The sequence below is a fragment of the Streptomyces sp. NPDC087310 genome, assembly GCF_044744405.1.
Lineage (GTDB): Bacteria > Actinomycetota > Actinomycetes > Streptomycetales > Streptomycetaceae > Streptomyces.
Window position 1 is genome coordinate 54,525 of the sequence record NZ_JBIUYF010000013.1, and the last position, 55,771, is coordinate 110,295.

Consider the following 55,771-nt stretch of genomic DNA (forward strand, 5'->3'; position numbering starts at 1 on the left):
TCCGGATCGCCCTGGCCGACCCGGACGGGGCCTTGGCCCCGGCCGTACCGCCGCCGCCGGGCGCGCAGCCGCCGGGGCCGCTGCGGGTGGAGGGGGAGTTCGCGGCGGCGACGGGCGAGCCGCTGCCCGCGCTGGCGGAGCGGCTGCGCGGGGCGCTGTTCGGCTGTGCGGTGGACGGGCTGGGGCTGCGGGTGACCGAGGTCGATCTGCGGGTGACGGCGCTGCTGGACGCGGCGGCGGAATCCCCGGCGCCCGCTGGGCCGGTCGGGCGAGACACCGCGGAGCCGGAGGACGCGACGGGGGCCGCGGCGGCGGCCGTACCCGGGGTCGCGCATCTGACCAGGACCCTGGGCAGCGCGGTGGCCGCGACGGCGGCGGACGGCGGCGGTGTGGAGCACGTACGGGTGGAACTGGCGACGGCGGCGGGGCACCGCCCGCTCGATGTGGCGCGGGCGGTGCGCGCGGAGCTCGCCGGGCTCGCCGCGGCGCCGCGCACGGTGACCGTACTGGTGACGGCGGTGGAGGCCCCGGCGGGGCGAGCGGGACGCGGGAGCGCGCGGCGTACGGCGCGTGGCTGACGTGTACGCGCGGGGCTGACTCCGTACGGCGCGGAGCTGACCCGTACGGCGCGGAGCTGACGTGTACGGCGCCGGGCTGACCCCGTACGCGAGTACGCCCGTCAGTCCCCCAGGCCGGCCAGGTCGCGCAGTCGGCGTGCCTGCGCCGCGCGCTCGGCGGTGCGCTGGGCCTCGAAGGAGCGGTCCGTCGCGCCCTGGAGCAGGGCCTTGGTCTCGATCAGCGCGTCCCTGGGCGCGGCGAGCAGCGCCGCCGCCAGGTCCTGGGCGGCGGCGTCGAGTTCGCCGGGTGCCACCACCAGATTGGCGAGTCCGAGGTGTCCCGCCTCCTCGGCGTGGACGAAGCGGCCCGTGGCGCAGATCTCCAGCGCGCGGGCATAGCCGACGAGCCCCACCAGCGGATGGGTGCCGGTGAGGTCGGGTACGAGGCCGAGGCTTGTCTCGCGCATGGCGAACTGCGCGTCCGACGCGACGACCCGCAGGTCGCAGGCGAGGGCGAGTTGGAAGCCCGCGCCGATCGCGTGCCCCTGGACGGCCGCGATGGACACGATGTCGCTGCGGCGCAGCCAGACGAAGCCGTCCTGGTACGCGGCGATGGCCGCGTCGAGCTCCGCGTCGGAGCTGCGGGCGAGATCGTTGAAGGACGGCTCGCCGTCGAACCCCTCAGGGGCGAACGCCTGCCGGTCGAGCCCCGCGGAGAAGGATTTTCCCTCACCGCGCAGCACCACGACCCGCACGCTGCCCGGCAGTGACCTTCCGGCTTCCGTCAACGCCCGCCACAGAGCGGGAGACTGAGCGTTGCGCTTGGCCGGAAGGGCCAGTGTCACCGTGGCAACCGCGTCCTCGACGGTGAGCCGTATGCCGTCCTTGTCGAGTACTGGTGCGAGCGAAGTCATGGGGTGCCTCCGGTTCGGGCAGTCGGACTCAACGTACTAAGTGACTGCACAGTAACCACCTGGGCGATCGCGCGATCGCCCAGGGTGGCCACTCCCCGAACCGGTGGCCGGGAGGAGCCGCGCTCCGTCGTCAGGCCGATGCGGCCTTCTTGCCTCGCGTGGCCCCGCCGCGTCCCCGCAGCGTGACTCCGGACTCGCTGAGCATCCGGTGGACGAATCCATAGGAACGGCCCGTTTCCTCGGCCAGTGCCCGGATGCTCGCACCACTGTCGTATTTCTTCTTCAGGTCTGCCGCGAGCTTGTCACGCGCGGCGCCGGTTACCCGGCTGCCCTTCTTCAGAGTCTCGGCCACCCGTGCCTCCTCATGGGAAGTGCGCTCTGGACTTCTCATGATCACCCCTAGCGGGCGTCCTGGCCACCCATTCAGCAAGGTCCGTACGACAAGCTTCGGCGTACTTCAACCTTCGAGCACGAACGGAATGCCCTATTCCAGAGCAGTCCGGATCGGGCCCCGACCTGCGCCGGGTGAGAAGTGCCAGGTCAGGACCGTTCCCCGGACGAGGGTGCGGATGATGTACGTGTGGACGCAATCCGTCGGGTACCACGCCGGGAGTACGAGACGCAGTCACTCAGATGGTGGATCACTGCTGAGCCGAATGATCCAGAGGGAGTGGATCACGCCGGACGATCACACCGTCGGCGGGGCGGCGCAGGACGGGCCGGGACGAACGGCGTGCCCGGACGTGTCAGGCGAGCGCGACCAGGTCCGCGTAGTCCGCGCCCCACAGGTCCTCGACGCCGTCCGGCAGCAGAATGATCCGCTCCGGCTCCAGCGCGTGGACGGCGCCCTCGTCGTGGGTGACGAGAATGACCGCGCCCTTGTACGTACGCAGCGCGCCCAGGATCTCCTCACGGCTGGCCGGGTCGAGGTTGTTCGTCGGCTCGTCCAGCAGCAGCACGTTGGCGGAGGAGACGACCAGGGTGGCGAGCGCCAGCCGGGTCTTCTCGCCGCCGGAGAGCACTCCGGCGGGCTTGTCGACGTCGTCGCCGGAGAAGAGGAAGGAGCCGAGGGTCTTGCGGACGGCGACCAGATCGAGGTCGGGCGCCGAGGAGCGCATGTTCTCCAGGACGGAGCGCTCCGGGTCGAGGGTCTCGTGCTCCTGGGCGTAGTAACCCAGCTTGAGGCCGTGACCGGGGGTCACCTGCCCGGTGTCCGGCTTCTCGACCCCGGCCAGCAGGCGCAGCAGGGTGGTCTTGCCGGCGCCGTTGAGGCCGAGGATGACGACCCGGGACCCCTTGTCGATGGCGAGGTCCACGTCCGTGAAGATCTCCAGCGAGCCGTACGACTTCGACAGGCCCTCGGCGGTGAGCGGGGTCTTGCCGCAGGGGGCGGGCTCGGGGAAGCGCAGCTTGGCGACCTTGTCGGACTGGCGCACCTGCTCAAGGCCGGAGAGCAGCCGCTCGGCGCGGCGGGCCATGTTCTGCGCGGCGACGGTCTTGGTGGCCTTGGCGCGCATCTTGTCGGCCTGCGAGTTCAGGGTCGCGGCCTTCTTCTCCGCGTTGGCGCGCTCGCGCTTGCGGCGCTTCTCGTCCGACTCGCGCTGCTGCTGGTAGAGCTTCCAGCCCATGTTGTAGACGTCGATCTGCGAGCGGTTGGCGTCCAGGTAGAACACCTTGTTGACGACCGTCTCGACCAGTTCGACGTCGTGGGAGATGACGATGAAGCCGCCGCGGTAGGTCTTGAGGTAGTCGCGCAGCCAGACGATGGAGTCCGCGTCGAGGTGGTTGGTGGGCTCGTCGAGGAGGAGGGTGTCGGCGTCCGAGAAGAGGATGCGGGCCAGCTCGACCCGGCGGCGCTGACCGCCGGAGAGCGTATGGAGGGGCTGGCCGAGCACCCGGTCGGGCAGGCCGAGCGCGGCGGCGATGGTGGCGGCCTCGGCCTCGGCGGCGTACCCGCCCTTGGTGAGGAACTCGGTCTCCAGGCGCTCGTACCGCTTCATCGCCTTCTCGCGGGTGGCGCCCTGTCCGTTCGCCATCCGGTCCTCGTTCTCGCGCATCTTCTTCAGTACGGAGTCGAGGTCGCGGGCGGAGAGGATGCGGTCGCGGGCGAGGACGTCGAGGTCGCCGGTGCGCGGGTCCTGCGGGAGATAGCCGACCTCGCCGGAGCGGGTGATGGTGCCGGCGGCGGGGATGCCCTCGCCCGCGAGGCACTTGGTGAGGGTCGTCTTGCCCGCTCCGTTGCGGCCGACGAGGCCGATGCGGTCGCCCTTGGCGATACGGAACGAGGCGGACTCGATGAGGACACGGGCGCCGGCGCGCAGCTCTACGCCGGTTGCGGTGATCACGGAAAGACTCCAGGGCGGTATGGACGGCGGAAGAGGGCAGGCGGACGGATTCTTCGACGCCGGCTAATGCACAAGGAGAAATGCCATACGGGCCAGTCTAGCGGGGCGGCGCAACTGCTGTGCCGGGACGGGCTCTCCGGGTGGCCCCGCCACCAGGCACGGAGGACGGCTGTCAGTGGTCGGTGCGAGACTGAGACCCGTATCACAGAAGGACCGGAATCGGAGCAGGACCGTATGTATCGGACGGGGCACGGCCGTGCCCGCGCCCGTGAACGTGAAGGGGTGATCAGCATGACCGGTGGACCGAGCATCTGTCCGTCGCTCCTCTACCAGGACGCGAAGGCCGCGATCGGCACACTCAAGGACGCCTTCGGCTTCACGGAGGTGAGTGTGTACGAGGGCGAGGACGGCACCGTGCTCCATGCCGAGCTGGCCTACGGCAGCGGGGTGGTGATGCTGGGGTCCCGGAGCAGGAAGGGTGTCTTCGCCCGGGCGATGGCAGACGGCGGCCCGGTGGGGGTCTACGTGGTCGTGGAGGACCCCGACGCGCACCACGCGCGGGCGGTGCGGCACGGCGTGGAGATCCTGCTGCCGCCCACGGATCAGGAGTACGGCGGGCGGGACTACATGGCGCGGGACGCCGAGGGCAACCTGTGGAGCTTCGGGACGTACGCGCCGGCGCTTCCGAACTGACGGGCACGGGCCGCCGCGCCCCAGGCTTCCGGGGCGGCGCCCCCGGTCACGGGGGCGCCGGGGGCGTCAGGATCCTCCGGTGTGCACCTGGAAGGCGGCTCTGCGTACGGCCTTGGCCAGGGCCGGGTCGGGGTGTGCGGCGGCCAGCGCGACCAGGACCTGGACGGTACGGGGATGGCCCAGCGCCCTGACCTCGGCGAGCAGTGTGGGCACATTGCCCTGGACGGCGGATTCGAGGTGCCGGACCAGCAGATCGCTCTCGCCGTGGTCGGCGACGGCCGCCGCCGTGTCGACCCACAGCCAGGTCGACTCCTCCCGGGTCAGCACCTCGGAGGCGTCCTCGGGGTCGGCGCCCTCGTACTCCGCCAGCCAGAGCAGCGCGTAGGGCCGCAGGGAGGTGTCGTGGGCCGCGGCGCGCACATCGGCCTCCGCGGGGGCACCGACCACGCGCAGCGCCTCGAAGGCGAGCCCGCGCAGGAGGGCGTCCTCGCCCCGGGCGACGGTGAGGAGTTCGGTGACGGCGCTGCCGACGGTACGGGCGGCGAGCCAGGCCCGGTACTCGGCGCGGGCCGGGCCCGGGGTGAGCCGGGCGCAGCCGCGCAGCATGTGCTCCGCTGACTGCTCGATGTTGCCCGCGGGGCTCTGGGCGGCGACGCAGATCTGTTCGAGCTTGACCCAGACCGCCCAGTTGCCGAGCGGGGTGAGGGTGGCCTGGCCCTCGCCCCGGGTGAGGGCGCCGACGGCGGCCAGGCCGTCCAGGGCCCAGTCCAGGAGCGGGGGCAGCAGGGCCTCGTCCACCGGGTCGGGAGCCTGCGGCTCGGTGGTGGTGGGGGCGGGGGCGGGCTGCGGGCCGTAGGGGACCTCGCAGCGCCCCTCGTGCAGCTCCGCGACGCGCTGCTGGAGCAGGTCGAGCAGGGTCGGTACGAGCACGGGCCCGGCCGAGAGCTGGAGGAGGGAGAGCACCTGGGGAACGGCCTCGATGACCTCGGCGACCGTCGCGGGGGCGATGTCGGCGGGACCGGGGTGGACGAGCGACCAGGCGTCGAAGAGGGCGACCCAGCCGCGCTGGACGGCGCTGTCGTCGCGGTCCCATGCCTGGAGCCGCCAGCCGGGGCGCACGGTGCCGTCGTGGAGTTCGACGAGGCCGGCCAGCCTGGCCCGGTCCCATGCCGCGCTCACCTGCTCCGGTGTCAGCTCCAGCGCCGTCGCCGCCCGTTCGCGCGCCCCCTCGGTGAGCGCCCCCTCGGTGAGCGGGCCCGCGCCGGGGTCCCGGTCGACGGCGGCCCAGCGGGCCAGCCGTACCGCGTCGGCGAGGACGGCCCTCGCCTGCCGGGCCAGCTCCGCCTGGGGCGGAGTGCCCTGCGGCGGCCGGGGGGCCGGCCGGCTGCGCCCCTCGGCCACGGCCCGTCGGGCCGTGGTCAACGGCCGCCCGCGGACGAGTCGGAGTGTGGAGTTGCGCGCCAATTGCTCATCAGGCTTTCGGGACGTCACGAGGGCAGTCTTCCCGGTGACTGCCCGAAAGCCCAAACGGAACCCCTTTCGGCGGTACCGGAACGGCGGAAGTGGCCCCTCGTGCGCAGCGGTCCCACCGGTGCGCGGGGGGCTCCGGATGTCTGTTCGGGGAGGTGGGGAGGGTGGCCGCACGGGCCCGGCCGGCGGGCGGCGCGGTCCGTGCGGGGGCGCGAAGGCGGCGCAAGGAGTCCAAACGGAGGCGCGCCGGGCGGCGCGCCCACCGCGTACCGACCGGGCAAGGCGCGGGCACGGACGGAGGCGCGGGTGGAGGCGCGGGTGGAGGCGCGGGTGGAGGCGCGGGCTAGCGCTCGGGGGGAGGCTCGGGCGGGCGCTCCATGGTGGGCGCTACATGAGCGGGGTGAGGAAGCGGCGGAGGGTTTCCTCGTACCCGTCGGGGTCCGCGTTCCACATGGCCGCGTGCGGGGCGTGCGGGACGGCGTGGAGGGTGATCAGCCCCGGCCGGTGGGCGGCGAGTTCGCGTGAGGGGTTCCAGGACGCGATGGTGTCGTCGGGGCCGTGGAAGATCAGCGTCGGTACATGGAGATTGCGCGGGTCGGCGGCTTCCAGCAGCCGGTCGCCGTGCAGCCCCGCCCGGCCCTGGGCGGCCCGCACCGCGAGCGGCAGCAGGGGTCCGGGGATCCGGCGGGCGGTGGCCAGTGCCCGCAGGGTGGCCTCCCAGTCCAGTACCGGCGAGTCGAGCACGAGTCCGGCGATGCGCTCGCTGAGGGCGGAGTTCGCGGCGGCGTGCAGGGCCATCGAGGCGCCGGTGGACCAGCCGTGCAGGACTACGCGCTCGGCGCCCAGGCGGACGGCGTGGCGGATCGCCGCGTCGAGGTCGCGCCACTCGGAGTCGCCGAGGTGGCCGAGGCCGTCCGGGGAGCGGGGCGCGCCGGGGTCGCCCCGGTAGGCGAGGTCGAGGACGGGCAGGCGCTGGGCCGCGAGGAACTCCATGACGTTCAGGGGGTGCTCGCGGGTGGTGCCGAGGCCGTGCACGGTGATCACCCAGGTGTCGCGGGGGGCCGGCACGAACCACGCGGGCAGGGAGCCGAGTTCGCCCGGGACCCACATGTCCTGGTGGGCGAGGCCCAGGGCGGTGCCGGGGTCGCCGCTGTGCACCTGCGGGGTGAGCCGTACGCGGCTGCCCGGCACGAGGCTGCCGCGGGTGACCCGTTCCAGCCGGCGCACCACGGTGTCGGCCGGGTGCGGGACGCCGTCCAGGACCGGTCCGACGACGGCGTGCACGCCCGCCCCCTCGATCCCGTACGTTCCGGGGCGCAGGGAGGCGAGCGAACGGGTCAGGGTGACCTGTCCGGCGGCGATGGCGTGCACGGTGATCTTCGGGTCGCTGGGCAGGGGCCGCCCCGGCGGTGCCTTGAGCGCGGCATCGCTGGCGTACCGGCCGGCCGCGACCGCAGCCGCGCCGACCCCGAGCACTGTGGTGACGGCCGCTGCCGTCGCTGTAGCCGGGCGCACGCTCCCAGTGTCACCACCCGCGCCGGACCCGGCCAGCGGGCGGGGGCCGTCGGAGGCCGGAGGCGGGCCCCGCCCACTGGCCGGACGCGGGCGGGACGACCGGTCCCGGGCGGGGCCCGGGGTCAGCTCCGCTGGCCGTAGCCCCGTAGCTTCTCCCCCACCTCGCGCACCTGCTCCTCCGACAGCAGCGAGGGGCGGTGTCCCGGGACCGCGCTCGCCGTGAGCCAGAGGCGGCACATCCATTCGAGCTGGGCGGTGCGGTCGTACGCCTGGGCGAGGGTGTCGCCGTACGCCACCGTGCCGTGGTTCCGCAGCAGGCAGGCCGTACGGTCCACCAGCGCCTCGCGCATCCCGCGGGCCAGCTCCTCCGAGCCGTACAGCGCGTACGGGGCGACCCGGACGGGGCCGCCGAGGGCCGCCGCCATGTAGTGGATCAAGGGGAGTTCGGGGACGAGGGTGGAGACCGCGGTGGCGTGCACGGCGTGGGTGTGGACCACGGCCGTCGCGGACGTGTCGCGGTAGACGGCCAGGTGCAGGGGGAGTTCGCTGGTGGGGGTGAGGGTGCCGAGCACCTGCCGTCCCGTGAGGTCGACCGCGATCGCGTCGCCGGGGGCGAGCCGGTCGTAGGGCACCCCGCTCGGGGTGACGAGGACCAGCTCGCCGACCCGCACCGAGACATTGCCGGAGGTGCCGACGACCAGCCCCTCCGCCGCCGTTCTCCGGGCGGTGTCGACCAGCTCCGTCCAGGCCCGTTCCAGGGCACCCCGCTCGACCGCCGACTCGCCCTGTCCGCCGGTCAGTTCACCTTGTTCGCCGGTCCGCTCATCCGTCATACGCCGATCCTGCCAGGCGTCGCGGACATCTCCACGGAGTGGGTCACTCCGTGGACCCGCTCAGTTCATCTTCCGTTCACTCTGACTCCCTACGTTCACCGAGGCCACCGACGTCGAACGATTGCCTGGGTCCTGGGTCAATGGAACACATCACGCTGCTGCTCGCGATCGTGATCGTGACAGCTCTCGTGTTCGATTTCACGAACGGTTTCCACGACACCGCCAACGCGATGGCGACGACCATCTCGACCGGCGCTCTGAAGCCCAAGGTCGCGGTGGGTATGTCCGCGGTCCTGAATCTCGTCGGCGCGTTCCTGTCCGTGGAGGTCGCCAAGACGATCTCCGGCGGGCTCATCAACGAACAGGGCATCAGAACAGAAGTGATCTTCGCGGCGCTCGTCGGCGCCATCCTGTGGAATCTCTTCACCTGGCTGCTCGGACTCCCGTCCAGCTCCTCCCACGCGCTCTTCGGCGGCCTGATCGGCGCCACCCTGATGTCCGTCGGCGCCTCCGGCGTCAACGGCGGTGTGGTCGTCACCAAGGTCCTGATCCCCGCGCTCGCCGCCCCCGTGGTCGCCGGGCTCGCCGCCCTGCTGGCGACGAAGCTGACGTACCGGATCGGCCGCGGCACGGACGACAAGGCCACCGCCAAGGGCTACCGGGCCGGGCAGATCGCCTCCGCCGGGCTCGTCTCGCTGGCCCACGGCACCAATGACGCGCAGAAGACCATGGGCGTCATCACGCTCGCCCTGGTCACCGGCGGTGTTCTCGCCCCCGGCTCCAACCCGCCCCTGTGGGTCATCGTCTCCGCGGGGATCGCCATCGCGCTCGGCACGTACCTCGGCGGCTGGCGCATCATCCGCACCATGGGCACCGGCCTCACCGACCTCCAGCCGCAGCAGGGCTTCGCCGCCCAGACCAGCGCCGCGACGGTCATCCTGGCCTCCTCGCACCTGGGCTTCTCGCTCTCCACCACGCAGTCCTGCTCCGGCGCCGTGATGGGCGCCGGGCTCGGCCGCAAGGGCGGAGTGGTGCGCTGGTCCACCGCCACCCGGATGTTCGTCGCCTGGGGGCTGACGCTGCCGGCCGCCGGTCTGGTCGCCGCGGGCGCCGAGTTCCTGACCGGCCAGGGCACCTGGGGCATCGCCGTCGTCGCGGTCCTGCTGGTCGCGGGCTCCGCCGGGATCTGGCTCGCCTCGCGCCGCCGTCCGGTCGACCACACCAACGTCACCGCCGGGACCGGCGCCGACCCCGACACCGGCCTCGCCGCCGAGCCGGCCGGAGTGGTGACCACCGCCATCGCGGCCGTCACCCCGCCTCCCCCGGCGGGCGCCCCCGGCCAGGACCTCTCGACCACCATCCCGGCCCCCGCGGCCACCACCCCGGGCCAGACCGGCGAGCCGGCCCGCCCCGCCACGGTGTAAGGAAGCGACCGTATGAACATCGACTGGGCAGCACTCGGCTCCGTCTTCGGCGTCAGCCTCGTGGCGACCGTCGCCCTCGTGGGCCTCTTCACCCTCGGCATCGTGGGCCTCGCCAAGCGGGGTTCCACGGCCCCCCAGGGCCCGGCCGGCACATCGGCCGCCGCCTCCACCCCCGCCACCGGCTCCGCGCCGCTCGCGGCCCGCGCCGGCGCCTACGTGTGCTTCGCACTCTGCGTCGGGGCCGTCGCGTACGGGATCAGCCTCATCGTGGCCTGAGCCCACGAGCGGCCCTCATAGGAGCCCCGCATCGGCCGACCGGTCCGATGTGGGGCTCCGCACGATGTGGGGCTCCGCACACTGTCCCGCCGCAGGTCAAGGATGAGTTGACGGGTGTTGCACGGCGTGGTGGACTTCCGGGGCCATTGACGACGGCAGTAGAGGAAGCCGGTGCGAATCCGGCGCGGTCCCGCCACTGTCACTGTGAGCCCATTGCCGGTCGCGGCACTGGCCTCCAGGAGCCAGGAACTCTCGCCGTCGCACTACGTACGTCGAACCGGGGCGCGGACCCTGAGTGAGGACACTTCGCCATGCCTGGCTGCGGTTCCGCCGCGCGCGGCGGCTCAGCCGCCCTTGCCGCCGAGCGGGTCTTCGCGTACGGCGCCACCCTCGGCCTCCTGGCCGACCGGCTGTTCGGCGATCCGCGCCGGGGACATCCGGTGGCCGCCTTCGGCCGGGCCGCCGGGGCCGTCGAGCGCGCGCTGTGGCGCGACCACCGCGGCTGGGGCGCGCTGCACACCGCGCTCTGCGCCGGAGGCGCCGCCGGGGCCGCGGCACTGGCCGCCGCCACGGTACGCCGCGCCCCCGCCGCCTCCGTGGCGCTGACCGCCGCCGCCACCTGGTCCGTGGTCGGGGGCACCTCGCTGGGCCGCGAGGCACGGGCCGTCGGCGCGGCGCTCGCCGCCGGGGACCTCGAAGCCGCCCGGCAGCGTCTGCCGCATCTGTGCGGGCGCGATCCGTACTCCCTGGACGAGGCGCAGATCGCGCGCGCCGTCGTGGAGTCCGTCGCCGAGAACACCTCCGACGCCGTCGTGGGCGCGCTGGTGTGGGGCGCGGTCGCCGGGGCGCCGGGGCTCGTCGGGTTCCGCGCGGTGAACACGCTGGACGCGATGGTGGGCCACAAGAGCGACCGTTACCGCCGGTTCGGCTGGGCGTCGGCCCGCCTCGACGATGTCGTGGGGTGGCCGGGGGCCCGGCTGACCGCCGCGCTGGCCGTCGCCGCCGGGGCGGACAGACGCGGCGCGCTGCGGGCCGTACGGCAGGACGCGCACCGCCATCCGAGCCCCAACGCGGGCCCGGTGGAGGCGTCGTTCGCCGGGGCGCTCGGCGTACGCCTGGGCGGGACGCTCGCGTACGGCGGGCGGGTGGAGCACCGGCCCGTCCTGAACGCCACGGGGCGCCCGGTCGGGGTCCCGGACATCGAGCGCGCCGTGCGGCTGGCCCGCCGGGTCAACGTGCTCGCTCTCGCGGCCTGTGTCACGGGCCGACTCGGGTACGGCGCGGTGCGCGCGGCCCGCACCACCAGGAGGCGTGGATGAGCCGGAACAGCGGCGGCACCGGGCTCGGCGGAGGGCTGCTGATCGCCGGCACGACCTCCGACGCGGGCAAGAGCGTCGTCACGGCGGGGATCTGCCGCTGGCTGGCGCGCCGGGGCGTGAAGGTGGCGCCGTTCAAGGGCCAGAACATGTCGCTGAACTCGTTCGTGACGCGCGAGGGCGCGGAGATCGGGCGCGCCCAGGCGATGCAGGCGCAGGCCGCGCGCGTGGAGCCGACCGCGCTGATGAACCCCGTGCTGCTGAAGCCGGGCAGCGACCGCAGCAGCCAGGTGGTGCTGATGGGCAAGCCCGTCGGGGAGTTGAGCGCCCGGGGATTCTTCGGGGGGTCCGGGGGGTCGTCCCCCGGGAAGGCGCTGCACGGGGGGCGGCAGGAGGCGCTGCTCGGGCCCGTGCTGGCGTGCCTGGAGGAGCTGCGGTCCACGTACGACGCCGTGATCTGCGAGGGCGCGGGCAGCCCGGCCGAGATCAATCTGCGCCGTACCGACATCGTGAACATGGGGATCGCGCGGGCCGCGCGGCTCCCGGTGGTCGTGGTCGGGGACATCGACCGGGGCGGGGTCTTCGCGTCCTTCTTCGGGACGACCGCGCTGCTGAGCCCCGAGGACCAGGCGCTGATCGCCGGGTATCTCGTCAACAAGTTCCGGGGCGATGTCTCGCTGCTGGAGCCGGGGCTCGACATGCTGCGCGGGCTGACCGGGCGGGCGACGCTCGGTGTGCTGCCCTTCCGGCACGGTCTGGGGATCGACGAGGAGGACGGGCTGCGGGTCTCGCTGCGCGGCGCGGTGCGCGAGTCGGTGGTGGCTCCCCCGTACGGCGCCGACGTGCTGCGGATCGCGGTCTGCGCCGTACCGCTGATGTCGAACTTCACCGATGTGGACGCGCTGGCTGCGGAGCCCGGGGTCGTGGTGCGGTTCGTGGACCGTCCCGAGGAGCTGGCCGACGCCGACCTGGTGATCGTGCCGGGCACGCGCGGCACGGTGCGGGCGCTCGCGTGGCTGCGGGAGCGCGGGCTGGCCGACGCGCTGGCCCTGCGGGCCGCCGAGGGCCGCCCCGTGCTGGGGATCTGCGGCGGCTACCAGATCCTCGGCGAGCGGATCGACGACGAGGTGGAGTCCCGGGCGGGTGAGGTGGCCGGGCTGGGACTGCTGCCCGTACGGGTCAGGTTCGAGCGGGAGAAGACCCTCGCGCGGCCGGTCGGGGTGGCCCTCGGCGAGCCTGTCGAGGGGTACGAGATCCACCACGGCGTCGCGGATGTGCGCGGCGGGGACGCCTTTGTCACGGACCAGGAAGGGCGGGCGCTGGACGGCTGCCGGGCCGGGTCCGTCCAGGGCACGCACTGGCACGGGGCGCTGGAGAGCGACGCGTTCCGGCGGCGGTTCCTGACGGAGGTGGCGCGGACGGCGGGCCGGCGGTTCGTACCGGCCCCGGACACCAGCTTCGGCGCGCTGCGCGAGGAACAGCTCGATCTGCTCGCTGACCTCGTCGAGGAGCACGCGGACACGGCCGCGCTGCTGCGTCTGATCGAGGAGGGCGCCCCGGCCGGGCTGCCGTTCATCCCTCCGGGGGCCCCGTGAGCACCGTGGGACTGAACGCCGTGGGACTGAGCACCGTGGGACGCCGTCCGGTCATCGATGAGTCATTCGAAGGAGCGATCAGCCTATGAGCACCCCTTTTCCGTTCACCGCCGTGGTGGGGATGGACGATCTGCGGCTCGGTCTGCTGCTGAACGCGGTCAGTCCGGCGGTCGGCGGCGTTCTCGTACGGGGTGAGAAGGGCACGGCGAAGTCGACGGCCGTACGGGCGCTGGCCGCCCTGCTGCCCGAGGTGCCGGTGGTGACGGGGTGCCGGTTCAGTTGCGACCCGGCGGCGCCGGATCCGCGCTGCCCGGACGGTCCGCACGGTCCGGACGGTCCGCACGATCCGGACGGTCCGCACGGGAGCGTCCCCGGCGAGGCGCGGGCCGCGCGGATGGTCGAGCTGCCCGTGGGCGCGTCCGAGGACCGCCTCGTGGGGGCGCTGGACATCGAACGGGCGCTCTCGGAGGGCGTGAAGGCGTTCGAGCCCGGTCTGCTCGCGGACGCGCACCGCGGGGTGCTGTACGTGGACGAGGTCAACCTGCTCCACGACCACCTCGTGGACCTGCTGCTGGACGCGGCGGCCATGGGCGCCTCGTACGTCGAGCGCGAGGGCGTCTCCGTACGGCACGCCGCGCGCTTCCTGCTCGTCGGGACGATGAACCCGGAGGAGGGCGAGCTGCGGCCGCAGTTGCTGGACCGCTTCGGGCTGACCGTGGAGGTCGCGGCGTCCCGCGAGCCCGACCTGCGGGTGGAGGTGGTACGGCGGCGGCTCGCGTACGACGACGACCCGGCCGGGTTCGCGGCGCGCTGGGCCGACGAGGAGACCGCGCTGCGGGAGCGGATCGTCGCGGCGCGCGCGCTGCTGCCGCAGGTGAGCCTCGGGGACACGGCGCTGCGCCAGATAGCCGCGACCTGCGCCGCGTTCGAGGTGGACGGGATGCGCGCGGACATCGTGATGGCGCGGACGGCGACGGCGCTGGCCGCGTGGGCGGGGCGTACGGACGTCACCGCCGACGACGTCCGGCAGGCGGCGCTGCTGGCGCTGCCTCACCGCAGGCGCCGTAACCCCTTCGACGCGCCGGGGCTCGACGAGGAGAAGCTCGACGACACGCTGGAGGAGTTCCAGGGCGACGAGGACCCGGATCCCGACGGGCCCGACGGCCCTGACGGCCCCGACGGGCCCGGAGGCGGGGGCGGACAGCCGCCGCACAGCGGACCCGAGGCCCCCGACACGCCCGCGCAGGACGGTCCGGCGCAGGACGACACGCCCGCGCCCCAGGAGACGGACGCCCGGCCGGAGACACCGCCCGAGGGCGGGCAGCCGCGCGCCGGGGCCGGTGAGCAGGCCCCCGTACGGTCCGCCGAGCCGTTCCGCACGAAGGTGCTGAGCGTGCCGGGGCTGGGCGAGGGCGCGGCCGGGCGGCGCTCCCGGGCCCGTACCGAGCGGGGCAGGACGACCGGGTCCCGGCGGCCCCGGGGCGCGCTGACCAAGCTGCATCTCGCGGCGACCGTACAGGCGGCGGCGCCGCACCAGCGGGCGCGGGGGCGCAGCGGTCCCGGCCTCGTGGTGCGCAGGGACGACTTGCGGCAGGCGACCCGGGAGGGGCGTGAGGGCAACCTCGTGCTCTTCGTGGTCGACGCGTCCGGTTCGATGGCGGCCAGGCGGCGGATGAGCGCGGTGAAGGGCGCGGTGCTGTCGCTGCTGCTCGACGCGTACCAGCGGCGCGACAAGGTCGGTCTGGTCACCTTCCGGGGGAAGGACGCGGAGGTGGCGCTGCCGCCGACGTCCTCGGTGGACGCGGCGGCTGCCCGGCTGGAGTCCCTGCCGACGGGCGGGCGGACCCCGCTGGCGGCCGGGCTGCTGAAGGCGCACGACGTGCTGCGGGTGGAGCGGATGCGGGACCCCGCGCGCCGTCCGCTGCTGCTGGTGGTGACGGACGGGCGGGCCACGGGCGGCCGGGACCCGGTGGAGCTGGCGGCGCGCGCGGCGCGTCTGCACGCGGCGGACGGGACGGCGTCGGTGGTCGTGGACTGCGAGACGGGTCCGGTACGGCTCGGGCTCGCCGCGTCGCTCGCCGGCGATCTGGAAGGCACGGCGATCACGCTGGACGAGCTGCGGGCCGACAGCATCGCCGGGCTCGTACGGGACGTACAGCACACCAACAACGGACAGCCCAGGAGGGCCGCTTAATGCCGCAGGGACAGCCGGAGAACGTACCGGACGACGGTCTCACCACCCGCCAGCGCCGCAACCGTCCGCTGGTGCTCGTCCACACGGGCACCGGCAAGGGCAAGTCGACGGCGGCGTTCGGGCTGGCGCTGCGCGCGTGGACGCAGGGGTGGCCGATCGGGGTCTTCCAGTTCGTGAAATCCGCGAAGTGGAAGGTCGGCGAGGAGCAGGCGCTCAAGGTGCTCGGGGCGAGCGGCGAGGGCGGCTCCGTCTCCTGGCACAAGATGGGCGAGGGCTGGTCCTGGGTGCAGCGGGACGCGCAGTTCTCCAACGAGGAGGCGGCGCGGGAGGGCTGGGAGCAGGTCAAGCGCGATCTGGCGGCCGAGACGCACAAGCTGTACGTGCTGGACGAGTTCGCGTATCCGCTGCACTGGGGGTGGGTGTCGACCGACGAGGTGATCGAGGTGCTGCGGAACCGGCCCGGCACCCAGCACGTGGTGATCACCGGCCGTAACGCGCCGCAGGAGCTGATGGACTTCGCGGACCTCGTCACGGAGATGACGAAGGTCAAGCACCCGATGGACGCGGGGCAGAAGGGGCAGAGGGGCATCGAGTGGTGAACGTCCCGCGTCTGGTCATCGCCGCGCCGTCCTCCGGAAGCGGGAAGACGACGGTCGCGACGGGCCTGATGGCGGCGTTCTCGGAGCGCGGCCTCGCCGTCTCCCCGCACAAGGTCGGCCCGGACTACATCGACCCCGGGTACCACACCCTGGCGGTGTCGTCGGGGTCGTCGGGGTCGTCAGGTGGCGTCACGCGCCCCGGCCGGAACCTCGACGCGTACATGTGCGGCCCCGGGCTGATCGGGCCGCTCTTCGCGTACGGCGCCGCCGGGTGCGACCTGGCGGTCGTCGAGGGCGTGATGGGGCTGTACGACGGCGCCTCCGACCAGGGTGAACTGGCCTCCACCGCCCAGGTGTCGAAGCTGCTGCGGGCGCCGGTGGTGCTGGTCGTGGACGCCTCGTCGCAGTCGCGTTCCGTGGCGGCGCTGGTGCACGGCTTCGCGTCCTGGGACCCGGAGGTGCGGATCGGCGGGGTGATCCTCAACAAGGTCGCCACGGACCGGCACGAACGGCTGCTGCGGGACGCGCTGGACGGCTCCGGGGTGCCGGTCATGGGGGTGCTGCGACGTACGGACCAGGTCGGTACGCCCTCGCGCCACCTCGGTCTGGTGCCGGTGGCCGAGCGGCGTACGGACGCGCTCGACGCGATGACGGAGCTGGCCGGGCGGGTGCGGGCCGGGTGCGACCTGGAGGCGCTGCTGGCCCTGGCGCGCAGCGCGCCCGAGCTGGCCACGGAGGCGTGGGAGCCGGGCGTGGCGCCGGTCACGGACCCCGAGCGCGGGCGGCCGGTGATCGCGATGGCCGGCGGTCCTGCGTTCACCTTCTCGTACGCCGAACACACCGAGCTGCTGACGGCGGCCGGCGCCGACGTCGTCCCCTTCGACCCGCTGCGGGACGAGGCGCTGCCCCCTGGCACCCGGGGGCTGGTGATCGGGGGCGGCTTCCCCGAGGTGTACGCACCGGAGCTGTCCGCCAACGAGCCGCTGCGCAAGGCCGTGGCGGAGCTGGCGTACGCGGGCGCGCCGGTGGCCGCCGAGTGCGCCGGGCTGCTCTATCTGGCGCGCTCCCTGGACGGGAAGCCGATGTGCGGGGTGCTGCCGGCCGACGCCCGGATGTCGGGGCGGCTGACGCTGGGCTACCGGGAGGCGGTGGCGATCGGCGACAGCGCGCTGGCGGTGGCCGGGACCCGGGTACGGGGCCATGAGTTCCACCGGACGGTGCTGGAGCCGGGGGCCGGGGCGGAGCCCGCGTGGGGTCTGGTGCATCCGGAGCGCCGGGTGGAGGGGTTCGTCAGGGGCGGTGTGCACGCGAGCTATCTGCACACGCACTGGGCGGCGACGCCGGAGATGGCGCGGCGGCTCGTGGCACAGGCGGTGGGCGCGGGCGGGGACGTACGGTGACCGTCCCGCCGCCGAAGCCGTCAGCCGGCGACGCCGACCACCAGCCAGATGAAGCCGACGCCCAGGACGGTGCACAGGAGCGTGGAGCGGGCCGGGTGGTCGTGGTGCGCCTCGGGCAGGATCTCGGCGGCGGCGAGATAGAGCAGTACGCCGCCGAAGAACCCGAGGTAGCTGCCGAGCAGTTTCTCGGGGAGCGTGAAGAACAGCGTGGACGCGGCGCCGACGACCGGTGCGAGGGCGTCCGCGACCAGCATGGCGATGGCCCGGCGGCGGTCGTTCCCGTACAGGCTGGTGATCGTGTACGTGTTGAAGCCGTCGGCGAAGTCGTGGGCGATGACGGCGAGGGCGACGGCGGTGCCCATGCCGCCGCCGATCTGGAAGGCCGCGCCGAGGGCGATGCCGTCCATCAGGCTGTGGCCCACCATGGCCGCGGCGGCGGTCAGCCCCACCTGGGGGACGCGCCCGTCCTTGCCGGGGCCGTGGGTGTGGCCGGGCCCGGCGGGGCCGTGCGGGTCGCCGCCGTGGGCGGCCTGACGGACGGCGAGGAGCCGTTCGACCAGATGGGCGACGAGGAAGCCGCCGACGAAGAGCAGCAGCGCCCGCGGCACCCCCAGGAACTCCTCACCGGCGGCGTGCAGCGCCTCGGGCAGCAGGTCGAGGCCGACCACGCCGAGCATCAGCCCACCGGCGAGTCCCAGTACGAGATGGCGCCGGTCGGTGACGCGCTGCGCGGTCCAGCCGCCGAACAGCGTCATGAGGAACGCGCCGAGCGCGACGAAGACCGCCATGGGCCCTTGCATAGCCGATCGGACCGGTTCCGCGCACATCAGGAACCGGGTGCCGCGCTGATCGTGGGGGTCGGCGCGCGGGACGGCGCCTCCGTGGCGGAGGTGCTCGGGCTGATCGAGGAGACGCTGCGGGACGCGGGTCTTGCCCCGTCCCGTGTCGTGGAACTGGCGACGGTCGAGGCGAAGGCGGGGGCGGCGGGGATCACCGGGGCGGCGGCGCGGCTCGGTGTGCGGGTACGGGGGTATCCGGCCGCGCTGCTGGATGGGATCGCCGTACCGCATCCGTCGGCGGCGGCGCTCGCCGCCGTGGGGACGGCGTCCGTCGCGGAGGCCGCGGCGCTCGCGGGCGGCGGGGGTCTGCTCGTACCGAAACGGAAATCCCGTCCGATTTCCGGGCCCGCACGGGTCACCTGTGCGGTGGCGTACAGGGGCCAGTCGGAGTGGAACCGACCCGGGCGGAAATGATGTCGGTGTCGTCCGTACCCTCACACTCCCCGGCCCTTCGGCCCTCCGGCCGTCCGGGACCGTCCCGTCCATCGAGAGCAGAGTGAACCGTGAGCATGGCACCCCACCAGCGGGGAACGTCCCCCGTGCCGCCGGCGGTCCGGTCCTGCGGGCCCGCCGCCATATCCGATGATCATCACAGTGGTGGCCGCCATGTCTACGCGCGCTGACAGCTACGACCTGCGCCATCACGGCGACGCGGAGGTCCGGGACTGCGCCGCGGGCCTGGTCGACCTCGCGGTCAACGTCCGTACGGGCACGCCCCCGGCCTGGCTGCGCGCGCGGATCGCCGATTCGCTGACCGGGCTCGCCGCCTACCCCGACGGGCGCGCGGCGCGCGCCGCGGTCGCGGCGCGGCACGGGCTGCCGGTGGAGCGGGTGCTGCTGACGGCGGGGGCGGCGGAGGCGTTCGTGCTGCTCGCGCGGGCGCTGCCGGCCCGCAGGCCCGTCGTCGTGCATCCGCAGTTCACGGAGCCGGAGGCGGCGCTGCGGGACGCGGGCCACGAGGTGGGCCGGGTGCTGCTGCGGGCGGGCGACGGCTTCCGGCTCGACCCGGCGGAGGTGCCCGAGGACGCCGATCTGGTGGTGATCGGCAACCCGACCAACCCGACGTCCGTGCTGCACCCGGCCGACACCATCGCGAAGCTGGCCAGGCCGGGCCGGACGCTGGTGGTGGACGAGGCGTTCATGGACGCGATACCGGGCGAACCGGAGGCGCTGGCGGGGCGTACGGACGTACCGGGCCTGGTGGTGCTGCGCAGCCTCACCAAGACCTGGGGGCTGGCGGGGCTGCGCATCGGGTACGTACTGGCGGAGCCGGGGACGGTGGCCGCGCTGGAGCGCGTCCAGCCGCTGTGGCCGGTCTCGACCCCCGCGCTCGCGGCGGCGCAGGCGTGTATGGAGCCCGCGGCGCTCGCGGAGGCGGAGCGGGCGGCGCGCGGGATGGCGGTGGAGCGCGCGCATCTGCTGGCGGGGCTGGCGGAGTTCGAGGAGGTACGGGCGGTGGAGGCCGCGGAGGGCCCGTTCGTCCTGATCGCGATGGACCGCGCGGACGCGGTACGGGCCCGGCTGCGCACCCTGGGCTTCGCGGCCAGACGCGGCGACACCTTCCCGGGCCTGGGCCCCCGCTGGCTCCGCCTGGCGGTCCGGGACCGCACGACGACGAACCGTTTCCTCCAGGCGCTCGACCAGGCGCTCACGGCGGTCGGGAGCTGACGGGGGTACGGCCGGGGCCGGTGCGCGCCGGGCGCGCACCGGCAGGACGGATCAACGCCTGGCGCGCGCCCTCCTCGTCAGGGCCAGGGCGCCCGCGCCCACCGCGAGGAGCGCCGCCGCGCCGCCGGCCAGATACGGCGTGGCGGAGTCGCCGCCTGTCTCCGCCAGACTGGCCCGCTCGGGTTCGGCGGCGCTCTGGGGCTTCAACCTGGCCTGCTCCGGCTCCGCCGGTTCCCGCGCCTCGGCGGTCCCGGAGGGCTCCGGCCGCTCCGGCACCGCCACCGCGGGCGCCTTCGGTGCCTCACAGGTCGCCTCGGCGAGCGTGAGCGTGCCCTGGACCTCGGCGACGTTCAGCTTCAGCGGGTTCACCGAGACCGTGAGGCCGAGCGCCGTCGCGGCGGCCGTACGGGTGGTGGTGCGGGTCTGCGACAGATCGAGGGTCACCTCGCCCACACCCGGCACCTCGACCCGCGTCGGGCCGCCAGCCGAGAGCGTGACCTTCTTGCCGAGCACGGTCACCTGCCCGAGCAGGTTCGAGTCGGCGACCGGCCGCTTGCCGGCCTCGCAGACCGCGCTGGAGGTGACCTCCTCGATCTCGACGAGCGACAGCAGCGGAAGCCCGGGGACATGGACCTTCGCGTGGGCGAGCCGGGTGTAGCCCTTGGCCCGGCGCGCGTCGGCCGTCGCCTTCGCCGTGGCGACATCCGCGCGCAGCACACTGAAGGGCCTGCCCTGGTCGACCCCGTCCAACCCGACGGAGAGCGCCGTCCGCTCGGCGCTCGCCGGGGCCTGGACCTCGTTGAGCGAGGCCCTCAGCGGCACGTCGACGGTCTTGCCGAGCAGGGACACATCAAGCCCGGCCCGCAGCACGACCGCACTCGCCCGCCCGTCGCCCGTACGGCCCTCACCCGGCCCACCGGTGGCGCCCGCCGGCGCGGCGAGGAACACAGGGCCCGCCGTCAGCGCTGCGGCGGCCATGACGGCGGCGGCACGGTGGCGGCGGCGTGCGGGCATGCGGAAGGTGTTGCTGTTCAAGAGAGTGGAACCCCCACAAGAGATCTGGCGTCGCCCGTCCTGCCTGCTCGGGGACACGAGACTGCGGCAGCGGCGACCGGGACACCGGAATCCTGTACGCACGGAGAGTGAACTGGCGAGCACCTGACGTTAGTTCACCCTAAAGTGGGGTTTTCGGGGCCACATTCGATTCTGCCGACGCAGGTGTTCCCACCCTTCACCCGGATGGCCAGGGGTGCGGGTCGCACGCCGGTGCCCCAGTGGTGAGCGTTCAGCGAGCGCCGGCCGAGGTCATCTGCTGGGCCAGCAGCAGCGCCAGGAGGCCGCCCTGGAGCAGGAAACGTCCCTGGACGGCGGCCCGGATCGCATCGGCCATCGACCACCACATCAGCGTGAAGTCCGCTTCGCCCGGCGCGAGTTGCCGCGGTCCGCAGGTGAGACCTTCGGCCAGGAAAAGGTGGACGCGGGCGGAGGCGTTCAGGGTGATGGCGTACGAGCCGAGGGGCCGCCAGGTGTCGGCGGTGACGCCTGCTTCCTCACGCAGCTCGCGCCGCGCGCACTCCTCCGGTGTCTCGTCACCCTCCCGGCGCCCTCCGGGCAGGAACATGTACGCGCCGCCGTGCCGGGGGAATTCGGCGGCCAGAACGGCGACCATGCCGTCCCCGTCTCGGGCCACGATGACGGAGGCGTCGCGCATCGCTCCCCGTTGGGATGTGTCAGTCATGGCCCGGGAGCGTGGTCGCGTCCTCGGGAGGAGTGGCGGTCATGCCGGAGCCTGCGTCGCGCAGAGCTGGAGGGCGTGCTCGATGGCCAGCTCCTGGCTGGCGGGGGCGCTGGTGACACGGACGTACCGGATGTTCTCCTCGCGTAGAAGATCATGGGTGTGGAGGTCGACCAGCGTGCGGTAGCGGGCGTCGTGGTCATGCTTGTGTTCCACGGGGAGGCTCGGGTCGAGGACAGTGGCCAGGAGAAGGTCGTAGGTGTGGCCGTGGGCGGAGGCGAGTCGGTGCGGCGCCTCGCGGTCCGCCTGCGGGGCGGGTTGCCGCCGCCACTCCTGGGCGGCTCGGAAGTAGGCGAGCGCGTCCCAGCACGCCCGGTCGGCGAGCACGACCTGTACCGGGCCGTCCTCCAGTCGGGCTGTGGCGGCGATCTCGTCGGCGATGCCGGTGGCGATGACCCACGTGGTGGAGGCGACGGTGTGGTGCTGCATCTTGGGCAGCGGCACGAGGGCGGCGCGCCGGCCGAGCTTGCCGGTGCGGGCCACCGGAATGCCCTGGCCGCGCAGTTCCATCTCGATGCGGCGCATCAGCAGGGTCTTGCCGGTGGAATGGGCTCCCATCACACCGATACGGATGGGAGTGGGCGAGGTCACCACAGGGTGGGCTCCTGTTCTGGTTCGGGGGCTCCGGGCAGGCCGGGCGGTACGGCGGCGGCGACGAGTTGGTCCCAGCTCTCGTAGCGGTTGGCCATGGCGATGAGGAGTTGTGCGGTCGCGTAGGCGTCGAAGGTTGCGCGGTGACGTTGCGCGGGGGCTTCGCTCAGATCCGGCGCTGCGTGTTCGATCAGGGCGTCGAGGCTGTACTTGGCGAGGTCGGGATAGGTGGCCCTGGCCAGCCGGAGAGTGTCGAGCACTCCGGCCGGCTGCCACTGGGGAAGGTGCGCGGAGAGCACCTTGTAGTCCACGTGCGCGTTGTGGGCGCAGATCCATGAGACGCCCAGGAACGTATGGACCTGGTTGGCGATCGCCTCCCAGCCCGGCGCCTTCTCCAGCCGCTCGTTGGTCAGACCGTGGATGCGTGCGGCAAACGGGGTGACGGGGCGGCGCGGCCTGGTCAGCCACGCCCCCGCCGTGCCCGTGTCCGGGCGCCCTTCCCGTACGGGGAGGGCAGCGACCTCGATCAGGTCGGGCGGGTTGGTGCCGTTGCCCTCGACATCGACAACGAGCACCAGGGGCCATGAGGAGAAGTTCATGTGCCGGGGTTTCCGTTCTCCGCCTTCCAGCCGATAGGGGCCCGGCCGTGCCGGCGGTGGTAATGGGGCTTGGCTCGGTCGTGGCACTGGAAGCCGAAGCCGTGCTGAAGGTAGTAGCGCGGCGGCTCATCCAGTCCCTCCACGACAATGGCACGGTCGTTGACCTCGATCGGACCGGTCGCGCCGAGACCTCGTGCCTCCTGGATGACGTTCGCCAGATCGGGCTTGAGCCACGCGGCCCGACACTTCGCGACCTGCTCCGGCGGACAGATGTCGCACAGTTCCCGGATGCCGTAGTGCCCGTTGTAGTCGGCCTCTTCGTGGGCGTAGGCCACGCCGCAGGAGGTCTTTCGGAACAAGGCTCCTCAGGAGTCGTCCCGCTCGAAGGCGTCGAGTATCCGCTGCTCGGCGGTCCCGGGCATGATCTTGCGCCGGGCCGTCTCCTCGTACGGCATCGTCAGGCCGTGTGCCTCGTAGTACGCGGCGATCTCGTCACGGAAGAACAGGCCGGTGAACACAGTGGCGTGCGCATGCAGGGACAGTTCGCGTGCGCGTGCGATGTCGGAGTCGGAGTCGTTGAGGCCGGGCACGATGGGCCGCCAGTACAGGACAGTCCGGTACCGCTCGGCGTGCTCGTACAGGGTTCGCAGGCTCTCGGCGGCGATGTTGCTGTCCACCGGTTCGACAGCCGGATTCTGGATGTTCGAGTGCGTGACCAGGACGGTCAGGCGCAGCTTCTTGAAGCTGTTGAGGACGGCGCAGTCCTCGGGAGAGACGCGCCATCGGGTGATGATCAGGACGTGGTTGGTCAGGCCGCGGTCGTCGAGCTGTCGCAGGACGTTGAATACGTGGGGCTTGACCACGGGAAGCATCGGGTCGGTGGCCCGGTTCAGGAGCTGAATCGGCGTCTTGTGCGGTCGGAAGTAGGTGTGGCCGACGAGCCGGCGTACGGCTTCCTCGTCGCTCATCAGGCGCCGCGGAACCTTCATCTCGAAGTTGCTGAAGAGGTGCCGTACGCAGTACCCGCAGTCCAGCGGGCAGCCGACGATCCAGTTCAGCGAGAGTCCTGACTTGCGGTACTCGATCACATCCGCAAGCTCAGGCTTCAGGCTGCTGATCTGGTCGGCGAGCATGATCGGCAAGGCTCGGCGGGTGCCGACGGTGGGAGTGTTCATCATGGTCTCCTGTGGAGGTCAGGCTTCAGCGGGACCGCTCTGCACCGGAAGGTCCGTGAGGAGGTCGCGGCGGCCGGCGCCGTACCAGGTGCCGAAGTCGCGGCGGGCCGCTTCCGCGTCGTCGGAGGTGTGCACGAGGTTGCGGACGAGTCGCTTCTCGGCGAGTGCGGCGTTGAGGCTGTCGTTGCCGAGATCGCCTCGGATCGAGCCAGGAGCAGCATGTGTGGGGTCGAAGTGGCCCAATAGGTCGCGCAGCCGGGCGTGCACGCCCGGCTCGGCGTGGGCGAGCGCGACAGTGACCTGTCGCCCGACGTACGCCTCGTCCAGACACGCGGCGATGTCCCGATCGGGGAACCAGTCGGCTTCCACCAACAGGTCCCAGTAGTGCACGTGGACCTGCCAGGGCCGCACGGTGACCTCGCGCCGGTTCGTGACCGTAGCGCCTCTGGCGGCGATCCGTTCCAGTACGGCATCAACCAGTCCGCGTTCGACCGCGTCCGGCTTGCACAGGATGACGGCCCAGCGCCCGAAGTCGATGCCTTCTACGACGGCACCGCTCGGCGGCTTCCGGCTCACTGCTGGTCCCCGGGGGTCGCGCAGGCCGCCCATTTGTGTTCGAGGAGCCAGCGGAGCCCCGGATGCAGGGCATCGAGCACGTCGTGGCTCACCGTCTCGGTCTGGTCGTGCTTGATCTGGCGGTAGACCTCGAACAGCAAGATGGCCTGCTGCCAGTACGCGTCCACATCCAGGCCCGCGATGTCGTCGGCGTTGTACTGGGCCTTGTTCGTGCGCAGCAGTTCCTCGTGTTCGAGGACCCTCGTGATGGTGGCGGGGGTGGTCTCCGCCGACATCGCCGGGAACGGGAAGTGCTGCGGGTGGCGTCGCATGTCCGCTTCGTCCAGCACCCTCTTGACGCGCTCGGCGTTCCGGTCATTGACGTGCGCGGAGCCGATGAAGTGGGTGTACGTGCCCAGCTCCAGGCCGAGCTGCACGGCCGCGTACTCCTGGATCATCGTGAAGCTGAACACATCGGACAGCAGGCCACAGTCCAGGTCGTTGGCCCGCATGTTGCACACCATGTGCAGGTGTCCGCCGCGGGCGAGCAGGTGCAGTCCGGCCAGGCACGCCATGTCGGGGTTGTCACTGACGGCCAACTCGGAGGCGGAGAAGACGGGGAGGTATCCGCGCTTGCTGTCGGTCTCCGTACGGAGCAGTTCCAGGACACGGTCGAACGGCGAGGCGGTGTCGCCGTCGGCGGGGTTGAAGAGGGTGTAACCGTAGGCGGACCCGCCGAGGGTGATCCCATCGCGTGAACTGGACCGCATCGACGGGGCATAGTGGCCGATCATCTCCAGGTCGCGGCGGCCGGCCAGGTACCAGAGCGCCTCGGCGAACTGGAAGACCGGGTTGGCCTTGCGTGTGGCCAGGTAAGGAAGCCTCTGACGGGGGTCGGGCAGTCGGAAGCCGACACCGATCACCTCGCGGGCGTCGTTTCCTCGGGCGGCGATGTGGTGCTCGGCGTTGTTCGAGGCCAGTTGCAGCAAGGTGAGGTATGCGCCTTCAACGCTGCGACAGGTCGGGGCTGTAAGCATCATCTCTCCAGGTCAGCGGGCAGCCGTAGGGCGGCTGATGAACAGGGACCGTGCTCTGTGCTGGAACCGCCTGACAGTCCGGCTGTGACTCCGGACAGCCGGGAGGCCACCGGCAGTCATTCGGCCAGCAGGGCCAGGGCAACAGCCGTCAGCAGTCCGGCGATATCCGCGACCAGCCACCAGACTTCCCAGCCGCACATCAGCGGGTTGTGATTCTCAGGGGCCCGGCGAGGGCACGTACGGCGCCGACAGCCGGTCACCGCTCACCACGGGCGTGTGGAGGGCACTCGACCTCGCAGATCCACAGCCGGAACAACAGCCCCCGATAGCGCACTTCGCCCAGCACACGGCCGGACATCCCCAGATGCCGGGCGCACCGTGCGCAGTCGATGGCCATCTGCTGCCGGGGCCTCAGCCGGGCCAGGTCCGGCAGGGGCGGGAGCACAGGCTCTCCGGTCACTGTCCGGACTCGACAAGGATCTCCGCCCAGACCTCTTTGCCCCATACGCGCCTGCCGCTTCCATGGAGGTCGTAGCCCCAGAGGTCGGCGAGCGCGTCGATGAGGAGCAGGCCGCGGCCGGACTCGTCGTCGGCGTCGGCCGGTCCGAGTACCGGCAGTCGCGAGGGCGCCCGGTCCACCACTCCGATGCGTACCCGTCTCGCGCTCGGCCGCCCGACCATCAGGCAGATCGTGGGGCACGGAGTGTGCCGGGCGGCATTCGCGATCAGCTCCGAGATGATCAGCGCCGCGCGGTCGGCGAGATCGTCGAGGTGCCATACGGCGAGCGCGTCACGGACGAGCCTGCGGCCGGCCTCGGCCGTCTCCGGCTCGCACGGAAACGTCTGGCTGTAGGCGGGGTGGCCGACGGGAGCGGCCTGAACTGGGTTACTGAGACTCGTCATTGTTGGAGCCTTCGTCGTTGTCTCGGCGCCCGGCTCGCCCCCTCGGGGGACTTCAGGGGCGGGCCGGGCCGTCAACAACCGCACACACGTTGTTACGGGCGGCCAGTAACCAGACAACTCCCCTTCGCAGCAGAACAGTTAGGGCGATCAGAGGCTTAGACGGCGGAATGTCCTAGGGTGATTTGACTTCCCATTTACATGACGGACGGAGATCGTGACGCTACGGTGCGGGTATGGAAGCCACGCGTAATGCGGCTCTTGAGGTATGGATGGCCGAGCACGGGCATAGCTCCAACAGCCTGGCCGACGCCGTGAACGGGGCCCTTGAGCGACTTACCGGGCGGGCCGGCGGGCTGGACGGCTCATCGATCCGGTCCTGGAAAGCAGGCCGGGTCAAGTGGCCCAAATCAGCTACCCGCAAGGCCCTTGAGGACGTCACCGGCCTGCCCGCCATCGCTTTAGGGTTCGTTCCACGGGGCCGGACCTCGCTCACACCGGCCCCATCGCAGGAGGACTCCGACATGAAACGCCGTACCCTCGTCGGCGGCATCGCTGCCGCCGCCGCAGCGGCAGCCGCCCCCGGCACATCGCCCCGCCGTATCGGTATGAGCGACGTCGACCGTCTGCGGACGCGCTTCACCGAGGTCATCGCCAGTGACCACCGCCACGGCGGACAACTCGGCATCGAGCAGCGGGCCGCCACGCTTGCCGATGAGGCGCTGAACCTTCAGAACGCGGGCAGTGCCACCCAGCGCGTACGCAGCAGCCTGTACGCGTGTGCGGCGTCGTTCCGTTCCTCGGCGATGTGGGCTGCGATCGACGGCCGCCGCTACGACGACGCGAAGGGGCACATGCGCGAAGCGCAGGCCCTCGCCGAGATGTCCGGCGACCAGGCGATCAAGTTCCGCATCTGGAGTCACACGGGGACGATGTACCGGCACATGGGGCGCCCTGCCGATGCGCTCGCCGCCAACGATGTCGCCCGCAGTCTGCACATCACGCGCCGTGACCCCCTGTTCGCGTCCCTGGGACATGCTCGCCAGGCCGCCACCTACGGCCTCACCGACAACGCCGCAGCCGTGGAGCGCTCCCTCGGCTGCGCCCAGGACGCACTCGAACGCGCCGATCCGGATCTCGCTCGGCCGCTGTGGATGGCTGCGGTCCACATCGGAGCAGAATTTGAAACACTCGCTCTCGCCGCGCACTTCCGCCTCGGAAACTTCGAACAAGCCGAAACGCATGCCCACCGGAGCCTGACACTGCTCCGCCCTCAGATGCGGCGCGACCGCGCCATCAACACCGCCCGGCTCGCCGCCGCCCAGCTCGGGCAAGGCGATGTCGAACTGGCCATCGCCACGGCGATGGAGGTCCCCTCCGACATCGCTACCCAACACGCCCGGGTGACGCGCATGCTGCAGGAGTTCGGAGCCGCACTGCACGCCACCGCGCCGAGCAGCACCGCCGTACGGTCCTGGACCGAACACGCCTCCCCCCGGAGGACCACCGCATAACGGCGGCGTCCGCCATCGAACTGCGCACGTTCACCGCCCTCGCCCCCGTCCTCGGCGATCCCCTCGATGTGTACGCCGACGTGCGCGCCCCGCTGCTCCACCTGCCGAACTATGCGGTCACGGCGTTCGGCGAGCGTCTGGACCGGCACGGGGCCGAACCGGGGTTCATCGCCGTCCTCGGTTACGCGGACGGGCACCCGGTCGGCTACGCGTATGGCAACACGATCGAGCATGGTGACCGGTACTGGCAGCGCACCGCACCGATGCCGGCGGATGAGTACACCGAGCGTCCAACCGTGGCTCTGAAGGAGATCGGTGTACGTACCGCGTGGCGTGGCACGGGGACCGCGCGGCGCATCTTTGACGCCTTCCTCGCCACGCGCGAGGAACCGTACGTCACGCTCATGGTCAACCCGGCCGCCGGTGACGGGAAGGTGCACGCGCTCTACCGTTCGTGGGGGTTCGAAGGCATCGGGCAGAGTCAACCCTCGGCAGCCTCACCACTCCTCACCGTAATGATCCGCGCCGCCCGCTGACGCGCACAGCCACTCAGTCTTCCGTGGCTGTGCCCCTCAACAAGCGCAGGGCGCCCCGCTACGACGTAGGCAAGACGCTCAGACGCCTCAAGATCCTCAAGGCCATCGGCAAGCCAGGCAGATCCTGTTGGGCAGAGAACAAGCTCAGCAAGTGGCCGTATAGCTCAGATCGTGGGCTGTCAGGGACGAGGGGGTCAGCCGCAGCCACACCGTGCCGCGCTGTTGATCGTCATGGAGGTAGCGGACGAAGCGTGAATCCCAGCGGGACTCATCCGTGCCCAGATAACGGACCAACTTGCGGCGCCCACGTGGGACGTCGAAGGGAACGAGTTCGGCACGGCCACGGGCGATGACCTGGCGGACAAGCCCCGTAGTGATGTCACATACATCCACCACCAGAGCGATCCGCGCATCCGCGCGCACCCGGTGAAACAGCTTGGTCCACGGCCCGGTCAGAACCCAGAAGGCGCCCTCCTCCCACAGAAACCACACAGGCCGCACGCTCGGTCCGTCGGTAGCGATGCGCGCGGTGAGCGGCTGATCGAGGAAGGCGTCAATGTCAAAGGGAGGAGGCGTCACGTCTCCATGCTCGTTCCATTGACCACCGCCGAACACCCCGCCCTTCGGCCTGGATGATCAATTCCGTGCTCCCGTCGGCCGCTTCTCACTCCTCCTGAGTGATGACATGGATACGCCCGGCGGTTGACGCCCGTGGGGGCGGTGGTGAATGAGACTTGAACTCCGTTGCTTGAATGGGGAGTTCAAGTGGATCGATGGGATCGGGCCGGGCGGGTCGCGGCGTATGGGGCAGCGCTGGCGCTGACGCCTTACCTGCTGATCAAGGTGTCGTGGGTGGTCGGTTCGCTCTTGGGGCTGCTGCCGGTCGGGACCGGGTTCGGCACAGCGGAGTGGGTGGTACTCAACAGCGCCACGATCGGTATGGCAGGGATCGGGATCGCGGTGGCGCTCGCGCTGGTGCGGCCGTGGGGGATGCGCATACCGGCAGTGCCGTTGGCTTTCTGCGCTTGGGTCGGGACGGGGTTCCTCGTCCCGGTGTTGCCGTACGCCGTTCTCAGTTCGCTGCTGGGCTCGGAGGATGACAGTCCGAAGAGCGGGAGTGACGCGGGCCCGTCGATGCCGGCCTGGGAGGCCGCGCTGGTTCAGATCGGGTTTGTGGGCATGGGGCTGGGTCTGGCCATCGCCCTGCCCGCGTACCTGCGGCGGCGCTGGCCGGACGCGTTCGCGGGGCGGCTCGGGGACGGCGGAGAGGGCTCGCCAAGGGCGCTGCCATGGACGGCCGTGGTCGGCGCCGCAGTCGGTCTTGTCTGGCTGTACTGGGCGGTGGGCGGCACCGCAGGGGTCGCCCACCGCGGCGAGCGGGACCTCCCCTGGTATGTGCTGTCCGGCGTCTTCGGGCTCTGGGCCTTCGTGGCGTCCGCCGCCACCTGCGCTGCCGTCCGAGGCCGGCCCGCACGAGTCCCCCGATGGGGCCCGATGGTGCTCGGCTGGCTCGGCTCGGGCTCGTTGTTCGCCTGGAGCGGCTGGAAGCTTCCGTTCACCCTGTACCTGGCGGTCGCGCGGCCGGCCGATGCGGCCCTGCCGGAAAACCTCGCGCTCGCGGCGGTCCTGCACCTTGCAGCAGTGGGGGCAGGCGCCGCAATGCTGCGAGCGCTCGTTCGTACGCGGCTGGTGTCAGCGAACGCGTAGCCGACCCTCTCCCGCGTGCCCCGCTCGGCAGGGTGAGCGCTTCACTCGAACTCGGCGAGCCGCATCGCCTCCGGGCCGCCGTAGCGGTCGTATTGAAGGCGCTTCACGAGGCGTATTCGTCCGAGATCTCGGTGGCGTAGTTCTTCCAGAGCGGTTGCATGGTCTCGGCGTTGACCGGCTGCCCGGAATCGATCATGGCCTTGAAGTCGCGGAAGTACTGCACATACAGGTCCGGCGTGAAGGTGTTCAGCATGACCGCGTTCTCGTCGCCGACGTTGGCGAACGTGTGCGGCGCCCCGGTCGGCACGATGACCCAGGTGCCCGGCCCGGCGTCGTAGTGGTCCTCGCCGACGGTGAACCGGAAAGTTCCCGCCAGCACGTAGAAGCCCTCGTCATGCTGGGCGTGGCGATGCTGCAACGGGCTCGGGGTGCCCGGCGGGATGGTGACCTCGGCGAACCCCAGCCGGTGGTCGGTGTGCTCGCCGTTCTCCAGGATGCGGATCTGCTGCGCCCCGCTGCCGAGGATCTCGCCCTCACCGGGGCGGACGATGTTTACCTTCGCCACGACTTCTCCTATTGCTCTTGCCTGCCTTGGTCACCACCATCCTTGTCCGGGCCGGCTGTGCGCGTCTTGGTCGTCTGTGCGCGGTTGCTGGTCACCAGTGCACGGGCGTTGTAGCCGTACGTCGCCTTGAAGAGCTTGCTGAAATGGGTGGGATCGGAGAATCCCCACCGGGCGGCCACGGCGGTGACCGTACGTCCGCTTCCGGTCAGCTCGGCCCGGCAGCGCTCCAGGCGGCGACGGCGGATCAGGGCCGCGACGGTGAGCGGCTGGTCCTCGAACAGCTTGTGCAGCCGGCGTACGGAGATGTTGTGGGCGGCGGCGATGCCGGGCGGGGACAGATCGGGATCGGCCAGCCGGGTCTCGATGTAGCCGGCGATCCGGCTCCGCAGCCACTCGTCCGAGGCCGGTTGTTCGTCGCCGAGCCGGGCCTCCAGTGCGACCGCGATCAGCTCGACGACGGCCGCCGCCGACCGCAGCGCCTCCGCCTCGCGGAACTCGGTCGCCGACCACGCCGACTCCCGGGCCAGCACGGAGACGAGAGCGCCCGGGCCGTGGCTGCCGTCGATGCGTACGCCGATGAGCCGGTCGATCTGCGCGGGCCGGATCCGAAGCTCCCGGCGCGGAACCAGGATGGTGACATGCGCCGCGGCGGTGCTCTCGAACCGGAGCGTACGCGTGGGATCGAGCAGTACCAGGTCGGTCGGCCCGAGTTCGGCGTCGCCGCGCCCTTGCTCGATCCGCGTCCGGCCCCGGGTCATCACCTTGACCGCCAGGTTCTCGCCGTCGGAGGCGTCGCGCTCCCGCCCGATGCAGGCGCTCTCGGGCGTGTCCAGGGAGACCAGCCGCAGCGGACCGAGGTCACGGGTGGCGATCCGGCCCCGGAAGCCGGCCCCGGCCAGCTTGTTGACCAGCGGCGGAAACCCGCTGGCGGCCAGCTCGTCCTGGAACGACTCAAGGTTCCCGATCACCGGTCAATGGTAACGGCGACACTCCTGCTCGGGCATGGTGTTCGGCGGGGAGGGGCGGGGGGGTACAGCGGCGCCGGCCCGCATCTGCTCCACCAGGCTCTGGTGCACGCGGTGGACGGCTCGGACCTGACAGATCCTGGTGGGCGGAGGACAAGCTCAGCCGACCACATGCCCGTTCAACACGATCCGCCGCGGCGCCGCCAGCACCCGTACGTCCGCCCGCGGGTCCTCGTCGTACACCACGAGGTCGCCCGGGGCGCCCTCGTCCAGGGCGGGGCGGCCGAGCCATGTGCGGGCGCCCCAGGTTGTCGCGGAGAGGGCTTCCAGGGGTGGGATGCCGGCCTTTGTCAGTTCTTCGACCTCGCCGGCGACCAGGCCGTGGGCGAGGCTGCCGCCCGCGTCCGTGCCGACGAAGACCGGGATGCCCGCGTCGTACGCCGCGCGCACGGTGTCGTAGCGGCGCTCGTACAGCCGGTTCATATGAGCCGACCAGCGGGGGAACTTCTCCTGGCCGCCCGCCGCGAGCGCCGGGAACGTCGCGATGTTGACCAGTGTCGGGACGATCGCCACGCCGCGTTCCGCGAAGAGCGGGACGGTGTCCTCGGTGAGTCCGGTGGCGTGTTCGACGCAGTCGATGCCCGCCTCGACCAGGTCGCGCAGGGCGGCCTCCGCGAAGCAGTGGGCCGTGACGCGCGCGCCCAGTCGGTGGGCCTCGGCGATGGCCGCCTCGGCCTCGGCGCGGGGCCAGCAGGCGGTCAGGTCGCCCGCGTCGCGGTCGATCCAGTCGCCGACGAGCTTGACCCAGCCGTCGCCGCGCCGGGCCTCCCGGGCGACGTAGGAGACCAGGTCGGCGGGTTCGATCTCATGGGCGTAGTTGCGGATGTAACGGCGGGTACGGGCGATGTGGCGGCCCGCCCTGATGATTTTCGGCAGGTCCTCGCGGTCGTCGGTCCAGCGGGTGTCCGCGGGCGACCCGGCGTCCCTGAGCAGCAGGGCGCCCGCGTCGCGGTCGGCGCGCGCCTGCTTCTCGGTGGTCGCCTCGTCCACCGCGCCGTGGTGGTCGAGGCCGACGTGGCAGTGGGCGTCGACGAGTCCGGGGAGCGCCCAGCCGTGGACCGTACGGACGTCACGGGCGCCTGCGGGCCGGTCGAAGGTGATCCTGCCGCCCACCACCCACAGCTCGTCCCTGACCTCCTCGGGGCCCACGAGCACCCGTCCCGTCACCCGCAGCACCGCGCCATCGTTCATGGGCAGCACTGTACGAGGCCGTGAGTACCCTCGACCGCGAGGGATTCCCCCCTCCACCTCCGCCCCCGAAGAGAGCACCGCCGTGACACATCCCCTGCTGGACCTGCCCCCGCTGACCGCCGCGCGCTTCGCCTCCGTGGAGCGCCGGGGGGCCGCCCTCCTCGCCACCGAGAACGATGTCGTGATCACCCAGGGCGAGGCCCTGCTCCCGCTGGAGGGGTGCATCCGCGGTGGCGCGGGGCCCGGCTCCACCGCGCTGAACGTGGTCACGGGGCCGTACGGGCAGACCTTCGGGAACTGGCTGCGGGACTGCGGCGCGACGGTCGTGGACCTGGCGGTGCCGTTCCACACCGCGGTGACCGCCGCCCAGGTCGAGCAGGCGCTCACCGACCGTCCGGAGATCGACTTCGTCTCGCTGGTGCACGCGGAGGCGGCGACCGGCAACACCAATCCGGTGGCCGCGATCGGCGAGGTGGTGCGGGCGCACGGCGCGCTCTTCATGCTGGACGCCGTCGCCTCGGTGGCCGCCGAGCCGCTGCTGACCGACGCCTGGGGCGTGGACCTGTGTGTGATCGGCGCGCAGAAGGCGATGGGCGGGCCGGCCGGGGTCTCGGCGGTCGCGGTGAGCCCGCGCGCCTGGGAACGCCTCGCCGCCAATCCGCGGGCGCCCCGGCGCTCGTACCTCTCGCTGCTCGACTGGAAGGAGCGCTGGATCGACGCGGGCCGTACGGCGCTGCCGCACGCCCCCGCCCAGTTGGAGATGCTGGCGCTGGAGGCGTGCCTGGAGCGGATCGAGGCGTCGGGCCTGGCGGCGGTGACCGGGCGGCACGCCGCCGCCGCTGCCGCCACGCGGGCGGGCGCGCTGGCGCTCGGAGGCGGCCTGGCGCCGTTCGTCCACGAGGCGGCGGAGGCCGCGCCGGTCGCCACGACGCTCCGTACCCCCGCCGGGGTGGACGCCACCGAGCTGGTCGCGAAGGCGCTGGCCGCCGATCCGTCGCTGCCGCTGATCGCGGGTGGTGGGGCGCTGGCCGCGGAGATGGTCCGGGTGAACCACTACGGGGCCGACGCGACGCCCGAGGCGGTGCGCTCCTCGCTCGCGGCGCTGGGGGCCGTGCTGGCGGGCGCCGGGGCCGCGGTGGACCCGGCGGGCGCCGTGCTGGCGGCCGACGAGGCGTGGGCCGCCACCCGTACGGAGTAGTCCGCATCCCCTACGGGACACGCGGACACGTCCGGGAATTAAGGTCATCTCAAAAAGGCGATGAATTAATGAATACGGGAAGCTGCGTTATTTCGCGCAGCTTCCCGTATTCTTCTGCCCGCTTTTCTTTGGCCTAAACGCCCGGGTTCCGGAGGGGTCCCGGATGCGATTCCAGCCGGTCTCGCGAGCGTTACGGACATGTGACCGACCCCACAAAGACGACCGATTTGCCCATATATTTCGGGACATAATACACCCAACTTCGGCAGGTTCGCCACTGCGTCCGCGCCCGCGCGATAACACAGAACCAGATATCTCCCAACCCCTGCCGAAGATGCATCTTCCTCATTTGCTCGGTAAATTTAATTCCCATGACCGCCGCACAAGCAGACCTTGCAGGCGCCCGAAGCGAATTCAACCGACCCCTGACGATCGACGCACCACGAGTGGAGGACGGGGCCGCGATCTGGCGCATCGCCCGCGACTCCGAGGTCCTGGACCTCAACTCCTCGTACAGCTACCTGCTCTGGTGTCGTGACTTCGCCGCGACCTCCCTCGTCGCCCGCGACGACGGAGGAGCCCCGATCGCCTTCGTCACGGGGTACGTCCGGCCCGAGCGCCCCGAGGCGCTGGTCGTCTGGCAGGTGGCCGTCGACGCGAGCCACCGCGGACGCGGGCTCGCCGGCACCCTGCTCGACGAGCTGACCGTCCGGGTCGCCAAGGAACTGGGCATCACGGCCATAGAGACGACCGTGACCCCGGACAACACCGCCTCGGACCGTCTGTTCACCGCGTACGCGGCCCGCCACGGTGCGGAGCTGGAGCGCGAGGTCCTCTTCGACGGCGGGCTGTTCCCCGACGGGGTGCACCAGCCCGAGGTGCTGTACCGCATCGGACCGCTCGCCCCCTGAGCGCGCCCGGCCCCCTGCTCCGTACGCGCGCACGCCGCGCACATTCCGTACGCACGACGGCGCCCGAGCAGGCAGGTCTTCGTACAACACACCCGGCGTACGCGACGCGCACGCCTCCCGAGCTTCCTTAACGCACTCCCATCGGCTGGAGATCCCCATGACCATCACCCCGCCCGCACTGAGCGTCTTCGAAACCCTCGAATCCGAGGTACGCAGCTACTGCCGCGGCTGGCCCGCCGTGTTCGACCGCGCGCAGGGCGCCCGTCTGACCGACGAGGACGGCCATGGCTACCTGGACTTCTTCGCCGGTGCCGGCTCACTCAACTACGGTCACAACAACCCGGTACTGAAACGGGCGCTGATCGACTACATCGAGCGTGACGGCATCACCCACGGCCTCGACATGGCGACGACCGCGAAACGCGCCTTCCTGGAGTCCTTCCAGAACGTGGTGCTCCGGCCGCGCGACCTCCCGTACAAGGTGATGTTCCCCGGCCCGACCGGCACCAACGCGGTCGAGGCCGCCCTCAAGCTGGCCCGCAAGGTGAAGGGCCGGGAGTCGATCGTCTCCTTCACCAACGCCTTCCACGGCATGTCGCTGGGGTCGCTGGCCGTCACCGGCAACGCGTTCAAGCGCGCCGGCGCCGGTATCCCGCTGGTGCACGGCACCCCGATGCCGTTCGACCACTACCTGGACGGGCAGACGCCCGACTTCCTCTGGTTCGAGCGGCTGCTGGAGGACCAGGGATCCGGCCTGAACAAGCCCGCCGCGGTGATCGTCGAGACGATCCAGGGCGAGGGCGGCATCAATGTCGCGCGCCCCGAGTGGCTGCGCGCGCTGGCCGACCTCTGCCACCGCCAGGACATGCTGCTGATCGTCGACGACATCCAGATGGGCTGCGGCCGTACCGGCGCCTTCTTCTCCTTCGAGGAGGCGGGCATCACTCCGGACATCGTCACGCTGTCGAAGTCCATCAGCGGGTACGGGCTCCCCATGTCGCTCTGCCTCTTCAACCCCGAGCTGGACGTCTGGGAGCCCGGCGAGCACAACGGCACCTTCCGGGGCAACAACCCGGCCTTCGTCACCGCCGCCGCCGCGCTGAACACCTACTGGGCCGACGGACAGATGGAGAAGCAGACCATCGCCCGCGGTGAGCAGGTCGAGCGCGCGCTGAACGCGATCCGCGCCGAGTCCACCGGCGACGTACCCGACATCCGCGGCCGCGGTCTGGTCTGGGGCGTCGAGTTCGCCGACAAGACCCGCGCCTCCGCGGTCTGCGCCCGCGCCTTCGAGCTGGGGCTGCTGCTGGAGACGTCGGGCCCGCAGAGCGAGGTCGTGAAGCTGCTGCCGCCGCTCACCATCACGGCCGACGAGCTGGACGAGGGGCTGCGGACGGTGGCCCGCGCGGTCCGCGACACCTCCTGACCGCTCGCCCACAGCTCGCCCCGGAAAACCTCGGAGCCTCCGTAAACCTCAGAGCCCCCGTCCGTTCCGGCGGCCCGCACGGGCCGCCGGAACGGACGGACCGGAAACAAGCAGAGAGCACGACTGTCGAGAGAAAGGCGTCAACGCACCGTGATCGTTCGATCGTTCAAGGACATCGAGAACACCGACCGGCATGTGAGGTCGGCCTCCGGCACCTGGGAGAGCAAGCGCATCGTGCTCGCCAAGGAGAAGGTCGGTTTCTCGCTGCACGAGACCGTCCTGTACGCGGGTACGGAGACGTCGATGTGGTACGCCAACCACATCGAGGCCGTCCTGTGTGTGGAGGGCGAGGCCGAACTCACCGACGAGGAGACCAAGGAGACCCACTGGATCTCCCCCGGCACGATGTATCTGCTCGACGGGCACGAGCGCCACACGCTCCGGCCGAAGACGGACTTCCGCTGCGTCTGCGTCTTCAACCCCCCCGTGACCGGGCGGGAGGACCATGACGAGAACGGCGTCTACCCACTGCTGACCGAGGAGGGCTGACCATGGCCACCACCACTCCCGTGCACACGACCGACCTGTACCCGACGCGCGGTCTCGGCGAGGTGACCACCCCGCGGCAGGACCCCGTCGTGTGGTCCGCGCCCGACGCGCCGGGTCCGGTCTCGCCGACCGACCTCGCGGGGTTCGAACGGGACGGTTTCCTCCCCGTCGACCAGCTCATCGGCCCGGACGAGGTGGCGCTCTACCGCGCCGAACTGGAACGGCTGATCACCGACCCGGAGGTACGTGCGGACGAGCGCTCGATCATAGAGCCCAAGTCCCAGGACGTACGGTCCGTCTTCGAGATCCACCGCATCAGTGAGATCTTCGCCGGACTCGTGCGCGACGAGCGGGTGGTGGGCCGTGCGCGGCAGATCCTCGGTTCCGACGTCTACGTCCACCAGTCCCGGATCAACGTCAAGCCCGGCTTCGGCGCCTCCGGCTTCTACTGGCACTCGGACTTCGAGACGTGGCACGCGGAGGACGGGCTCGCGAACATGCGGACCGTCTCCGTGTCGATCGCGCTGACCGAGAACTACGACACCAACGGCGGCCTGATGATCATGCCCGGGTCGCACCGGACCTTCCTGGGCTGCGCGGGCGAGACGCCGAAGGACAACTACCGGCAGTCGCTGAAGATGCAGGGCGCCGGTACGCCCTCCAACGAGGCGCTGACCTCTCTCGCCGACCAGCACGGCATCCGGCTCTTCACGGGCAAGGCCGGCTCCGCGACCTGGTTCGACTGCAACTGCATGCACGGCTCGGGCGACAACATCACGCCGTACCCGCGCAGCAATGTCTTCATCGTGTTCAACAGCGTGGAGAACGCCGCTGTCGAGCCGTTCGCGGCGCCGGTCCGGCGTCCGGAGTTCATCGGGGCGCGGGACTTCACCCCGGTGCGCTGACACCTGCGGCATCCGCGGAGGCGAGGGGTGCGGGACCAGCCGTCATGACTGGTCCCGTGCCCCTCGCCTCCGTTTCGTTCCGCGGCGCCCGCGCCTCGTCCCGTGGTGCCCGCGCCGGCCGTTCCGTGGTGCCCGCGCCGAAAGGTCAGCTCTCCAGGGCCGGGTAGTCGATGTATCCGTGGTCGTCGCCGCCGAAGAAGGTCGACGGGTCGGGGGTGTTGTACGGGCCGCCGGCCTTCAGCCGCGCCGGCAGGTCGGGGTTGGCGAGGAAGAGCCGCCCGAAGGTGATCAGGTCGGCCGTCCCGTCCTCGATCGCCTTCAGCGCCTCGGCGTCGGTGCCGGTCTCGGTCCTGGCGGTCAGGACGAGCGTCCCCGAGTAGATCTTGCGCACGGTCCGGGCGAATTCGCGGGTGTTCTCGATCAGGCTGAGGTAGCCGAGGCCCAGCGGCTCCAGTTCCTGGACGAGCGCGGTGTACGTCGGCTCCGGGTCGGGCTCCTCGGTGCCCAGCAGCCCGATGGCCGGCGAGATCCGGATCCCGGTGCGCGCCGCCCCGATCTCGGCCGCGACGGCGCGGGTCACCTCGACGGCGAAGCGGATACGGCCCTCGACGGAACCGCCCCACTCGTCGGTGCGCAGATTGGTGTTGGGGGCGAGGAACTGGTGGATCAGATAGCCGTTGGCGCCGTGCAGTTCGACCCCGTCGAAGCCCGCCTCGATCGCGTTGCGGGCGGCGGAGACGAAGTCGGCGACGGTCGCCCGTATCTCGTCGGAGGTCAGTTCGCGCGGGGTGACGTAGTCCTTGGGGCCGCCGTGCAGATAGACCTGGCCGGGCGCGGCGACGGGCGAGACACCGACCGGCACCAGGCCGTCGGGGAGCAGGTCAGGGTGGCCGATCCGGCCGCCGTGCATGAGCTGGGCGAAGATCCGGCCGCCCGCGGCGTGCACGGCGTCGGTGACCTTCCGCCAGGCGTCGATCTGCTCCTGGCTGTGCAGCCCCGGGGTGTCCGGGTAGCCCTGGCCGATGACGGAGGGCTGGATCGCCTCGGTGATCAGCAGCCCGGCGGAGGCGCGCTGCGAGTAGTACTCCACCGTCGACGCGGTGGGGGAGTTACCCGGGCCGAAGGCGCGGCTGCGGGTCATCGGGGCCATCGCGACGCGGTTGGCGAGCTGCGTACCCGAGAGGTCGATCGGGTCGAAAGCGGTGGTCATGAAATCTCCTGGCGATGGGACATCGGGAACCGAAGCGGGGAACGCCGGCGCACAGTTGGCGCCCTGTGGCCGGCCAGGTAATCAACCCCGATGCGCCCCCGCTCATTCCTCGCTCCGGTATTCCTCAGTCCAGTCGGCCGGCCGACGCCGACGCGGCGAGGGCGATCAGCTCGGCCGTCCCGTCGAGCGCCGCCTCGTCGTCCGTGAGCCTGCTGGTGGCGATCCGTACATGGGGCAGGGAGTACGCGACGCAGAAGCGGCTGCCGGGTGAGACGGTGACGCCTCGCGCCGCCAGGGTGACCAGCGCGGACGCCTCGTCGGCCACGGGCACCCAGAGCATCAGCCCGTCCCGGTTCGCGGTGGGCACACCGCGCCGGGCGAGGCGCCCCGCGAGCCCTTCGCGCCGCAGGTCGTAGCGGTGGGCGGCGGCCTGTACACGCCGGGTCGCCGCGTCGTCGGTGAGGAGATGGGCGAGGGCGTCCTGGAGGATCCGGCTGGTCCACCCCGTACCGAACGTCCGCAGCACCCGCGCCCGTTCGACCACCTCCCGGGGCCCGCCGATCACCGCGATGCGCAGGTCGGGGCCGTACGCCTTGGAGTACGAGCGCACCAGGACCGTACGGCCCGGCAGGTGGATGCCGATGCTGGCCACCGGGTCGGCGGCGAGCGGTCCGATGCCGTCGTCCTCCAGCACCGTGACGTTCGGGGCGGTCTCCAGCACCTTCGCGAGCGCCGCCGCGCGCTCCTCGCCGACCGTCCAGCCGCACGGCGCCTGCGCCCTCGACTGGTGGAGGAAGACCGCGGGCCGCCGCTCCAGCGCCTGGGCGAGGGAGCCGGGCAGCGGTCCCTCGGCGTCGCAGGCAACGGGCACGATCTGCGCGTCCAGCGCCTCCAGGATGTCCAGCAGCCGCGCCGCCGTCGGGTCCTCCACGGCGACCCGGTCCCCCGGCACGATCAGCGCCTGGCAGAGCAGTTGCACCCCCTCGTAACCGCCGCCCACCGCGGTCCACGCCGCCGCCTCGAAGGGCCAGGAGTCCCGTACGGCGTCCAGCAGACCTGCGGTGATGGCCGTACGCGCGTAGTCGTTGAGCTGCGGGCTGCGCGCCCCGGCGAGCAGGGCGTCCGCCAGTTCCGGCAGCAGCGCGGGGTCGGGGGCGGCGACCGCGAGGTCCAGGGTGAGGTGGCTGCCGAGATCGCCGACCCGTTCGTAACGGGCCGGGTGCGGGACGCTCGGCGGTCCGCTGACCACGCTGCCGCGCCGGCCCAGCGTCGTGATCATCCGGTGTCTGCGCAGGACCGCCCATGCCTCCGCGACGGTGCCGGGGCTGACCCCCAGTTCGACGGCGAGGCCGCGCACGGTCGGCAGGGCGCTGCCCGGGGCCAGTTCACCGGAGCGTATGAGGTCGGTCATGGCCGCCGCGATCCCCCGCGCGCTGGGGTCGGAGATGCGTCCGGCCAGTCCGGCCGCGCCCTGCGGCCCCGCCGCCCATGCCCTGTCCACCGTTTCGTTCTCCCGCCTCGCCGACACGCTGCCGACACGCTCCGTAGATTACGGCACGGAAAATTTATGTTCGGACACAAACTACATCTTGTTTGCCCCCTCGCTGAACAATAGTGTTCCAGCCATCGCACGGCCGAATACTGCTTGTTCGGCTTGATTGTGAACCATGCACCAAGTGCACCAAAAGGCAAGGAGCGTCCGCTGTGTCATCTCCCGTGATCCATCTGGGACTGCGTGACTGGGACCATCTCGTACCGCTGGCCTCCGGTCTGGTGGACGTGGCGGGGTTCACGGTCCGGGTCGACTCGCGGGACGTCACCCCCGACGTGCTCACCGAGCCGGGACTCGACGGCGGCGAGACCTCGTTCAGCCGTTATGTGCAGGCGCGGGCGGCGGGTGACGACCGGCTGGTGGGGCTGCCCGCGTTCATCATGCGGGGGTTCCGCCACCGCTGTGTCCTGGTACGGGCGGACAGCCCGGTCCGTACCCTCGCCCAGCTCGCCGGGGCCCGGATCGGGCTCACCGGCTGGCCCGACTCCGGCAACACCTGGACCCGCGCCCTGCTGCGCGGCGCGGGCGTGGATCTGACGGGGGTGGAGTGGCGGGTGGGGCCGCTGACCGCCGGGGAGTCCGGAAAGGACCGGCTGGGCGGGGGACCCCTCCCGTCGAACGTCTCCGTCCTGGCCGAGGGCGACTCGCTGGAGGAGGAACTGGCCGCGGGCCGACTGGACGCGGTCCTCACCCCGTTCATGCCGGCGGAACTCTTCACCTCCGCCAGCCGCTTCCGGCATCTCCTCGACGACCATCCGGCCGCGGAGCGCGCGTACTGGGAGACCACCGGATTCGTCCCCGGGATCCATCTGGTCACGCTCAAGAAGGAGACGGTCGAGGCCCACCCCACGCTGCCTGCCGCGCTGCTCGCCGCACTGGAGCGGTCCAAGCTCCGCTGGGTCGCGCGGCGCCGGCTGCTCACCGACACCACGCCCTGGCTGCTGCGTGAACTGACCGAGTCGGCACGGGTGTTCGGCGACGACTGGATGCCGTACGGGACCGATCCCAACGCCGAGATGACCCGGGCCTTCTGCGAGGAGCTGTACGCGCAGGGGATATGGCCGGAGCCGATCGACCCCCGGGTGGTCTTCCCCGACCCGGCGCTCGCCACCGCCCGCTGAGTCCGCGCGGTCCCGCCGGTCCGCGGTCCCGCCGGTCCGCGGTCCCACCGATTCCGCGGACCTCTCGATCCGCGGACCCGCCGGCCGCAGCCCGCCGGCCACCGACCGACAGACCCTCTGATCCACCCCGGAGCCCACACCATGCGTATCGCCGTCGGACAGTTCGCCGCCACCCCCGACTGGAAGGACAACCTCGCCGCCTGCCAGGAGCTCACCGCCGAGGCGGAACGGGGCGGCGCGGATCTGCTCGTACTCCCCGAAGGGGTTCTGGCCCGCTTCACCGAGGACCGTCACCGCATCCGTGAGGTCGCCCAGCCGCTGGACGGACCGTTCGTCACCGAGCTGCGCGCGGCCACCGCGGGGGGCCGTACCACCGTCGTCGTCGGCATCCACGAACCGTCCGACGACGGCCGCGTGTTCAACACGCTCGTGGCGCTGCGCGACGGGGAGCTGATCGCCCGCTACCGCAAGATCCACCTGTACGACGCCTTCGGCGACCAGGAGTCCGCCCATGTACGCCCGGCGGACGAGCCGCCGGTGATCGTCGAGGTCGCGGGCACCAAGGTCGGCCTGATGACCTGCTACGACGTGCGCTTCCCCGAGCTGGCCCGGCTGCTCGTGGACGCCGGCGCCGAGGTGCTCGCCCTGCCCGCCGCCTGGGTGCGCGGCCCGGCCAAGGAGCGGCACTGGGAGGTCATGACCGCGGCGCGCGCCCTGGAGAACACCTGCTGGGTCGCGGCGAGCGGGGAGTGCGGTCCCCGCAACATCGGCAACAGCCTGATCGTGGACCCCCTCGGCACCGTACGCTCCCGGCTCGCCGCGGTCCGCGGCCTGGCCTGGGCCGAGGCCGACCCCGACATGACGGCGGCGGCCCGTCGCACGCTGCCCGTCCTGGCCAACCGGCGCTTCGCCGTCGACCCCACCGTCCTTCCCCTCGGAGCGCACTGATGCGAGTGATGAGATCCCCGAAACGCCCAACGAGCCCGAAAACCCCCAGGAGTCGCCAGGGCGTGGCCGTGCTGGCCACCACCGCCCTCTCCTGTTGTCTGGTCCTCACTGGCTGCGGCGCCAACCCGCCCCAGGCCGAAGGCGCCACCGACACCACCACCGGAACCACGGCCGAGGCCGCCGGGTCCCGGCTCGCCGAGGACAAGGCGCTGCACGCGCTGCTGCCGGAGAAGAACCGTACGTCCGGCACGCTGGTCTCCGTCAACAACGGCTCCTTCCCGCCGTACGAGATAGCCGGTTCGGACGGTCACAGCCTCACCGGTGCCTCCGCCGACCTCGCCACCTCGCTCGAACAGCTCCTCGGGGTGAAGATCGAGCACGTCACGGCCGACGGTCTGCCCAGCGAGCTGACCGGTATCAAGGCGGGCCGCTACGACCTCGCGATCGGCCCCATCGGTGACTTCAAGGAGCGCCAGGGCTCCAACGACTTCGTCGACTGGGTGAAGGAGTTCGTCGTGTTCGCGGTGCCCAAGGGGAACCCGCGCTCCCTCGACACCCTCGACGACACCTGCGGCCGGCGGATCGCGGTCATGGGCGGCGGCTCGGCGGAAGGCGTGATCAGGACGCAGTCCGAGAAGTGCGTCAAGGACGGCAAGGCCGCCGTGAAGGTCCAGTCCTACAAGGACCAGCCCGGCTCCATCCTGGCCGTGCGCTCCGGCCGCGCCGACGCGTTCTTCTCCTCGCAGGCGCCGCTCACGTACTTCGTGTCGCAGGCCAAGGGCGACCTCGAACTGACCGGCACCGGTCAGGCCAACGGGTTCAGCGACCTGTACCAGGGTGCCGTCGTCGCCAAGGACTCGCCACTGCGCGACGTGCTCCTGAAGGCGATCCGGAAGCTGATCGACAACGGCACCTACGGACAGATCATGAAGAAGTGGGGTCTGTCCGCCAACCAGATCGACAAGCCCGGCGTCAACCTCGGCGGCGCCGCCTGAACACCGTGAGGAGGTGGGCCGACCATGGCCACCACTGACGCTCCCCCGCCCATGACCGGTCCCGGTCCCGGTCCCGATTCCGGTTCCGGTTCCGGTCCCGGCAGCCGCTCCGGCCCGGTTCCCACCGTGGACGTCGCCGGGGCCACCCCGGTCCGGCACCCCCTGCGCTGGCTCTCGGTCCTGGTCCTCGCGGTCCTCGTCGCCCAGCTCGCGCACTTCCTGGTGACCAACACCAACTTCGAGTGGTCCACGGTCGGCAGCTACTTCGGCGCCCAGGTCATCGGCCAGGGCATCGCCACGACCGTCGAACTGACCGTGGTGGCCATGCTCATCGGCATCGTCGGCGGCGTACTCGTCGCGGTGGGCCGGATGTCGGAGAACCGGGTGCTGAGCGCCGTCTGCGGCGCGTACGTCTGGTTCTTCCGCGGCATCCCCGTCCTGGTCCAGCTCGTGTTCTGGTACAACCTGTCCGCGCTGCTGCCCAGGATCTCCTTCGGGGTGCCGTTCGGCCCCGAGTTCGTCAGCGGACAGACCAACTCCCTCATCACCCCGCTGCTCGCCGCCATCCTCGGCCTCGGGCTCAACGAGGCGGCGTACATGGCGGAGATCGTGCGCGGCGGACTGCTCGGGGTCGACCAGGGCCAGTCGGAGGCCGCGGCGGCGCTCGGTATGGGCCGGGCGCGGATCCTGCGGCGGGTCGTCCTGCCCCAGGCGATGCGGTTCATCGTGCCGCCCACCGGCAGCCAGGTCATCAACATGATGAAGGCCACCTCGCTGGTGAGCGTCATCGCGCTGGCCGATCTGCTGTACACCGTGCAGTCGATCTACAACCGCACCTTCGAGACCATCCCGCTGCTGATCGTGGCCTGCCTCTGGTACCTGGTGATGACGTCCGTGCTGTACGTCGGCCAGTCGTTCATCGAGCGGTACTACGCGCGCGGGGCGACCCGTGAAGCCCCGCAGGGGTTCTGGGACTTCGCCTTCTTCCGGCGCCGGAGCGCCGCGACCGCCGCGACCGCCGCCACCGCCGGGGTGCCTCTCGCCCATGAGCAGGAGGAGAAGACACCATGACGAAGGACAGCCTGACGAAGCCCGGGACGCCTGGGAAGCCCGGGAAGACAGGGACGCCCGAGTCCACCGATGCGCACGGCCAGCCGCTGGTCGTGGCGCGGGACGTCCACAAGCGGTTCGGCCACCTGGAGGTGCTGCGCGGGGTCGACCTGGACATCCACGCGGGTGAGGTGGTGGTGCTGCTGGGCCCGTCCGGTTCCGGCAAGTCGACGTTCCTGCGGTGCGTCAACCACCTGGAGCGGATCGACTCCGGCTCCGTCCATGTCGGCGGCCAGCTGATCGGCTACCGCCGCTCCGGCAGCCGCGTCCACCATCTGCGCCCCGGCGAGGTAACCCGGCAGCGCCGCGACATCGGCATGGTCTTCCAGCACTTCAACCTCTTCCCGCACCTGACGATCCTGGGAAACGTCACGGAGGCCCCGGTGGGGGTGCTGCGGACGCCGAGGGCGGAGGCGCGGAAGACGGCGCTGGACCTGCTGGAGCGGGTGGGCCTCTCCGACAAGGCCGACGCCTACCCGCGCCAGTTGTCCGGCGGCCAGCAGCAGCGGGTGGCCATCGCCCGAGCCCTGGCGATGCGGCCGAAGCTGATGCTCTTCGACGAGCCGACCAGCGCCCTGGACCCGGAACTCGTCGGCGAGGTCCTGGCCACGATGCGTGATCTGGCGCGCGACGGGCTCACCATGCTCGTGGTGACGCACGAGATCGGCTTCGCGCGGGAGGTGGCCGACCGGGTGGTGTTCATGGACGGCGGCCGGGTGCTGGAGAGCGGCACGCCCGAAGAGGTACTGGACCACCCGGCCAACCCGCGGACCAGGGCGTTCCTCTCCCGCTTCCTCTGACCCGCCGCGGGGTTTAGGGGGCCTCGGCGAGCACTTCCAGCGCCCGGTCCACGTCCGCGGCGGTGTTGTACAGGTGGAAGGCGGCCCGCAGCGAGCCGGCGCGGACCGCGACCGCCACCCGGGCCTTCCGGAGCTCGGCGTGGCGGTGGTCCAGCCCCGGTATGCCGACGACGGCGGAATCCCCGGCGTCCACCGGTTCATGGCCGAGGGAGGTCAGCCCCTTGCGGAAGCGGGCGGCGAGGGCGGTGGCGTGGGCGTGGATCCGGTCGACGCCGATCTCCTCCAGGAGGGCGAGGGACCGTTCGGCGCCGTAGTACGAGAGGAAGGACGGCGACTCGTCGAAGCGGCGCGCCGAGTGGGCCAGTTCTCCCACGGGCCCGTAGACGCTGCCCCAGCGGTCCTCGCCCGCGCCCCAGCTCGCGTGGATCGGCACCAGCCGCTCCTGCGCCTCCTCGGTCACGGTGAGGAAGGACGTACCGCGCGGGCAGCACAGGAACTTGTAGCCGGCGGTGACGGTGTAGTCGTACGCCCCCGCCTCCAGCGGCAGCCAGCCGGCCGACTGGCTGGCGTCCAGCAGCGTACGGGCGCCGTGCGCCGCGGCGGCGGACCGTACCGCCGGCAGATCGGCGAGCCTGCCGTCCGCGGACTGGACGGCGGAGAAGGCGACGAGCGCGGTCTCCGGCCGTATCTCCTCGGCCAGCCGGTCCAGCGGGACGTACCGCGGCCGGAGACCGCCGCGGACGGCGAAGGGCGTCGGGAGCGAGCTGAACTCCCCTTCGGGCAGCAGGACTTCGGCGCCGGGCGGGAGTGAGGCGGCGATCACCCCGGTGTGTACGGAGACCGAACCGCCGACCGCGACCCGGTCGGCCGGGACCCCGGCGAGGCGGGCGAAGGAGGCGCGGGCCGCGTCCATGACCTCGAAACTCCCCGGCCCGTCCCCGCCCCGCCCGGTCGCGTTGGCCTCGGCCAGCGCCTGGACCGCGGTGACGGACCGGCGGGGCAGCAGCCCACAGGTGGCGGTGTTCAGATACGTCATGTCCGGCGCGAACTCGTCACTCACCAGAGTCTCCATGCGCCCCACCCTGCAAGCCCGCCGTCCCCCGGTCAATCACGCGTCGCCGAAGGGTGGACCCAAGCGTTTCTTATGCATGGGCCCCGGCCTGCGGACGGCTCTCCCACGCCTGCTCCAGCGCCTGCGTGAAGAGTTCGGCCGGCTGGCCCCCGGAGACGCCGTACCGCCGGTCGAGCACGAAGAACGGCACCCCGTTCGCGCCCAGCTCCGCGGCCTCGCGCTGGTCGGCCCGTACCTCGGCGGCGTACGCGTCGGGATCGGCGAGCACCCCGCGCACCTCGGCGTCGTCGAGGCCCGCCTCGACCGCGAGCGCCACCAGCGTGTCCGTGTCGAAGACGGAGCGCTCCTCGGCGAAGTTGGCCCGGTAGACGAGGTCGAGGAGTGTGTCCTGGCGGCCACGGGCCTTGGCGAGATGGAGCACCCGGTGGATGTCGAAGGTGCTGCCGTAGTCACGGCCCTCGACGCGGTAACCGAGCCCCTCGGAGCGGGCGTTGGAGGCGACGTGCTCCTCCATCTCGCGGGCCTCCGCACGGGTGCGCCCCGTCTTGGCCGCGAGCATGTCGATGACCGTCCCGGTCTCCCCCTTGGTCAGCCGGGGATCCAGTTCGAAGGACCGGTGCACGACCTCGACCTCGTCACGGTGCGCGAAGCCGGCCAGACCCTTCTCGAACCGGGCCTTGCCGATGTAGCACCAGGGACACGCGATGTCGCTCCATATCTCCACGCGCATGTGTCTGATTCCCTCCAGGGTCACGTTCGCCGCGATCGCGCCCCGTACGGGTGAGGCGACGCCGCTCTGCCGGTACGGAGGCACCCTCCGCACCCTGGGCAACGCCGCCCGGTCGGTGTCTCATTCCCCAGGGTTATTTCCTCAGGGTCATTCCCTCACAGCATGTGGTCACAGCATGTGGTGGGGCACCTGGTGGATGTAGAAGGCGCCGCAGCCGTGGCAGAGCGGCTGTCCGGCGGGGGTGCCCCACAGGTCGGCGGTCTGCGTGGCGGCGGCCGGGTCGAGGTCGCGTCCGCAGAGGGCGGTCGTCTCGCCGTCGCGTGTCATGTGCCAGACGAAGAACCGGGGTTCGGAGTCATGGGGCGAGGCGCCCTCCTCGTACTCCGCGCGCATTTCGTAGTCCATGGTGTATCTCCTGACCTGCGCCATCACCGGGGAACCGAGCCGGGCACGAAATGCCCCGTCCGGCGCAGCGGGCCGGACGGGGCGTTTCCGGGACGCCGAGGTCAGCGGTGCCGGAACGCGACTGCCCCACCGCACGGACGCGCGGTGGGGCAGCGGAGCAGGAGGGTGAGCGGGGGGCTCAGCTCTCCGGGCGGCCGTCGACGCGGCGCGGCAGGTCCAGCGGGTTCTCGTCGCGCAGCTCCGGCGGGAGCAGCGCGGCCGGCGTCGACTGGTACGAGACCGGGCGCAGCCAGCGCTCGATCGCCGTGGCGCCGACCGAGGTGGAGGTGGAGGTGGTCGCCGGGTACGGGCCGCCGTGGTGCTGCGCGGGGGCGACCGCGACGCCGGTGGGCCAGCCGTTGACCAGGACGCGGCCGGCCAGCGGGGTCAGCTCGGCGAGGAGTTCGGTGGCGCCGGGCTCGGTGCCGTCGGCCTCCTCGTCGGCGAGCTGGAGGGTGGCGGTGAGGTTGCCCGGGAGGCGGGAGAGGATCGAGGTGACCTCGTCCGTGGAGGTGTAGCGGGCGACGACCGTGACCGGGCCGAAGCACTCCTCCAGCAGCAGGTCGTGCGGTCCCTCCGCGGTGAGCAGCTCGGCGGGCAGGGTCAGGAAGCCCGCGCTGACGGTGTGCTCGCCGCCCGCGCCGGGGGTGATGGGGGCGTCCACGCCGGGGAGCGCGGCCCGTTCGGCCACGCCCGCGACGAAGGCGTCGCGCATCCGGTGGTCGAGCATCACGCCGGGCTCGGTCTCGCTGACCGCGGTGGTCAGGGACTTGAGGAGCCGGTCGCCGGGCTCACCGGCGGGGGCCAGGACGAAGCCGGGCTTGACGCAGAACTGGCCGACGCCCAGCGTCATCGATCCGGCCAGTCCGGCGCCGATCTCCTCGGCGCGCCCGGCGGCGGCGGCCTCGGTGATCACGACGGGGTTGAGGGAGCCCAGTTCGCCGTGGAAGGGGATGGGGGTGGGCCGGGCGGAGGCCGCGTCGAAGAGGGCGCGTCCGCCGCGTACGGAGCCGGTGAAGCCGGCCGCCGACACCAGCGGGTGCCTGACCAGCTCGACCCCGGCCTCGAAGCCGTGGACGAGGTTCACCACGTCCTCGGGCAGCCCGACCTCGGCGGCGGCCCTGCGCAGCACGGAGACGCACAGCTCGGAGGTGGCGGGGTGGTCGGGGTGCGCCTTGACGACGACCGGGCAGCCGGCCGCGAGGGCGCTCGCGGTGTCGCCGCCGGGTACGGAGAAGGCGAACGGGAAGTTGCTCGCGGAGTAGACGGCGACGACGCCGAGCGGCACCTTGTAGCGGCGCAGGTCGGGCCAGGGCGGGGTGCGGTCGCCGTCGGCGTGGTCGATGCGTACGTCGAGGAAAGCACCCTCGTCGACGACCTCGGCGAAGGCCCGCAACTGGGCCGTGGTGCGGGCGAGTTCGCCGGTGAGGCGGACAGGTCCGAGGGCGGTCTCGGCGTCCGCCGCCTCGATGACGTGCTCACCCGCGGCGTCGAGCAGGTCGGCCGCCGTACGGAGCAGGGCGGCGCGCACCGTACGGTCCGCGAGCGCTCCCCTGACGGCGTGCGCGCCCCGTACCGCGCTGTCCACTTCCTCGGCCGTGGCCTCGTGCGCGACCTGCTCACGCGGCTTCCCCGTTCGGGGGTCGACACTCCAGACTGGTGCTGCTGCCACCGCGGCTTCCTTCCCGACTCACGGACGTACGGATCATTCACCGTCCTCGGCTCCCGACCCGGAAACGTTCGGTATTCTGAACAGGGTTCCTGATAGTGAATGTGCAAGGACTCTATTTCCGCACGTTCTGTGTGGTCAAGAGCGGTCAAGCGGGCAAGACGAGCGGGACAGAAGAGGCGAGGGACGATGTCGACTGCGGAAACCGGTGGAGCGCAAGTCAAGTCCGCGGTACGGACGGTCGAGCTGCTCGAATACTTCGCCGGGCGCCCCGGCATGCACTCCCTGGCCGCCGTCCAGGAGGCGGTCGGCTACCCCAAGTCGAGCCTCTACATGCTGCTGCGCACGCTGGTCGAGCTGGGCTGGGTGGAGACGGACGCGACGGGGACGCGGTACGGCATCGGCGTACGGGCGCTGCTGGTCGGCACGTCGTACATCGACGGGGACGAGGTCGTGGCCGCGGCGCGGCCGACGCTGGACCGGCTCTCGGACGACACCAGCGAGACCATCCACCTCGCGCGGCTCGACGGCACCAATGTGGTCTATCTCGCCACCCGCCAGTCCCAGCACTATCTGCGGCCCTTCACCCGCGTCGGCCGCCGGCTGCCCGCGCACTCGACCTCGCTGGGCAAGGCGCTGCTCGCGACGCACAGCGACGAGCAGGTGCGCAAGCTGCTGCCGGAGACGCTGCCCGCGCTGACCGAGCACACCATCACGGACCGTGAGCGGCTGATCGAGGAGCTGCACACCGTACGCGAGCAGGGGTACGCCGTGGACCGCGAGGAGAACACCCTCGGGCTGCGCTGCTTCGGGATCGCGATCCCGTACCGGACACCGGCGCGGGACGCGATCAGTTGCTCGGTGCCGGTGGCCCGGCTCACGCCCGCCCACGAGCAGATGATCAAGGACACGCTCTTCGACGCGCGCGACCGGCTCACCCTCGCCACGCGACGGCTCTGAGCCCCGGGCCGCCGGACCCTGCGGCGCCGGACCCGCCCCGCGCCGGACCCCGTATGAAGAGTTCCTGAGAAGAGCCCTCAGGGGGAACGCGGCCCCCTCCCCCGCTCGTCCCTCGTACGGGATGAACAAGACGATCAGACACACAGCGGTCATCTGCCTGTCCCTGGTGCTCGCCCTCCTCGTGCGGGCGACCTGGGTCCAGGCGTACGAGGCCAAGGCGCTCGCGGACGACAAGTACAACCGTCGTACCGCCATCGCCCAGTACGCGCGGCCACTGGGCGACATCATCGTGGCCGGTTCGCCGGTCACCGGTTCCGCGAGAACGAGCGGGAGCGATCTGGAGTACGAGCGGACGTACAAGGACGGCGCGCTCTACGCGCCCGTCACCGGCTACAGCTCGCAGGCGTACGGCTCCACCCAGTTGGAGGGCATCTACGCGGACGTCCTCGACGGGACGGACAGCCGGCTGAAGAACCCGCTCGACGCGCTCACGGGCAAGCAGACCGCGCCGGGCGACGTGCTGACGACGATCGACCCCGCCGTGCAGCGCGCCGGATACGACGCGCTCGGCTCCACCAAGGGCGCCGCCGTCGCGATCGACCCGAAGACCGGCCGCGTCCTCTCCGTGGTCAGCACGCCCTCGTACGACCCCTCGGACATCAGCGGGACGACGGACGGCGCCGCGTGGCAGAAGCTCACCGGGGACACGGACAAGCCCATGGTCAACCGCGCCCTGCGGCAGCCGCTGCCACCGGGATCGACGTTCAAGCTGGTGGTCGCCGCTGCGGCGCTGGAGGACGGTCTCTACAGCTCGGTGGACGAGGCGACGGACAGCCCCGACCCGTACACGCTGCCGACGACGTCCAGGGTCCTGCGCAACGAGAACAGCTCCGCGCCGTGCGAGAACGCCACCATCCGTACGGCCCTGCGGTACTCCTGCAACACCGTCTTCGCGAAGATGGCCGACGATCTCGGCCAGGACAAGGTGCGCGCGACGGCGGAGAAGTTCGGGTTCAACGACTCCTCGCAGGACATGCCGGTCCGCGCCTCGGCGAGCGTCTACCCGTCCGGCATGGACAAGGCGCAGACGGCGCTGACGGGCATCGGCCAGTTCGATGTGACGGCGACGCCGCTCCAGATGGCGATGGTGTCGGCGGCGCTGGCGAACGACGGGCTGATGGCCTCGCCCCACATGGTGTCGAAGGTCGTGAACGCGAGCGGCGACACCCTCCAGTCGTACCCGGACGGGGACACGACCCGGATCGTCTCGGCCACGACGGCGGAGCAGTTGCGCAGCGCGATGGTGACGGTCGTCGAGGACGGCACCGGGACGAACGCGAGGATCGACGGCGCCGAGGTGGGCGGCAAGACGGGCACCGCGCAGCACGGCGTGGACAACAGCCGCACGCCGTACGCCTGGTTCACGTCGTACGCGAAGGACTCGTCCAGCGGCAAGGAGGTGGCGGTCGCGGTGATCGTGGAGGACTCGGGCGCGGCCCGCTCGGAGGTCAGCGGCAACGGGCTGGCCGCGCCGATCGCGCAGAAGATGATGCGGGCGGCGCTGAAGTGACCCGGTACGGCCCCGCCCTTCTTAGCGTCCCTTAGGGCCCCTAAGGGCCTTGAGGCGCCTTGAGGCGCCTTACCGGGGCTGGAAGTAGGGCGTTCTCCCCATGCGCCGGTCCGCTCCTCAGCGGCCACACTGGCGCCCCGTGCGGTTCGGCGGCAGGAGTGGGGGAGATCATGGGGTCGACGCGTGGCGGCGTGCTGCGGGACCGGAACGCGGCGCTCGCTCTCGCCGGGGTCGTCGTCTCCGGGTTCGGTACGTCCGCGCTGTGGCTGGTGTCGGGGATCTGGGTCAAGTCGCTGACCGGGTCGGACAGTCTGGCCGCGCTCACGGTCTTCGCGATGTGGGCGCCGGTGCTGGTGGGGCCCGTGCTGGGCGTGGTGGCGGACCGGGTGCGGCGGCGACCGCTGCTGATCGGCTGTCAGCTCTCGCTGGCGGTGCTGCTCACCGCGCTGCTCGTCGTGGACTCGGCGGACCGTCTCTGGATCCTGTTCGGGGTGCTGTTCGTGTACGGCGCGAGCGGGGTCGTCCAGGACGCGGCGGAGGCGGCGCTCGTCGCGACCGCCGTCGACCGGCGGCTGCTGGGCGACTTCAACGGGCTGCGGATGACCGCCAACGAGGGGATGAAGCTGCTGGCGCCGCTCGCGGGCGCGGCGCTCTACGCGCGGTACGGCGGCGGCCCGGTCGCCCTGCTCGACGCGGCGACGTTCGTCCTGGCCGCCGGTCTCTTCGCGCTGTTGCGGGTACGGGAGGAGCGGCCGGACCCGGGGCCGCCGGGCGCCTGGCGGACCGGGCTCGCCGAGGGGGTCCGGCGGCTGCGGGGAACACCCGCCGTCCGCCCGCTCGTGCTCGCCGCGTCGGCCACGATGCTGCTGGCGGGGGTCAACGGGGCGCTGATCTACGCCGTGGTGGACCGGGGGCTCGGCCACGCGCCCCCGTACGTAGGGGTGCTGTACGCGGCGCAGGGGGCCGGGTCGGTTCTGACCGGGGTGCTGGCCGGCCCGCTGCTGCGGCGGCTGCCCGAGCGGGTGTACGCGGGCACCGGGATCGCGCTGTTCGCGGTGTCGGTCGCGGCGCGGGCGCTGCCGTACGACGCGGTGGTGCTGGCGAGCGCCGTGGGCGTCGGCGCGGGGCTGCCGTGTGTGCTGATCGCCGCGCTGACGGCCGTCCAGCGGGAGACTCCGGACGCGGTCCTCGGCCGGACAGCGGCGACGGCCAACACGCTGATCTACCTACCGAACGCGCTGGCGCTGGCGGTGGGCGCGGGGCTCGTCGCCGTCGTCGACCACACCGTCCTGCTGCCGGTGGCCGGGGCGGCCGGGCTGCTGACGGCCGGGTGGCTCCTGCGGGCGGCGCCGGCGGGAGCCACGCCGGACACGCCGGACTCAGCCGCGCAGGTCTGACAGCGCCTCCGTGACCGCCTTCAGGTCCGCGTCCGAGGCGAGGCCCGCGTGGTAGAGCCGCAGTTCGGTCGCGCCCAGTTCGGCGGCGTGCGCGGCGTCCTCGGCGAGGGTGGCCGGGCTGCCGCCCATGCCGCTGACGACGCCGAAGTTGGCCGCCAGCACGGAGGTCCCGGTGCGGTGGTCCGCGAACGGGCCGAGCATCGCCGCCGCCGCGCCGCCGGAGCAGGGCAGGACCACACCGTCCGCGACGCCCAGGATGTGCGCCGGGTCCACGCCCGGGTTGGCGCCGACACGGTACGGGGTGGGGTCGGCGTGCAGCAGCACCTGGAAGCCGGGGGCTGCCTCCGCCCGTACTGCGGCGACGGCCGCCCCCTGGAGCCCCTGGGCGACGCCGCCGCGCCAAGCGGCGGTGAGGGCGGCGAGATCCGCGCCGAGCAGCTTCTCGACGGCGCTCCAGCCGCTCTCCCGGGACCCCGTGGCCCACACGGGGTCCAGCGCACGCCGTACGGCGGCGGCCAGTTCGTCCGGGGCGGCGCTGAGGCCCGCGTACCCCTCCTGGCAGACCTCGCAGAAGCAGAGCGACATCAGATACTGCGCGGCGTCCCCGAGGGCGACCCCGCCGGTCTTGTCGTGGGCGTGCAGATGACCCAGTCCGTACCAGCCGCAGGACTCCAGCTCGGTGCCGCCGGTGCCGGGGCGTACGGCGGCCTCGGCGGCCAGCTCGGTCAGGTACGCGGCGACGGCGGGGCGCGCGATGCAGGGAGCCCAGGGGTAGCGGTCGCCGTAGGCGTTCACCACGGAGGTGTCGGGACGTTCGGCGCCGAGGCGGGAGTTGTGCGCGAGGACGACCCAACTGTGCACGTCGAGCCCCGCGCCCGCCAGCGCCTCGGCGGCCTCGCCGTAGGCGTCGCCGGGGGCCCAGGCGCCCGCGGGGTACGGGCGCGGCTCGCGGCCCGCCCAGCGGGCGGCGTCCGGCGGGTAGAGGACGGCGGCGTGCTCGGCGGTGACGATCCGGTGGCACGGATGGCGCGGGGTGAGGGCGCGCGTGGAGTGGTAGGCGGCGGCGAGGGTGACCTGCTGGACGCCGAGGTCGGCGATCCTTGCGGGGGCGTCGGGGTCGCCCACCACATCCCAGGGATAGACGAAGGTGGAAGTCTTCACGCGCCCTCCTCGGCTGACTCGGCGGACTCGGCTGACTCGGCTGACTCGGCTGACTTGGTGGACGCCTCGCCGGCCTCCGTGGTCCCCGTGGTGTCCGGGAGCAGCGTACGGCCGTGCTCGACGAGTTCCGCGAGGGCCTTGAGGTGGTCGGCCCGGGGCTCGCGCAGCGGCGGCCGTACCTCTCCGACGTCCAGGCCGCCGAGCCGTACCCCGGCCTTGACGAGCGAGACGGCGTAGCCACGGCCCAGGTTGCGCAGTTCGACCAGCGGGACGAAGAAGCCGTCGAGCAGCCGGTCGACCGTCGTGTCGTCGCCGGTGGTCAGCGCCCGGTGGAAGGCGAGCGCGATGTCGGGGGCGAAGGCGAAGACGGCGGAGGAGTAGAGGGTGATGCCGATGCCCCGGTAGGCGAGCCCGGTGAGTTCGGCGGTGGGCAGCCCGTTGAAGTACAGGAACGCGCGCCCGGGGAGTTCGCGGCGGACAGTGCTGATGACGCGCTGCATCAGGTCGAGGTCGCCGCAGCCGTCCTTCAGGCCGATGATCTTCTCGATCCGCGCCAGCGCGACGACGGTCGCGGGGGTGAAGACGGCGTTGTCGCGCTGGTAGACGATGGTCTCCAGGGACGTGGCCGCGGCCAGCTCCGTGTAGTGGCGTACCAGGCCCTCCTGGTCGGCGACGACCAGATAGGGCGGCAGGGCGAGCAGCCCGTCCGCGCCCTCCTCCTCGGCGATCCGCGCGTACCGCACGGCCAGCGCCGTGCCGTAGCCGGCGCCCGCCACGACGGGGACGCGACCCGCCGTCTCCTCGACGGCGGCGGCGACGCACCGGCGGTACTCGTCCGGGTCCAGGGCGTGGAACTCGCCGGTGCCGCAGCACACAAAGACCGCGGCGGCGCCCGCGTCGACCCCGCCGCGCACATGCGCGCGGAAGGCGTCGAGGCCGAGGCCGCCGTCAGGACCGTACGCGGTGACGGGGAAGAACAGCGGTCCGGCCACTCGGGTGAGGCGGGCGGCGAGCGGGGCTGAGGTCACGGGCGCTCCCTGGCCGTGGGGCGAGCGTTGATGGCTCGTTCATCATCCTGATTGGTGTCCATATTTCTGAACGCCGCCACGCTAAGCCAGCCGGAAGGGCCGGTCAAGACGGGATGCCGCAACGCGGGGACGGATTCGCCGCCTGCGGGCGACACTTGACGATGGCCCGCCACGCTCCTTATTTTGT

General features: G+C 72.0%; 56 protein-coding genes and 1 riboswitch (1 of these 57 running past the window's edge). Of the genes, 27 read left to right on the forward strand and 29 right to left on the reverse strand.

Annotated elements, in window-relative coordinates:
• Positions 1–578, forward strand: partial view of a hypothetical protein gene (locus ACIO3P_RS36805; RefSeq protein WP_401850229.1) — the 3' portion only. 175 nt of this gene lie to the left of the window's left edge; 578 of the gene's 753 nt are visible here — the last part of the coding sequence; its start codon lies off the left edge, out of view; it ends in the stop codon at positions 576–578.
• Positions 579–679: 101 nt separating this feature from the next.
• On the opposite strand, the gene ACIO3P_RS36810 is transcribed toward ACIO3P_RS36805, so the two are convergent.
• The 3 genes from ACIO3P_RS36810 to ACIO3P_RS36820 form a co-directional block, all read right to left on the reverse strand.
• Positions 680–1,471 (reverse strand): enoyl-CoA hydratase/isomerase family protein, encoded by a 792-nt coding sequence (locus ACIO3P_RS36810; protein ID WP_329826243.1) that lies wholly within the window; start codon positions 1,469–1,471, stop codon positions 680–682.
• 130 nt (positions 1,472–1,601) lie between these two features.
• Positions 1,602–1,823 carry a helix-turn-helix domain-containing protein gene (locus ACIO3P_RS36815; protein ID WP_006123601.1) on the reverse strand — a complete coding sequence of 74 codons (222 nt, stop codon included), beginning with the start codon at positions 1,821–1,823 and terminating at the stop codon, positions 1,602–1,604.
• A 394-nt stretch (positions 1,824–2,217) separates the two neighbouring features.
• Positions 2,218–3,816, reverse strand: coding sequence for an ABC-F family ATP-binding cassette domain-containing protein (locus tag ACIO3P_RS36820; protein ID WP_329826242.1), 1,599 nt, complete (start codon positions 3,814–3,816; stop codon positions 2,218–2,220).
• 291 nt (positions 3,817–4,107) lie between these two features.
• On the opposite strand from ACIO3P_RS36820, the gene ACIO3P_RS36825 reads away from it, so the two are divergent.
• Positions 4,108–4,509 (forward strand): VOC family protein, encoded by a 402-nt coding sequence (locus ACIO3P_RS36825; protein WP_401787738.1) that lies wholly within the window; start codon positions 4,108–4,110, stop codon positions 4,507–4,509.
• Between the two features lie 66 nt (positions 4,510–4,575).
• Here ACIO3P_RS36825 and ACIO3P_RS36830 read toward each other — a convergent pair whose 3' ends face one another.
• The 3 genes from ACIO3P_RS36830 to ACIO3P_RS36840 form a co-directional block, all read right to left on the reverse strand.
• Entirely contained in the window at positions 4,576–6,000 is a 1,425-nt protein-coding gene (locus ACIO3P_RS36830; RefSeq protein WP_401850231.1) for a hypothetical protein, read from the reverse strand.
• Positions 6,001–6,366: 366 nt separating this feature from the next.
• Positions 6,367–7,494: an alpha/beta fold hydrolase gene (locus ACIO3P_RS36835; RefSeq protein WP_329826239.1), complete on the reverse strand. Its 1,128-nt coding sequence runs from the start codon at positions 7,492–7,494 to the stop codon at positions 6,367–6,369.
• 122 nt (positions 7,495–7,616) lie between these two features.
• On the reverse strand, positions 7,617–8,327 hold the full coding sequence (locus ACIO3P_RS36840; protein WP_329826238.1) for a class II aldolase/adducin family protein: 711 nt from the start codon (positions 8,325–8,327) through the stop codon (positions 7,617–7,619).
• Positions 8,328–8,467: 140 nt separating this feature from the next.
• Between ACIO3P_RS36840 and ACIO3P_RS36845 the strand changes: the two genes are divergently transcribed.
• From ACIO3P_RS36845 to ACIO3P_RS36875, 7 genes are all read left to right on the forward strand, one after another.
• Complete coding sequence (locus ACIO3P_RS36845) at positions 8,468–9,751, forward strand: anion permease (RefSeq protein WP_401787746.1); 1,284 nt, start codon at positions 8,468–8,470, stop codon at positions 9,749–9,751.
• 12 nt (positions 9,752–9,763) lie between these two features.
• Complete coding sequence (locus ACIO3P_RS36850) at positions 9,764–10,027, forward strand: hypothetical protein (protein ID WP_401850233.1); 264 nt, start codon at positions 9,764–9,766, stop codon at positions 10,025–10,027.
• A 136-nt stretch (positions 10,028–10,163) separates the two neighbouring features.
• A riboswitch (cobalamin riboswitch) is annotated at positions 10,164–10,302 on the forward strand.
• 36 nt (positions 10,303–10,338) lie between these two features.
• On the forward strand, positions 10,339–11,346 hold the full coding sequence (locus ACIO3P_RS36855; RefSeq protein ID WP_401850234.1) for a cobalamin biosynthesis protein: 1,008 nt from the start codon (positions 10,339–10,341) through the stop codon (positions 11,344–11,346).
• Positions 11,343–12,938: a cobyric acid synthase gene (locus ACIO3P_RS36860; protein WP_401787751.1), complete on the forward strand. Its 1,596-nt coding sequence runs from the start codon at positions 11,343–11,345 to the stop codon at positions 12,936–12,938. The genes ACIO3P_RS36855 and ACIO3P_RS36860 overlap by 4 nt, the downstream gene beginning before the upstream one ends.
• Positions 12,939–13,023: 85 nt before the next feature.
• Entirely contained in the window at positions 13,024–15,132 is a 2,109-nt protein-coding gene (locus tag ACIO3P_RS36865; protein ID WP_401850235.1) for a putative cobaltochelatase, read from the forward strand.
• Complete coding sequence (gene cobO / locus ACIO3P_RS36870; protein ID WP_329826232.1) at positions 15,132–15,731, forward strand: cob(I)yrinic acid a,c-diamide adenosyltransferase; 600 nt, start codon at positions 15,132–15,134, stop codon at positions 15,729–15,731. The genes ACIO3P_RS36865 and cobO overlap by 1 nt, the downstream gene beginning before the upstream one ends.
• Positions 15,725–17,131 carry a cobyrinate a,c-diamide synthase gene (locus ACIO3P_RS36875; protein WP_329826231.1) on the forward strand — a complete coding sequence of 469 codons (1,407 nt, stop codon included), beginning with the start codon at positions 15,725–15,727 and terminating at the stop codon, positions 17,129–17,131. Before cobO ends, ACIO3P_RS36875 begins: the two co-directional genes overlap by 7 nt.
• 20 nt (positions 17,132–17,151) lie before the next feature.
• Here ACIO3P_RS36875 and ACIO3P_RS36880 read toward each other — a convergent pair whose 3' ends face one another.
• The gene (locus ACIO3P_RS36880) at positions 17,152–17,919 is read right to left on the reverse strand and encodes a ZIP family metal transporter (protein ID WP_401850237.1); all 768 of its coding nucleotides are present in this window, start codon (positions 17,917–17,919) and stop codon (positions 17,152–17,154) included.
• Between the two features lie 6 nt (positions 17,920–17,925).
• Here ACIO3P_RS36880 and ACIO3P_RS36885 point away from each other — a divergent pair, with 6 nt between their 5' ends.
• Both ACIO3P_RS36885 and cobC read left to right on the forward strand, forming a co-directional pair.
• A complete protein-coding gene (locus ACIO3P_RS36885) occupies positions 17,926–18,384 on the forward strand; it encodes a cobalamin biosynthesis protein (protein ID WP_401787762.1) in 459 nt (152 codons plus the stop codon).
• Positions 18,385–18,576: 192 nt separating this feature from the next.
• On the forward strand, positions 18,577–19,638 hold the full coding sequence (gene cobC / locus ACIO3P_RS36890) for an Rv2231c family pyridoxal phosphate-dependent protein CobC (protein WP_401787764.1): 1,062 nt from the start codon (positions 18,577–18,579) through the stop codon (positions 19,636–19,638).
• A 51-nt stretch (positions 19,639–19,689) separates the two neighbouring features.
• Here cobC and ACIO3P_RS36895 read toward each other — a convergent pair whose 3' ends face one another.
• From ACIO3P_RS36895 to ACIO3P_RS36940, 10 genes are all read right to left on the reverse strand, one after another.
• Entirely contained in the window at positions 19,690–20,673 is a 984-nt protein-coding gene (locus ACIO3P_RS36895; RefSeq protein ID WP_401850238.1) for an SCO1860 family LAETG-anchored protein, read from the reverse strand.
• 250 nt (positions 20,674–20,923) lie between these two features.
• Positions 20,924–21,376 (reverse strand): NUDIX hydrolase, encoded by a 453-nt coding sequence (locus tag ACIO3P_RS36900; RefSeq protein WP_401850240.1) that lies wholly within the window; start codon positions 21,374–21,376, stop codon positions 20,924–20,926.
• 39 nt (positions 21,377–21,415) lie between these two features.
• Positions 21,416–22,024: an AAA family ATPase gene (locus tag ACIO3P_RS36905; protein WP_401850242.1), complete on the reverse strand. Its 609-nt coding sequence runs from the start codon at positions 22,022–22,024 to the stop codon at positions 21,416–21,418.
• Positions 22,021–22,623, reverse strand: coding sequence for an exonuclease domain-containing protein (locus ACIO3P_RS36910; protein ID WP_401850244.1), 603 nt, complete (start codon positions 22,621–22,623; stop codon positions 22,021–22,023). The genes ACIO3P_RS36905 and ACIO3P_RS36910 overlap by 4 nt, the downstream gene beginning before the upstream one ends.
• Positions 22,620–22,958, reverse strand: coding sequence for a hypothetical protein (locus ACIO3P_RS36915; protein WP_401978275.1), 339 nt, complete (start codon positions 22,956–22,958; stop codon positions 22,620–22,622). The genes ACIO3P_RS36910 and ACIO3P_RS36915 overlap by 4 nt, the downstream gene beginning before the upstream one ends.
• Positions 22,959–22,988: 30 nt before the next feature.
• Positions 22,989–23,798: a hypothetical protein gene (locus tag ACIO3P_RS36920; RefSeq protein WP_401850248.1), complete on the reverse strand. Its 810-nt coding sequence runs from the start codon at positions 23,796–23,798 to the stop codon at positions 22,989–22,991.
• Positions 23,799–23,816: 18 nt separating this feature from the next.
• Complete coding sequence (locus tag ACIO3P_RS36925; RefSeq protein ID WP_401850249.1) at positions 23,817–24,374, reverse strand: nucleoside-diphosphate kinase; 558 nt, start codon at positions 24,372–24,374, stop codon at positions 23,817–23,819.
• Positions 24,371–25,342 carry a thymidylate synthase gene (locus tag ACIO3P_RS36930; RefSeq protein ID WP_401850251.1) on the reverse strand — a complete coding sequence of 324 codons (972 nt, stop codon included), beginning with the start codon at positions 25,340–25,342 and terminating at the stop codon, positions 24,371–24,373. The genes ACIO3P_RS36925 and ACIO3P_RS36930 overlap by 4 nt, the downstream gene beginning before the upstream one ends.
• Positions 25,343–25,646: 304 nt before the next feature.
• The gene (locus ACIO3P_RS36935; protein ID WP_401850253.1) at positions 25,647–25,850 is read right to left on the reverse strand and encodes a hypothetical protein; all 204 of its coding nucleotides are present in this window, start codon (positions 25,848–25,850) and stop codon (positions 25,647–25,649) included.
• Entirely contained in the window at positions 25,847–26,293 is a 447-nt protein-coding gene (locus tag ACIO3P_RS36940; protein WP_329826220.1) for an ATP-binding protein, read from the reverse strand. Before ACIO3P_RS36940 ends, ACIO3P_RS36935 begins: the two co-directional genes overlap by 4 nt.
• Before the next feature lie 233 nt (positions 26,294–26,526).
• On the opposite strand from ACIO3P_RS36940, the gene ACIO3P_RS36945 reads away from it, so the two are divergent.
• Both ACIO3P_RS36945 and ACIO3P_RS36950 read left to right on the forward strand, forming a co-directional pair.
• Positions 26,527–27,804 carry an XRE family transcriptional regulator gene (locus ACIO3P_RS36945; protein ID WP_401850254.1) on the forward strand — a complete coding sequence of 426 codons (1,278 nt, stop codon included), beginning with the start codon at positions 26,527–26,529 and terminating at the stop codon, positions 27,802–27,804.
• Positions 27,801–28,340, forward strand: a complete 540-nt coding sequence (locus ACIO3P_RS36950; RefSeq protein WP_401850825.1) for a GNAT family N-acetyltransferase — start codon at positions 27,801–27,803, stop codon at positions 28,338–28,340. The genes ACIO3P_RS36945 and ACIO3P_RS36950 overlap by 4 nt, the downstream gene beginning before the upstream one ends.
• A 144-nt stretch (positions 28,341–28,484) precedes the next feature.
• Here the strand turns inward: ACIO3P_RS36950 and ACIO3P_RS36955 are convergent, their stop codons facing one another.
• The gene (locus ACIO3P_RS36955; RefSeq protein ID WP_401850256.1) at positions 28,485–28,919 is read right to left on the reverse strand and encodes a pyridoxamine 5'-phosphate oxidase family protein; all 435 of its coding nucleotides are present in this window, start codon (positions 28,917–28,919) and stop codon (positions 28,485–28,487) included.
• A 186-nt stretch (positions 28,920–29,105) separates the two neighbouring features.
• Here ACIO3P_RS36955 and ACIO3P_RS36960 point away from each other — a divergent pair, with 186 nt between their 5' ends.
• A complete protein-coding gene (locus ACIO3P_RS36960; protein WP_401850257.1) occupies positions 29,106–30,047 on the forward strand; it encodes a hypothetical protein in 942 nt (313 codons plus the stop codon).
• A gap of 103 nt (positions 30,048–30,150) precedes the next feature.
• Here the strand turns inward: ACIO3P_RS36960 and ACIO3P_RS36965 are convergent, their stop codons facing one another.
• The 3 genes from ACIO3P_RS36965 to ACIO3P_RS36975 form a co-directional block, all read right to left on the reverse strand.
• Positions 30,151–30,612: a cupin domain-containing protein gene (locus tag ACIO3P_RS36965; RefSeq protein ID WP_329826216.1), complete on the reverse strand. Its 462-nt coding sequence runs from the start codon at positions 30,610–30,612 to the stop codon at positions 30,151–30,153.
• An 8-nt stretch (positions 30,613–30,620) separates the two neighbouring features.
• On the reverse strand, positions 30,621–31,580 hold the full coding sequence (locus ACIO3P_RS36970; RefSeq protein ID WP_401850259.1) for a helix-turn-helix domain-containing protein: 960 nt from the start codon (positions 31,578–31,580) through the stop codon (positions 30,621–30,623).
• A gap of 156 nt (positions 31,581–31,736) precedes the next feature.
• A complete protein-coding gene (locus ACIO3P_RS36975; RefSeq protein WP_329826214.1) occupies positions 31,737–32,828 on the reverse strand; it encodes an amidohydrolase family protein in 1,092 nt (363 codons plus the stop codon).
• Positions 32,829–32,910: 82 nt separating this feature from the next.
• Here ACIO3P_RS36975 and ACIO3P_RS36980 point away from each other — a divergent pair, with 82 nt between their 5' ends.
• The 5 genes from ACIO3P_RS36980 (at position 32,911) to thpD (ending at position 37,817) form a co-directional block, all read left to right on the forward strand.
• Positions 32,911–34,026, forward strand: a complete 1,116-nt coding sequence (locus ACIO3P_RS36980) for a pyridoxal-phosphate-dependent aminotransferase family protein (protein WP_401850261.1) — start codon at positions 32,911–32,913, stop codon at positions 34,024–34,026.
• 371 nt (positions 34,027–34,397) lie between these two features.
• A complete protein-coding gene (gene ectA / locus ACIO3P_RS36985; RefSeq protein ID WP_329826212.1) occupies positions 34,398–34,937 on the forward strand; it encodes a diaminobutyrate acetyltransferase in 540 nt (179 codons plus the stop codon).
• Positions 34,938–35,094: 157 nt separating this feature from the next.
• A complete protein-coding gene (gene ectB, locus ACIO3P_RS36990) occupies positions 35,095–36,363 on the forward strand; it encodes a diaminobutyrate--2-oxoglutarate transaminase (RefSeq protein WP_329826211.1) in 1,269 nt (422 codons plus the stop codon).
• A 150-nt stretch (positions 36,364–36,513) separates the two neighbouring features.
• Positions 36,514–36,912, forward strand: a complete 399-nt coding sequence (locus tag ACIO3P_RS36995) for an ectoine synthase (protein WP_329826210.1) — start codon at positions 36,514–36,516, stop codon at positions 36,910–36,912.
• Between the two features lie 2 nt (positions 36,913–36,914).
• A complete protein-coding gene (thpD, locus tag ACIO3P_RS37000) occupies positions 36,915–37,817 on the forward strand; it encodes an ectoine hydroxylase (protein WP_329826209.1) in 903 nt (300 codons plus the stop codon).
• A 145-nt stretch (positions 37,818–37,962) separates the two neighbouring features.
• On the opposite strand, the gene ACIO3P_RS37005 is transcribed toward thpD, so the two are convergent.
• Both ACIO3P_RS37005 and ACIO3P_RS37010 read right to left on the reverse strand, forming a co-directional pair.
• Positions 37,963–39,027: an alkene reductase gene (locus tag ACIO3P_RS37005; RefSeq protein WP_329826208.1), complete on the reverse strand. Its 1,065-nt coding sequence runs from the start codon at positions 39,025–39,027 to the stop codon at positions 37,963–37,965.
• Between the two features lie 124 nt (positions 39,028–39,151).
• On the reverse strand, positions 39,152–40,528 hold the full coding sequence (locus ACIO3P_RS37010) for an aminotransferase class I/II-fold pyridoxal phosphate-dependent enzyme (protein ID WP_401850263.1): 1,377 nt from the start codon (positions 40,526–40,528) through the stop codon (positions 39,152–39,154).
• Between the two features lie 203 nt (positions 40,529–40,731).
• Between ACIO3P_RS37010 and ACIO3P_RS37015 the strand changes: the two genes are divergently transcribed.
• The 5 genes from ACIO3P_RS37015 to ACIO3P_RS37035 all read left to right on the forward strand — a co-directional run bounded on the left by ACIO3P_RS37015 (position 40,732) and on the right by ACIO3P_RS37035 (position 45,553).
• Entirely contained in the window at positions 40,732–41,700 is a 969-nt protein-coding gene (locus tag ACIO3P_RS37015; protein ID WP_401850265.1) for a hypothetical protein, read from the forward strand.
• Between the two features lie 141 nt (positions 41,701–41,841).
• On the forward strand, positions 41,842–42,648 hold the full coding sequence (locus ACIO3P_RS37020) for a deaminated glutathione amidase (RefSeq protein ID WP_329826205.1): 807 nt from the start codon (positions 41,842–41,844) through the stop codon (positions 42,646–42,648).
• 62 nt (positions 42,649–42,710) lie between these two features.
• A complete protein-coding gene (locus ACIO3P_RS37025; RefSeq protein WP_329826204.1) occupies positions 42,711–43,643 on the forward strand; it encodes an ABC transporter substrate-binding protein in 933 nt (310 codons plus the stop codon).
• A gap of 24 nt (positions 43,644–43,667) precedes the next feature.
• Positions 43,668–44,714 (forward strand): amino acid ABC transporter permease, encoded by a 1,047-nt coding sequence (locus ACIO3P_RS37030; RefSeq protein ID WP_401850267.1) that lies wholly within the window; start codon positions 43,668–43,670, stop codon positions 44,712–44,714.
• Complete coding sequence (locus tag ACIO3P_RS37035; RefSeq protein WP_401850269.1) at positions 44,711–45,553, forward strand: amino acid ABC transporter ATP-binding protein; 843 nt, start codon at positions 44,711–44,713, stop codon at positions 45,551–45,553. The genes ACIO3P_RS37030 and ACIO3P_RS37035 overlap by 4 nt, the downstream gene beginning before the upstream one ends.
• Positions 45,554–45,566: 13 nt before the next feature.
• Here ACIO3P_RS37035 and ACIO3P_RS37040 read toward each other — a convergent pair whose 3' ends face one another.
• The 4 genes from ACIO3P_RS37040 to ACIO3P_RS37055 all read right to left on the reverse strand — a co-directional run bounded on the left by ACIO3P_RS37040 (position 45,567) and on the right by ACIO3P_RS37055 (position 49,471).
• Positions 45,567–46,625 carry an aminotransferase class V-fold PLP-dependent enzyme gene (locus ACIO3P_RS37040; RefSeq protein ID WP_329826202.1) on the reverse strand — a complete coding sequence of 353 codons (1,059 nt, stop codon included), beginning with the start codon at positions 46,623–46,625 and terminating at the stop codon, positions 45,567–45,569.
• A gap of 70 nt (positions 46,626–46,695) precedes the next feature.
• Positions 46,696–47,355, reverse strand: a complete 660-nt coding sequence (locus tag ACIO3P_RS37045; RefSeq protein WP_329826201.1) for a DsbA family oxidoreductase — start codon at positions 47,353–47,355, stop codon at positions 46,696–46,698.
• A 168-nt stretch (positions 47,356–47,523) separates the two neighbouring features.
• Entirely contained in the window at positions 47,524–47,760 is a 237-nt protein-coding gene (locus ACIO3P_RS37050; protein ID WP_329826200.1) for a hypothetical protein, read from the reverse strand.
• A gap of 178 nt (positions 47,761–47,938) precedes the next feature.
• On the reverse strand, positions 47,939–49,471 hold the full coding sequence (locus ACIO3P_RS37055) for an aldehyde dehydrogenase (NADP(+)) (protein ID WP_329826199.1): 1,533 nt from the start codon (positions 49,469–49,471) through the stop codon (positions 47,939–47,941).
• A 186-nt stretch (positions 49,472–49,657) separates the two neighbouring features.
• On the opposite strand from ACIO3P_RS37055, the gene ACIO3P_RS37060 reads away from it, so the two are divergent.
• The 3 genes from ACIO3P_RS37060 (at position 49,658) to ACIO3P_RS37070 (ending at position 53,395) form a co-directional block, all read left to right on the forward strand.
• The gene (locus ACIO3P_RS37060; protein ID WP_329826198.1) at positions 49,658–50,428 is read left to right on the forward strand and encodes an IclR family transcriptional regulator; all 771 of its coding nucleotides are present in this window, start codon (positions 49,658–49,660) and stop codon (positions 50,426–50,428) included.
• Positions 50,429–50,549: 121 nt separating this feature from the next.
• Positions 50,550–51,998 (forward strand): peptidoglycan D,D-transpeptidase FtsI family protein, encoded by a 1,449-nt coding sequence (locus ACIO3P_RS37065; RefSeq protein WP_401850271.1) that lies wholly within the window; start codon positions 50,550–50,552, stop codon positions 51,996–51,998.
• Positions 51,999–52,168: 170 nt separating this feature from the next.
• Positions 52,169–53,395: an MFS transporter gene (locus ACIO3P_RS37070; protein WP_401850273.1), complete on the forward strand. Its 1,227-nt coding sequence runs from the start codon at positions 52,169–52,171 to the stop codon at positions 53,393–53,395.
• On the opposite strand, the gene ACIO3P_RS37075 is transcribed toward ACIO3P_RS37070, so the two are convergent.
• Together ACIO3P_RS37075 and ACIO3P_RS37080 are read right to left on the reverse strand one after the other, a co-directional pair.
• Positions 53,378–54,556 carry a hypothetical protein gene (locus ACIO3P_RS37075; RefSeq protein ID WP_401850275.1) on the reverse strand — a complete coding sequence of 393 codons (1,179 nt, stop codon included), beginning with the start codon at positions 54,554–54,556 and terminating at the stop codon, positions 53,378–53,380. The two genes, ACIO3P_RS37070 and ACIO3P_RS37075, sit on opposite strands and share 18 nt — an antisense overlap.
• Entirely contained in the window at positions 54,553–55,584 is a 1,032-nt protein-coding gene (locus ACIO3P_RS37080; protein WP_401850276.1) for a 5-dehydro-4-deoxyglucarate dehydratase, read from the reverse strand. The genes ACIO3P_RS37075 and ACIO3P_RS37080 overlap by 4 nt, the downstream gene beginning before the upstream one ends.
• Between the last annotated feature and the right edge of the window lie 187 nt (positions 55,585–55,771).

What these genes read in the sequence shown, in the direction of transcription:
- ACIO3P_RS36865 (WP_401850235.1), top strand. Translation starts at nt 13,024, where the DNA reads ATGAGCACCCCTTTTCCGTTCACCGCCGTGGTGGGGATGGACGATCTG.
- ACIO3P_RS36920 (WP_401850248.1), bottom strand. Translation starts at nt 23,798, where the DNA reads ATGAACACTCCCACCGTCGGCACCCGCCGAGCCTTGCCGATCATGCTC.
- ACIO3P_RS36840 (WP_329826238.1), bottom strand. Translation starts at nt 8,327, where the DNA reads ATGACGGATGAGCGGACCGGCGAACAAGGTGAACTGACCGGCGGACAG.
- ACIO3P_RS36845 (WP_401787746.1), top strand. Translation starts at nt 8,468, where the DNA reads ATGGAACACATCACGCTGCTGCTCGCGATCGTGATCGTGACAGCTCTC.
- cobC (WP_401787764.1), top strand. Translation starts at nt 18,577, where the DNA reads ATGTCTACGCGCGCTGACAGCTACGACCTGCGCCATCACGGCGACGCG.
- ACIO3P_RS37040 (WP_329826202.1), bottom strand. Translation starts at nt 46,625, where the DNA reads ATGGAGACTCTGGTGAGTGACGAGTTCGCGCCGGACATGACGTATCTG.
- ACIO3P_RS37050 (WP_329826200.1), bottom strand. Translation starts at nt 47,760, where the DNA reads ATGGACTACGAAATGCGCGCGGAGTACGAGGAGGGCGCCTCGCCCCAT.
- ACIO3P_RS36975 (WP_329826214.1), bottom strand. Translation starts at nt 32,828, where the DNA reads ATGAACGATGGCGCGGTGCTGCGGGTGACGGGACGGGTGCTCGTGGGC.
- thpD (WP_329826209.1), top strand. Translation starts at nt 36,915, where the DNA reads ATGGCCACCACCACTCCCGTGCACACGACCGACCTGTACCCGACGCGC.
- ACIO3P_RS37020 (WP_329826205.1), top strand. Translation starts at nt 41,842, where the DNA reads ATGCGTATCGCCGTCGGACAGTTCGCCGCCACCCCCGACTGGAAGGAC.
- ACIO3P_RS37035 (WP_401850269.1), top strand. Translation starts at nt 44,711, where the DNA reads ATGACGAAGGACAGCCTGACGAAGCCCGGGACGCCTGGGAAGCCCGGG.
- ectB (WP_329826211.1), top strand. Translation starts at nt 35,095, where the DNA reads ATGACCATCACCCCGCCCGCACTGAGCGTCTTCGAAACCCTCGAATCC.
- ACIO3P_RS36810 (WP_329826243.1), bottom strand. Translation starts at nt 1,471, where the DNA reads ATGACTTCGCTCGCACCAGTACTCGACAAGGACGGCATACGGCTCACC.
- cobO (WP_329826232.1), top strand. Translation starts at nt 15,132, where the DNA reads ATGCCGCAGGGACAGCCGGAGAACGTACCGGACGACGGTCTCACCACC.
- ACIO3P_RS36900 (WP_401850240.1), bottom strand. Translation starts at nt 21,376, where the DNA reads ATGACTGACACATCCCAACGGGGAGCGATGCGCGACGCCTCCGTCATC.
- ACIO3P_RS37045 (WP_329826201.1), bottom strand. Translation starts at nt 47,355, where the DNA reads ATGCGCGTGGAGATATGGAGCGACATCGCGTGTCCCTGGTGCTACATC.
- ACIO3P_RS36850 (WP_401850233.1), top strand. Translation starts at nt 9,764, where the DNA reads ATGAACATCGACTGGGCAGCACTCGGCTCCGTCTTCGGCGTCAGCCTC.
- ACIO3P_RS36880 (WP_401850237.1), bottom strand. Translation starts at nt 17,919, where the DNA reads ATGGCGGTCTTCGTCGCGCTCGGCGCGTTCCTCATGACGCTGTTCGGC.
- ACIO3P_RS37070 (WP_401850273.1), top strand. Translation starts at nt 52,169, where the DNA reads ATGGGGTCGACGCGTGGCGGCGTGCTGCGGGACCGGAACGCGGCGCTC.
- ACIO3P_RS36945 (WP_401850254.1), top strand. Translation starts at nt 26,527, where the DNA reads ATGGAAGCCACGCGTAATGCGGCTCTTGAGGTATGGATGGCCGAGCAC.
- ACIO3P_RS36825 (WP_401787738.1), top strand. Translation starts at nt 4,108, where the DNA reads ATGACCGGTGGACCGAGCATCTGTCCGTCGCTCCTCTACCAGGACGCG.
- ACIO3P_RS37030 (WP_401850267.1), top strand. Translation starts at nt 43,668, where the DNA reads ATGGCCACCACTGACGCTCCCCCGCCCATGACCGGTCCCGGTCCCGGT.
- ACIO3P_RS36860 (WP_401787751.1), top strand. Translation starts at nt 11,343, where the DNA reads ATGAGCCGGAACAGCGGCGGCACCGGGCTCGGCGGAGGGCTGCTGATC.
- ACIO3P_RS37005 (WP_329826208.1), bottom strand. Translation starts at nt 39,027, where the DNA reads ATGACCACCGCTTTCGACCCGATCGACCTCTCGGGTACGCAGCTCGCC.
- ACIO3P_RS37060 (WP_329826198.1), top strand. Translation starts at nt 49,658, where the DNA reads ATGTCGACTGCGGAAACCGGTGGAGCGCAAGTCAAGTCCGCGGTACGG.
- ectA (WP_329826212.1), top strand. Translation starts at nt 34,398, where the DNA reads ATGACCGCCGCACAAGCAGACCTTGCAGGCGCCCGAAGCGAATTCAAC.
- ACIO3P_RS37065 (WP_401850271.1), top strand. Translation starts at nt 50,550, where the DNA reads ATGAACAAGACGATCAGACACACAGCGGTCATCTGCCTGTCCCTGGTG.
- ACIO3P_RS36855 (WP_401850234.1), top strand. Translation starts at nt 10,339, where the DNA reads ATGCCTGGCTGCGGTTCCGCCGCGCGCGGCGGCTCAGCCGCCCTTGCC.
- ACIO3P_RS36940 (WP_329826220.1), bottom strand. Translation starts at nt 26,293, where the DNA reads ATGACGAGTCTCAGTAACCCAGTTCAGGCCGCTCCCGTCGGCCACCCC.
- ACIO3P_RS36910 (WP_401850244.1), bottom strand. Translation starts at nt 22,623, where the DNA reads ATGAACTTCTCCTCATGGCCCCTGGTGCTCGTTGTCGATGTCGAGGGC.